A 55,484-nucleotide genomic window follows, 5' to 3' on the forward strand; every position below is an offset into this window, starting at 1 on the left:
TGCGGATGTAGCTCAGTTGGTTAGAGCGCCGGCCTGTCACGCCGGAGGTCGCGGGTTCGAGCCCCGTCATTCGCGCCACCTTCTCCTGGAAGGTCGCGATCCGAGGTAAAAGCGAGCGCTTCGTAGGGTTTTACGACCTTACGCGACGCGGATGTAGCTCAGTTGGTTAGAGCGCCGGCCTGTCACGCCGGAGGTCGCGGGTTCGAGCCCCGTCATTCGCGCCACTTTCCCCCTCCCCCATTTTTTGAACTGCCCAGACAAGCGCCTCGTGCTGCTGCTTGTACGCGCGTTCGCGACGCCGACTGCGACAAATTGTGTCCGCGGACGGTTGTTACCGAGCGGTCGCATCCCGATCTAGCGGGCATGACTCAGCCCGCCGATATCCCGCTTTCCGTCCTGGATCTGTCGCCGGTTCCTCAAGGAACATCGGTCAGTAAAGCCTTGGCCAATACTTTGGACCTCGCGCGTCATGCCGAGTCTCTAGGTTTCCACAGGTTTTGGCTGGCCGAGCACCACAACATGCCCGGCATCGCCAGCGCCGCCACAACCGTGGTGATCGGTCACGTGGCCGCCGGAACCTCGAAGATTCGAGTCGGGTCGGGCGGAATCATGCTGCCGAACCACGCGCCGCTGATGGTCGCCGAGGCTTTCGGTACGCTGGCGGCCCTGCATCCGGGCAGAATCGATCTGGGTCTGGGCCGCGCGCCGGGCACCGACCAGGCCACCATGCGGGCGCTTCGCCGCTACATGGGCGGGGTCGACCGCTTCGCCGAGGACGTCGTCGAGCTGCAGCAGTGGTTCAAGCCGGCCTCGGAAGACCAGTCGGTGCGCGCCGTGCCGGGCGAAGGACAGGACGTGCCGATGTGGCTGCTGGGCTCCAGCACCTACGGCGCGCAGCTGGCCGCGGCGCTGGGCCTGCCCTACGCCTTCGCCGCCCACTTCGCGCCGGACCAGCTGATGGAGGCGATCGAGGTCTATCGCCGCGGCTTCCGGCCGTCCGAACAGCTGGACAAGCCCTACTTCATGATCTGCATCGGGGTGTGCGCGGCCGACACCGACGAGGAGGCGCGACGCCTGTTCACCTCGACCCAGCAGCAGTTCCTGGCCCTGCGCCGCGGCCGCCCCGGCCTGCTGCCGCCGCCGGTCGACGACATCACGGCCATCGCCGCCCCGCACGAACTGGCGGGCCTGGATCATACGTTCCGTTATTCGGCGATCGGCTCGCCGGAAACCGTCGCCGCCAAGGTCAAGGCCGTGATCGCCGCCACCGGCGCCGACGAGGTGATGGCCGCCTCGCAGATCTTCGACCACGCCGCGCGGCTGCGCAGCTACGAGATCCTGGCGGGCCTGCGCGGCGAGTTGCGCCAAGCCGCCTAGACGACGTCAGTGCGAGGCGGCGGCTTCCGCCGCTTCGCCGACGAACGCCCGCGAACCGGTAAGGCGTCCGTAGATTCCGGTCAGGCGCTCGAATACGGGCGTCCAGCCGTGCCGGGCCTCGGCCCGCTGGCGCGCGGCGCGCCCCAGGGCGGCGACATCGCGGGCGAACAGCGCCTCGACCGCCTCGGCAAACACTCCGCCTTCCGAGGCGGACGCCAGCATGCCGACGGCTTCATCGACGCTTTCGGCCACGCCGCCGGCGTCGATGCCGACCACCGGCAGGCCGCAGGCCATGGCCTCCAGCACGATCAGGCCGAAAGGCTCGTTGTCGTTGGCGTGCACGAAGGCGTCGCAGCCGGCCAGGATGGCGGCCAGGGCTTCGGGATCGCGCTGATAGTCCATCGAGATCACCCGATCACTGGGCCGCGCGCCCGCCCCGGCCCCGACCAGCAGCAGGACATAGGGCTCGCCCAGCTTCTCGACGGCGTCGACCAGCACGTCGAGCTTCTTTTCGCGGGCCGGGCGGCCGGCGAAAACGAGAATGCGATGGCGGTCGGTCAGGCCCAGGCGCCGGCGCAGGGCCGCGCGGTCGCCGCGCGCCGGATGGAAGGTGTCGACGTCGACGCCCAGCGGCAGGCCGATGGCGTCGCGCACCCCCGCTTCCACGAGCCGGCCGGCGATGAAGTGGCTGGGCGCCACGACCTGGTCGAACTGGCGATAGATCGCCGCCCAGCGTTTCTGGACCGGCTTTTCGGCCCACTCGCCGATATGCAGAGCCGCCAGGGCGCCAAGATCGGTGTGGCAGAATCCGACGACCGGCACGCCCATGGCGTCGCCCGCCTTCAGCGCCGCCAGACCGGGGGTGTAAGGGTCGCCGGCCTCGATGATGTCGGGCCGCTGGCGAATCAGCCGCTCCATCCAGCTGGTCTTGCCGATCGGCCAGCGGTAGCCGTCGCCGAACGGCAGAGGCGCGGCGTAGATCGACACGCGGCCGTGGCCGTCGTGGGCGTCGCGCGGCCCGGGCACGACCAGGGTGTGGCGCACGCTCGGGCGATTGGCGGCCAGCCAGGCGCGTTTGGCGTTGAGATATCGGCGCACGCCGCCGCTGCGCGGCGCGTAAAGCATTGTGGTGTCGATCAAACGGGCGGGCCGACCTGAGGCGGATCGAATCTGCGGCGCGCCGGCTTCGGGGCTCGGCGGGGAAGTGGGCAGAAGATCGATCACGCCGTACCTCGCTGTTGCAGCGGGGCCGTCTTACGCGGCCGCCAAGCGATTAAGGTGCTCAGCGACGGGAGGTTCCCCCGAAGCTTGGCCGCTGTCCAGCGGCTCGCCGCGCCACCCTACGTCGTGCCCGCGCCAGGCGCAAAAACATCTGATACGAGACCGTTCGCTAGGTTGCGTAGGGGGCGAGGATCATGGCGCGGTTTCTGTTCACGACCTGGGAGGGCGGCGGTCACGTCCAGCCGCTGCTGATGGTCGCCGCCGACCTCGCCGCGCGCGGTCACGAGGTGCTGGCGATCAGCGATCCGGCCAACGCCGCCGACGCCGCGGCGCTGTCCGTGCCGTTCCGCGCCTGGACGACCGCGCCGTTCCAGACCGGCAAGTCCCGCGATGACGACCGGCTGCGTGACTTCGAGGCCGACAATCCGATGGCCGTCATCGAGCGCCTGCTCGACCGGGTGATGACCGGCCCGGCCGCGTCTTACGCCCGCGACGTGCTGGAGGCGCTGGACGATTTCCCCGCCGACGTGGTGGTCAGCCAGGAGCTGCTGCTGGGCGCGATGATCGCCGCCCAGGCACGGGGAACCAAGCTCGCCCTGCTGGCCGCCAATGTCTGGTCGCTGCCGAACCTGCCCGGCGCGCCGCCGTTCGGGGCCGGCATGGCCCCGGCGGCCGACGACCAGGAGCGGGCCATGCAGGCGATGGTCGCCCAGATGGCGCGCGGCCTCTTCCAGTCGGGCCTGCCGGCGCTGAACTCCGCCCGGGCCGAGCACGGCCTGCCTGAACTGGCCGACCTGTTCGCGCAGTACGAGGCCGCCGACGCGATCCTGCTGGCGACCAGCCCGGCCTTCGACTTCGCGCCCGATCCCCTGCCCGCTCCGTTCGCCCATGTCGGCCCCTATCTGGCCGATCCGGCCTGGGTGGAGACCATTGAAGTTCCGCAAGGCGACGCGCCGCTGGTGCTGGTGTCGTTCTCGAGCCTTTACCAGGCGCAGGAAGCGACGCTTCGCAACGTGATCGCCGCCCTTTCCGCCCTGCCCGTCCGCGCCCTGGTCACGACCGGCCCGACCCTGGATCCCGCCGAGTTCGAGGCCCCGGCCAATGTGAAGGTCGTGCGTAGCGCCCCTCACGGCGCCTTGCTGAAGAACGCCGCCGCCTTCGTCACCCACGCCGGCCACGGCTCGACCCTGCGGCCGTTGATGGAAGGCGTGCCCCTGCTGTGCCTGCCCATGGGCCGCGACCAGAACGACAACGCCATGCGCGCCGCCCACCGAGGCGCGGCGATCACCCTGGCGCCGGACGCCTCGCCGGAGAAGATCGGCCAAGCCCTGACGCGGCTGCTGGGCGAGCCGGCCTGGCGCGAGGCGGCCAAGGTTCTGGGCGGTCAGATCGCCGCCGACGCCAAGGGCCGCGGCGCCGCCCAGGCGCTGGAGGCCTTGCTCTGAGGTTCACCAGTCGTCGCGGCCGTTGAGGTGGTTCACCGGCAGCGGTGACAGGTCGAAGCCCTCGAGCAGGCGAGCGTTGATGGCGACGCGGGGATTGTCGTAGTCGGCCTGGCCGCTGCTGAAGTCGGGAAACTGGCTGTAGGTCCCGCAGCCGCAGACGCCGCAGTGATGATGCGTGCCCATGTAGTCGCCCCACTGGTAGGTCGCGACCCGGTCGCGGGCGGTCAGCAGCCTGAAGGCGGCGAGCGGGTAGTAGGCGACCAGATTGCCGCGCTTGGAGCAGAACGAGCAATTGCAGTCGGCGAGTTCGGTCGGCTCGGTCTCGACCTGGAACTGGACGGCGCCGCAGTGGCAGCTTCCCTTGACGGGCATGACGATCTCCCTTTTCGGCGTCGGAACGCCTGGGAGACTGCCGAAGATCGCTGACAGTTCGTGTCAGCAGTTCCTGGTGGGCGGTGAGGGGATCGAACCCCCGACCCTCTCGGTGTAAACGAGACGCTCTACCGCTGAGCTAACCGCCCGCTCGGGAATGGAGCGCGCTTCTAGCCGCCGAATGGCGGTCTGGGAAGCACGCATGAAAAAGGGCGGGACGCCGTTGGAACGCCCCGCCCCTTTGAAGACCGAAAACGGGATTAACCGTTCAGGGTGGTCTTCAGGCCTTCACCGACCTGGAAGCGGGCGGTCTTGGAGGCCGGACGCTCGACGGTTTCACCGGTGCGCGGGTTGCGCGCGGTGCCCGCGGCGCGGGTCACGGCCTTGAAGGTGCCGAAGCCCACCAGACGCACGTCCGAGCCCGACTTCAGCGAAGCGGTGACGGTGTCGATGAAAGCTTCCAGGGCGTCCTTCGCCTGGTTCTTGTTGATGCCCGCCTTTTCGGCGATCGCCGTGACGAGTTCGGCTTTTGTGGTCATTTTTATCTCCCAGCCAATAAGCGGCGGCGCTGCAACAGCTTACGCCGCTTCGCTCGCCGGGAAGTATGCGGGGAACGCTTGCCCCGTCAAACGAAGGCGGCGCGGAAAATTCCCGCGCCGCCCCAGTTATCAACAATAAGTTACTGTTAGTGCGTGAGAACCGCGTCGTCTCCGGCTTCATCGCCCTTCGCGGGGCTCGCCAGAGGCTCCTCCGATTCGCTCCACTCGACCGGAGTCAGGGGCCCGGTGAGGGCGTGCTTGAGCACTTCGTCGACCGTCGAGACCGGAATGATCTCGAGACCGGCCTTCACCGATTGCGGCACGTCGACGAGATCCTTCTCGTTTTCCTGCGGGATCAGCACCGTCTTCACGCCCGAACGCAGGGCCGCCAGCAGCTTCTCCTTGAGGCCGCCGATGGCGGTCACCCGGCCGCGCAGGGTGATCTCGCCGGTCATGGCGATGTCCTTGCGGATCGGGATGCCGGTCAGCACCGAGACCATGGCCAGGGCCATGGCGATACCGGCCGACGGACCGTCCTTGGGCGTGGCGCCGTCCGGCACGTGCACGTGGACGTCGGTCTTCTCGAAGATCGGCGGCTTGATGCCGAACGCGGTCGCCCGCGAGCGGACGTAGCTGTTGGCCGCCGAGATCGACTCCTTCATCACTTCCTTGAGGTTGCCGGTGACCGTCATGCGGCCCTTGCCCGGCATCTTCACGGCTTCGATGGTCAGGATGTCGCCGCCGAACTCCGTCCAGGCCAGACCGGTGACGATGCCGACCTGGTCGACTTCGTCGGTCTCGCCGTAGCGGTACTTCTTGACGCCGGCGTACTTGGCCAGACGCTCGTCGTCGATCGTGATCGAGGTGATCTTCTCGCGCGACAGGTCACGCACCGTCTTGCGGGCCAGGGCGCCCAGTTCCCGCTCCAGCGACCGCACGCCGGCTTCCCGGGTGTAGTAGCGGATCAGGTCGCGGATCGCCTTTTCCGGGACGATGAACTCGCTGTCCTTCAGGCCGTGATCCTTGGCCAGCTTGGGCAGGACGTGACGCTTGGCGATCTCCAGCTTCTCATCCTCGGTGTAGCCGGGGATGCGGATGATCTCCATGCGGTCCAGCAGCGGCTGGGGCATGTTCAGGCTGTTGGCCGTGGTGACGAACATCACCTGGCTCAGGTCGTAATCGACCTCCAGATAGTGGTCGCCGAAGGTCGAGTTCTGCGACGGGTCCAGAACTTCCAGCAGGGCCGAGGCCGGATCGCCGCGATAGTCGCTGCCCATCTTGTCGATTTCGTCGAGCAGGACGAAGGCGTTGGTGGTCTTGGCCTTCTTCATCGACTGGACGACCTTGCCGGGCATCGAGCCGATATAGGTGCGGCGGTGACCGCGGATCTCGGCCTCGTCACGCACGCCGCCGAGGCTCATGCGCACGAATTCGCGACCCGTCGCCTTGGCGATCGACTTGCCCAGCGAGGTCTTGCCGACACCCGGAGGACCGACGAGGCAGAGGATCGGGCCCTTCAGGGAGTTGGTCCGGGCCTGCACGGCCAGGTACTCCAGGATCCGCTCCTTGACCTTGTCCAGACCGTAGTGGTCGGCGTCGAGGATCTCCTCGCTCTCGTTGAGATCGATCTTCTTGGTCTTGGCCTTGCCCCACGGGATCGACAGCAGCCAGTCCAGATAGTTGCGGACCACCGTGCTCTCGGCCGACATCGGGCTCATGTTGCGCAGCTTCTTCAGCTCGCCCTCGGCCTTGGCCCGGGCTTCCTTCGAAAGCTTGGTCTTCTTGATGCGTTTCTCGAGCTCGATCAGTTCGTCGCGCTGATCGTCGGGGTCGCCCAGCTCGCGCTGGATCGCCTTCATCTGCTCGTTCAGATAATACTCGCGCTGGGTCTTCTCCATCTGGCGCTTCACGCGCGAGCGGATCTTCTTCTCGACCTGCAGCACCGAGATCTCGCCTTCCATGAGGGCGAAGACCTTCTCCAGGCGCTTGGTGACGTCGAAGATTTCCAGCAGATGCTGCTTGTCGCCGATCTTCACCGACAGGTGGGCGGCGATGCTGTCGGCCAGCTTGCCCGGCTCGGCGATCTGCGGGATCGACGCCAGGGCCTCGGGCGGCACCTTCTTGTTCAGTTTGACGTAGTTCTCGAACTGCTCGACGACGGCGCGCGAAAGGGCCTCGGCCTCGGGACCGGCGCCCTGGTCTTCGCTGACTTCGCCGACCTGGGCCTCGTAATAGGCCTCCTGCTCGGTGAAGCGCACGACGGCGGCGCGGCCCTTGCCCTCGACCAGCACCTTGACGGTGCCGTCGGGCAGTTTCAGCAGTTGCAGCACGGTGGCCAGCACGCCGACTTCGTAGATGTCGGCCGGAGCCGGATCATCGTCGGCGCTGTTCTTCTGGGTGACGAGCAGGATCTGCTTGTCGCCGCGCATCACTTCCTCGAGGGCGCGGACGGATTTGTCGCGCCCAACGAACAGCGGCACCACCATGTGCGGGAACACAACGATATCCCGCAGGGGCAACACAGGAAGCGTACGGATCTCAGACATGTTTTCACTCCCGGCCGGCGCGCGAAACTCGCGCCTTGCCACGCGGACCGCCGTCACTTCAGACGATGCGCCTGAGTCGTACGGTCCGTCCGCCCGGGACTGGGCGGATGGTCGTTATTTATGTGGACCTTTTGCGACGCGGTTCAAGCGTGCTCGCCCGCCAGCGGCGACGAGTCGCGCATTGGTGGTGAGGCTGGATATTTCGGTCGCGCGGCGGGCTGAGCCATGGGGGATTTCGCCGCTTGGCCGCTGACGCAGCGGCATATCGTTTCCTCGCCGCAGTGCGAGAAAGCGTGATCCTTCTCCCCTCGCGGGAGAAGAAAGGAACCTCCCCCTGTGGGGGAGGCGATCGCGCAGCGATCGGTGGGGGGTGTTGGTGCGAAATCGGCAAGCGCTCCGAAAGCTGAAACCGTCCCCCCACCGGCCTTCGGCCGCCTCCCCCACGGGGGGAGGTTCCTTGGGATGCGGACACGGCTTCTCAGGCTCCCGCGCAGTTGCGCGTTAGGTCGGGGAGGCGCGGAGCGGCCGGGCGGAGCCCGGAGACCGTGATGTGGTTTAGCGTTTCGGCTTCGTCAGACCGCTCCGCCGCACCGTAGGCTCGAAGGACCGGGGGCGCGGGTGCTTTTTCAACCCTGGACCCGGTTGTCCCTCGGACGGGCAGGACCAATAGCCCCGCGGTGATCCGGCGGCGCCTCGGCTGATCCTGTTAGGCCGGTTTGAAACGATCCCGACCCTGTCGACCCGCTTGTCTCGTCACGGAACGGCTTGGCGGCCCAATCACGCCTTCTGAGCGATCCTGCAAACCCGCCCTTCCCATGACGCCCCAAGCGGCCCCGCTCGATGCGATCCACAGCCGCTAACTCGGGCCGGTACCAAGAGCCCTCCCCATGGCTGGGATGGCTTTGATTATGGGGCGGCTCGAGTGGGGGAGGATAAGTTGGGGTTATAAAGTTGTAGGGCGTTGAGTTGGTTGGATTCTTTTCCGATTACGCCGTGTGAGCAGCGTGCGTAAGCCCCGATCCTTCTCCCCTTGCGGGAGAAGGTGGCGGCCGAAGGCCGTCGGATGAGGGGTCTCTCAAATGGGAGACGCTTCCGCCCGGCCTAACCGCCGCACGCGGCTTCGAGATTTGAGAGACCCCTCACCCGACCTCGCTCCGCGAGGCCACCCTCTCCCGCAAGGGGAGAGGGAAAAAGAAAACGGCGGGTCCTGGGGACCCGCCGTTCTCATCTCTCAAGCGATGCAGCCAGGCCTTAGGCCGAGGCCGCTCCGCCCTTCTTTTCGGCGTAGATCAGCAGCGGCTGGGCGCGGCCTTCGACGACCTCGGCATTGACCACCACTTCCTCGACGCCCTCGTAGTTGGGCAGTTCGAACATGGTCTCCAGCAGGATGCCTTCCATGATCGAGCGCAGGCCGCGGGCGCCGGTCTTGCGGGCGATGGCCTTCTTGGCGACGCCGTGCAGGGCGTCCTCGGTGAAGGTCAGGCCGATGTTCTCCATCTCGAACAGGCGCTGGTACTGCTTGACGAAGGCGTTCTTCGGCTCGGTCAGGATCTTCACCAGGGCGGCCTCGTCGAGGTCTTCCAGGGTGGCGATCACCGGCAGACGGCCGATGAATTCCGGGATCAGGCCGAAGCGCTGCAGGTCGTCGGGCTCGACGCCGCGCAGGATCTCGCCGGTGCGACGGTCTTCCGGATCGGCGACCTTGGCGCCGAAGCCGATCGACTTGGCCGAACCGCGGGCCGAGATGATGCGCTCGAGGCCCGCGAAGGCCCCGCCGCAGATGAACAGGATGTTCGTCGTGTCGACCTGCAGGAACTCCTGCTGCGGATGCTTGCGCCCGCCTTGCGGCGGCACGGAGGCGACGGTGCCTTCCATGATCTTCAGCAGGGCCTGCTGCACGCCTTCGCCCGACACGTCGCGGGTGATCGACGGGTTGTCGGACTTGCGGCTGATCTTGTCGATTTCGTCGATGTAGACGATGCCGCGCTGGGCGCGCTCGACATTGTAGTCGGCGGCCTGGAGCAGCTTCAGCACGATGTTCTCGACGTCTTCGCCGACGTAACCGGCTTCGGTCAGCGTCGTGGCGTCGGCCATCGTGAACGGCACGTCGATGATTCGGGCCAGGGTCTGGGCCAGCAGGGTCTTACCCGTGCCGGTCGGACCGACCAGAAGGATGTTCGACTTGGCCAGCTCGACATCGTTGTTCTTCGAAGCGTGGTTCAGGCGCTTGTAGTGATTGTGCACCGCGACCGCGAGCACCTTCTTGGCGTGACCTTGCCCGATCACGTAGTCGTCCAGGACCTCGCAGATCTCGCGCGGCGTCGGAACGCCGTCCTTGGACTTCACGAAGGCGATCTTGTGCTCTTCACGGATGATATCCATGCAAAGCTCGACGCATTCATCGCAGATGAACACGGTGGGTCCGGCGATGAGCTTGCGCACTTCATGTTGGCTCTTTCCGCAGAAAGAACAGTACAGGGTGCTCTTGGCGTCGCCGCTGGCGGCTTTCGTCATGGTCGCTTCTCACGCTAGGGCGTTTACGGCGAAAGCCGCTACCGCCGACCCCCACGCGTATCCCGCCACCGAAGCAACAGGATACCGAACGGGAGTTGTCTAATCCTTGACATTCCCCGATCCGAACGCGCGGCACAAGCCTTGGAGCCCGTTTCCGGCGCCAAGTTCGTGGATGTTTCGCGTCTGATCATGGGATTCCATCCCTAGATGGGACGACTGTAGGCCAAAGCAAGCGCCAGACGGGGTGTGGAACATCGACGCAGGCTCTAAGCTTTTCGAACACAGCCGGAATCGTGCTGCAAGCGGCGCCGTTAAAAGGAGTTCGCCCGAGGGGCGGAGACGAAATGGCCGAGACCCAAGAAACGGCGCCGGGCGCGTCGCACGACGCTCACGCCCCGACCCACACCGAAGCCAGCCCGCCGCTGGTGGCCTTCGACTTCGACGGCACCCTGACGGTGCGCGACAGCTTCACGGCTTTCCTGAAGTGGCGGGTCAGCGGCGGCCGCTGGACGATCGGCATGATCCGCCTGGCGCCGGCCGCCCTCTCCTACCTGTTCCATCGCGACCGGGGCCGCATCAAGGCCGCGGCCATCCGCGAATTCCTCAAGGGCGTGCCGCAGGAGCGGCTGGAGGCCCAGGCCCGCAAGTTCGCCGAGGGGCATGCGCAGAGCCTGTTCCGCCCCGACGCCCTGGCGGTGTGGCGGCGCTGGCGGGCGCAGGGGGCCAGGATGGTCATCGTCACCGCCTCGCCCGACCTGGTGGTGGCCCCGTTCGCGCGCGGCATCGGCGCCGACCTGCTGATCGGCACCAGGCTGGCCTTCGACCTCAACGGCAAGGTGGTCGGCTCCCTCCTGGGGCCCAACTGCCGGGGTCCCGAGAAGGTGGTGCGCCTGCGCGAGACCTTCGGCGAGAACATGAAGCTGGCCGCCGCCTACGGCGACACCTCGGGCGACACCGAGATGCTGGCCATCGCCCAGGAGCGCGGCTACCGCATCTTCAAGGGCAAGCCGGTTTAGGGGGATCCTCCCCCTTGAGGGGGAGGATCTTGGTCGCCTACTCCACGCCCGCGCCGGCCTGGGCGAAGCCCGTCGGGAGCTGGGTGGTGCTGACCGACAGGCTGCCGATCACCGAATAGGCCTGGTCGAAGACCGCGCGCTGGTTGGCGTCGAGCGACTTGTAGAGCCGCCCCATGGCCTTCACGCGGCGCTGCTCGAAGGCCAGCTGCTCGCGCTGCAAGACGAGGCCGGCCCTGGCCTGGGCGAGCGGGGTCTCGTCCTCGGGCGCGACGACGGCCAAAACGAGGCCCGAGGGCTTGGCGTTCGAGGCCAGGATGAAGTCGCGCCAGCGGCCCTGCTGGGCGGGGGTCAGGGAGAGGTTCTGCCGCAGGGTCGCCAGGCCCGCCGTGACGCCGTCCTGCAGCAGGCGGTCGGAGACGATCTGCTGCACCTGCTCGGGGCTGACGGCCAGCCGCATGGTGGCGACGCCGTGCTGGGGCGTCGGATCGGAAAGACCCTGGGCGTGGGCGGCGGCGCCCGCCAGGCTCAGGAAGGCCGCGCAGGCCGAAAGCAGCGAAAGGCGGCGGAGGGTCATGGCCGGGCTCCGGGGAGAAAGGATCGTCATGCGATCCTTGTCGCCGCCCTGCCCGGCCGATCTGGGGCCTGTTTGTTTCGTCTTTCCCCGCGCCCCGGCCCAACTCGGCCATAAACGCCCCGCGTTCGACGGTGAACGCTACAGGAAGCGCTGGAGGAGATTGGCCGGCTTCAGGTTCACCTTGCCGGCCGAGGCCTTGCAGATGTAGCTGCCGCCAGGGGTCTTGCCGAACTTCTTCCAGCCGGCCCGATGATAGATGCGCTTGTTCTGGGCCCAGACGACCTCGTCGCCCTTGCACCCGGCCTGGGCGCGCTGGACGGTCGAGAACTCGGTGATCAGCGCGTCGCCGCCGGGGGCCTGCGGACACCACATCGTGCACTGCGCCGCGGCCGCCCCGGCTACGAGAACGCCGGCCAGCAGAGCCGCCGACGCCACAGCGGCCGACACAGTCCTTGCCCGATTTCGCATGGTGATCCTCCCCCTCCAGGAAGATCATAGGTTGAGGCCGAAACCTACGCAACGCGCACGAAAAAGCCGCCGACCTCGCGGCCGGCGGCTTCGTCTTCAGATCGTCAGCTGGCTTTAGGCGCCGGCTTCCGAGCTTTCGCGGTTCTCGTGGATCTGGTCGATCAGGCCCCAGGCCTTGGCTTCCTCGGCGCTCATGAAGTTGTCGCGGTCCAGGTCGCGCTCGACCTCGTCATAGGTGCGGCCGCAATGCTTGACGTAGATCTCGTTCAGGCGGCGCTTGGTCTTGGAGATGTCCTCGGCGTGACGGACGATGTCCGAGGCCTGGCCGCGGAAGCCGCCCGACGGCTGGTGCACCATGATGCGGGCGTTCGGCAGGGCGACGCGCTGGCCGGCGGCGCCGGCGCAGAGCAGCAGGCTGCCCATCGAGGCGGCCATGCCCATGCACACGGTGGTCACCGGGCTCTTGATGTATTGCATGGTGTCGTAGATCGCGAGGCCCGACGTCACCACGCCGCCCGGCGAGTTGATGTACATGGCGATTTCCTTCTTGGGGTTCTCCGACTCCAGGAAGAGCAACTGGGCGCAGATCAGCGAGGCCATGCCGTCCTCGACCGGGCCCGTGAGGAAGATGATCCGCTCCTTCAGAAGGCGCGAGAAGATGTCGAAGGCGCGTTCGCCGCGGCTGGTCTGCTCGACCACCATGGGAACCAGGTTCATCGCCGTCTCGACCGGATCGTACATCATGTGGGGTTCGCCCTTCTCAGAATGTCCTTGCGGGCGCGAATCACCGCCGCGCTCTCGCTCCTGACGCATATCGCGTGGCGCTTAACAGGTTGCAAGGCGCCGGCCCGAACGAACGCGCAAACGAAAAGGGCGCGGACCTTTCGGTCCGCGCCCCTCAATTCGTCACCCGAAGGGACGACGGCTTCAGCCGCCGTAGCCTTCCGGCAGGTCGTCTTCTTCCAGGAGCTCTTCCTTGGAGACTTCCTTTTCCTCGATCTTGGCCTTGCCGAAGATCAGGTCGACGACCTTGTCTTCGTAGATCGGGGCGCGCAGCGAGGCCTGCAGGTCGGCGCGCTGGCGGTACATGTCGAACACCTGCTGGGCCTGGGCGCCGTACTGGCGGGCTTCGCGGACGATCGCTTCGTTCAGTTCCTGGTCGGTGACGACCACGTCGTTCTTGCGGCCGATCTCGGCGAGCACCAGACCCAGGCGCACGCGGCGCTCGGCGATCTTGCGGTACTCGTCCTTCAGCTGGTCTTCGGTCTTGTCGGCGTCTTCCGGCGGCAGGCCGCCTTGCGACTTGTCGGCCTGGACCTGTTGCCAGATGCCGGCGAACTCGGCGTCGACCATGCGCGGCGGCAGCGGGAAGTCGTGCTTGGTGTCCAGCACGTCCAGCAGGGCGCGCTTCAGCTTGAAGCGGCTCGAGTTGGTGTAGCGGCCTTCCAGGTTCGACTTCAGCAGGTCCTTCAGGGCGGCCAGATCGGCCAGGCCCAGGCGCTTGGCCAGTTCGTCGTCCGGCTCGGCGTCGACCGGAGCGCGCACTTCCTTGACGGTGGTGGCGAACTCGGCGGCCTTACCGGCCAGTTCGGCGGCCTGGTAGTCTTCCGGGAAGTTGACCTTCACGGTGACGACGTCTTCCGGCTTGGCGCCGACCAGTTGCTCTTCGAAGCCCGGGATGAACTGGCCCGAACCGAGCACCAGCTCGGCGTCGTTGGCCGTGCCGCCGGCGAAGGCGACGCCGTCGATGGTGCCGACGAAGTCGATCAGCAGTTGGTCGCCGTCCTTGGCCTTCAGGCTCTTGCCCTTGCGCGGCTCGTAGGTGCGGGCCTGCTTGGCCAGCTCGGCCAGGGCTTCGTCGACTTCGGCGTCTTCGATCTTGTAGACCGGCTTGACCAGCTCGATCGAGGTCGGGTCGATCGGCTCGAACTCCGGCATGATCTCGACGGCCAGGTCGAAGGCGAGGTCTTCACCGCCGGCGATGACCTTGTCCATGTCAGACGTCGGCTTCAGGTCGGGCTGGCCGGCGGGGCGCAGCTTGTTTTCGTCGAGGATCTTCTGGGTGGTCTCGTTCAGCGCTTGCTCGATGACTTCGCCCATCAGGCCCTTGCCGTACAGGCGACGGACGTGAGCGGTCGGCACCTTGCCGGGGCGGAAGCCCTTGACGTTCATCTGCGGCGCGACTTCGGCGATACGAGCCTCGAGACGCGTGGCCAGCTCACTCGCGGGCACCGTAACGCCGTAAACCCGGCTGAGGCCTTCGCCCGACTTTTCAACGATCTGCATCGACATTCTTAGCTTCTCGGCTCTGGGCGCCCGCGCCCGTCGTCCGCCCCAGGGGTCAAAAAATCATAGCCGCCCACGTCACCGGGGGCGGCGAAAGAGCGCCCTTATGTCACGACACTTCGCGTCGATCAAAGGGTATGGCGTCGCCGCGCGCAAAACGCTGCGCGCGGCGACATGGTGCGGATGAGAGGACTCGAACCTCCACGCCTCTCGGCGCTGGAACCTAAATCCAGTGCGTCTACCAGTTCCGCCACATCCGCATGGGCGCAGAGCCTTAGCCGCGACCGCGACCGATTTGAAGTGGCGCCGCAGATTTTTCGCGCCAGGGCGGAACCGGCCAGCGCTCGCGTCGTTCTCATCGTGTCCCGTCGAGCGTAACGCCACGGGGCATTAACCGGCCCGGGCCTTGCCCCCCCGACTGACGCCCGGGCCGGTTTTCCCTCTCCCCCTCGATCAGATCTCGCGAATCCCTCAGCGCACGGACGTGCCGCTTGAATTTTCGTGGATTCGCACGCAACCATTCAAAACCAGCGACGGTTAACTGCGCCATGGCGTAGGAGGCAGCGTATGCGGACGATCGAGGTCACCGAGACCGAGGCCGGATGGGAGGTCACCTGCGACCGGCAGGTGCTCTATACCGACCTCGCCGAGCAACGCTCGTTCCAGGCGGCGCTCGACTACGGCAGCCGGCTGTTCGACGAGGGCGTGCGCGCCGAGATCGTGCTGCACCGCCTGGAAGCCTGAAGCGCCCTGTCCGACCCGCGGTCGCGACCTTGCGTCCCCTTGCGATCGGCAAGCGAGGCCTTTAAAGCCGCACGTGCATCAAGAGTTGGGCTCGCCCAACGCCAACCTGCTTCCCGAGCAAGGTGGCGCCCCGTCGGGGGGATGCGGCCGCGACGGCAACGAAACGGGTGATCCCTAAAGCCGTCCCGAGTCTTGTTTTTTCGACGGACGGACGCAGCGCATGCCCATCAAGATTCCCGACAACCTGCCGGCCCGCGCTTTGCTGGAAGCCGAAGGCCTGTCGCTGATGGCCGACACGGAGGCCGCCCGCCAGGACATCCGGCCGCTGCGCATCGCCCTCCTGAACCTGATGCCCGACAAGCCGACCACCGAGCGCCACTTCGCGCGCCTGCTGGGCGCCAGCCCGCTGCAGATCGAGCTGTCGCTGATCCAGATCTCCGGCCACGCGCCCAAGACCACCTCGGCTGAGCACATGCTGGCCTTCTATCGCCCGTGGGACGAGGTGCGCGGTGAGCGCTTCGACGGCCTGATCGTCACCGGCGCGCCGGTCGAGACCCTGGCCTTCGAGGAAGTCAGCTACTGGGACGAGCTTTCCCGCATCTTCGACTGGTCGCAGACCCACGTGCATGCGGGCCTGGCGGTGTGCTGGGGCGCGCAGGCCGGCGTGCGCCATTTCCACGGCGTGCCCAAGCACGTGCTGTCGGAGAAATGCTCCGGCGTCTTCCCGCACGCCAACCTGGCGCCAGCCTCGCCCTATCTGCGGGGCCTGGCCGACGAGATCGACATCCCGGTGTCGCGCTGGACCGAGGTGCGGCCCGAGGACCTGCCGGCCGACGGCTCGCTGAAGGTGCTGCTGGAGTCCGAGGAATCGGGGCTGTGCCTGCTGGAGGACGCCCGCCGCCGCTGGCTCTATATGTTCAACCATCCGGAATACGAGACCGGCACCCTGGCGGCCGAGTATCACCGCGACAGCCTGATCGACCCGACCACGCCGCCGCCGGCCCACTACTTCCCCGCCAACGACCCGACCCGCGCCCCGCGCAACCGCTGGCGCAGCCACGCCCACCTGCTGTTCGCCAACTGGCTGAACGAGGTCTACCAGACCACGCCGTTCGAGCTGGAGACGATCGGGGCGGCGTAAAGACACCTCTCCCGTGGGGAGAGGGAGGGGCCCGCCGCGAAGCGGTGGGAGGGTGAGGGCGTACGCCGTTGGCGGTCCCCGTCACCCTCAAGTCCCTGCCCTGTCCGGATAGGGTGTAACCCCTCACCCTCCCATGCTGCGCATGGGCCCCTCCCTCTCCCTATGGGAGAGGGTTTGCACGTTCATCCCACAGCCTCTTCAGCACCGCAGGCGCCAAACCCGGCAGGTCCTCGGCGATCAGGCCCGGGCCGTGCGCCGTCGCGCATTCGGCATGGATCCAGGCGCCGGCGCAGGCGGCGTCGAAGCTTTCCATGCCTTGGGCCGCGAGGCCGGCGATGAAGCCGGCCAGCACGTCGCCGGAGCCGGCCGTGGCCAGCCAGGGCGAACCGTTGAGGTTCACCGCCGTGCGGCCGTCGGGGGCGGCGATGACGGTGTCGGGGCCTTTCAGCAGCACGATCGCCCCGGCGCGGCGAGCGGCCTGCCGGGCCGCGGCGATGCGTTCGGGGGCGGTCTTCAGCAGGCCGGGGAACAGCCGCTCGAACTCGCCGGGATGCGGGGTCAGCACGTCGTCGCGATCGAGGCGGGCGAAAAGCTCTTCGGGCGCGTGGGCGAAGCTGGTCAGGGCGTCGGCGTCGACCACCAGGGCCGCACCGGTGCCGGCCAGGGCGGTGAGGTTGCGGGCCGTCGCCTCGCCCACCCCGGCGGCCGGGCCGATGACGGCGGCGGCGGCGTTGGCGGCGCGCTCGGCCAGATCGATGTCGGTCTCGAACGGGGCCAGCATCACCGCCTCCAGATGGGCGGCGTTGACCGCCAGGGCGCTCGGCGGCGACAGCAGGGTGACCACGCCCGCCCCGATCCGCAGGCCGGCGCGCGCCGACAGACGCGCCGCGCCCGTGCTCCAGGCCTCGCCGCTGACCACCACCAGCCGGCCGCGCGCATGCTTGTGGGCGTCGCTCGAGGGCCAGGGGAAGCGCGCGCCCCACAGCGACGGGTCGTTCTCGAAGAGGTCGCCGGCGCCGGTGTCGGAGAGGCCGATATCGACCACCTCGACATCGCCGCAGGCCGCTCGGCCCATCCCTCCCCCGGGCGCGAGCACGTGGGCGGGCTTGCGGCGGTGGAAGGTGACGGTCAGGGCCGCCGCCAGGGCGCGGCCGGCGATCGGCCGGCCGGTGTCGCCATGGATCCCGCTGGGCGTGTCGATGGCGACGATGCGCGGCGACAACCCCTCGGCGGCGCGGGCCAGATCGTCAGCGACGCCCTCCAGCGGCCGTGACAGGCCGGCCCCGAACAGGGCGTCGACATAGAGCTCGGCGGGGCTGAGCGCGGGATTCAGCGGATGGACCTCGCCGCGCCAGCGCTCGGCGGCCCAGCGGCAGGACGGCGTGGCGGGCGGCGCCAGGGCCTCCACCCGCACCGGCCAGCCGCGCCGCTTCAGGTGGCGGGCGACGACATAGCCGTCTCCGCCGTTGTCGCCGGGGCCGCACCAGATCACGACGGGGCGGCGCGACCAGCGCTGACGGATCGCCTCGGCCGCGCCCTTGCCGGCCCGTTCCATCAGGGTGGTCGCCGGCGTTCCCGCCGCCACGGCCGCCGCATCGGCCGCCTTCATCTCGGCGACGCTCATGATCGCATTTGGCATGATCTGGCGAGGCATGCTGGGCTCCATCAAAGAACGCCGGTGGAGGCTTCCCTGCCTTTCTCGACGAGCGCCAAGCCATTGTCGACGACTTCGAAGACGGTGACGCTGGTGTGGTCGGGCCGGAAGCTCATCACCGCCGCCGAGCCTTCCGCCGCCGCGACGGCGGCGTTGAGGGCGACGAAGTGGCTGAAGACGGCGTATCCCTCGTATCGCGCCAGAGCCTGGGCCACCTCGCGGGTCCAGGCCAGATAGTCGCGATCGCCCTCGATATCGGCCCAGTCGCCGGTGAAGGCCTGCTTCAGCCAGGCGGGGCGCGCCTCGGGCGACAGGGTCGCTGGGGTCGGAATCTCGCCGACGGCCGGCTCGATCTCGACCAAAACGCCCAGCAGTTGCGCCAAAGGCGCGGCCGTCTCGCGGCAGCGGCGCAGGGGCGAGGAGACGACACGGGTCGGGCGCTCGGCCGCCGGCCAGGCAAAGAGCGCGGCGGCGACCGCCCTCGCCTGCTCCTGGCCGGCAGCGTCCAGGCCCGGATCGTCGTCATGACCGCCCCAGGTCGCGGCCGGCTTGCCGTGGCGGATGACGTGGACGCGGCCCATCAGGCGGCGTCCGGCGTGAAAAGGTTGCGCACGCCGTCGGGATGGCGCCCGACCATCCCCGTGCGCCCGACGCCCTCGCGGCCTTCGAGGTCGGCCAGGGTCGCCGGATCGTCGGGGGTGTTGGCCACGAACCGCGCGCCGTCCGCAGTACGGCCGACGACGACGCCCATGCGCGGCCCCTGGCGGGCGTGGACGACGGTGTAGGTCTCGATGCTCGCGCGCCCCTCCGGTTTCTCGACGATCGGCGGATGCGGCAGGGCGTCGATCTCTTTCTGGATCACCGCCGGATCCTCGCGCCGCCACTCGCCCTCGACCGGGCGGGTCGAATAGATCCCGACCGACTGCTTGGTCAGGAACCAGCCGTTGGCGGTCGACAGGCCGTAGGCGCCGGGCCGCGCCCGCAGCCGCTCGACCAGCCGGGCCACGGCGTGGAGGCTGTAGTTGTTCCCCGGCCCGCCGAAATAAGGCAGGCCGCCGGTGACGGTCAGGCCGCGCGGGTCGTCCAGCGCCAGGCCCAGTTCCTCGGCGGCGATCTGCACGGCCGAGGGGAAGCAGGAATAGAGGTCGATCAGGGAAAGGTCGTCGAGCCCGATCCCGGCCATCTCCAGCGCCCGCTGGCCGGTCAGGCGGATGGCGGGACTGGAGTGGAAGTCCTGCCGCTGCAGCGGGTACCAGAGGTCGGCGGCGTCGGCGCAGCCGTGCAGGAACACCCAGCGGTCCTCCGGCACGCCCAGCTCGCGGGCCATGCCGACGCTGGCGACCAGCACGGCGGCCGACTGGTCCACCTCCATGATGGCGTTCAGGTACTTGGGGTACGGATAGCCCACCATGCGGTTGCGCTCGGTCACCGTGACCAGTTCCTCAGCGCTTCGCTCGACCGGGAACCAGGCCTCGGGATCGGCGGCGGCGACCTTGCTGAACGGCGAGAACAGCGCGCCCAGCCGCGCCTGGTGGTCGGAAAGGCTGCGCCCGTCGCGGGCCCGCAGGGCGTTTTCGAACAGCGGATAGGTGTTGACCGGATAGCCCAGGCCGTGGGCGGCCTCCTGCTCGGTGACGCCGGGACGCGGGTCGCCGATGCGGGCGGGCCTGGTTTCGATGTCGTCGGCCCAGCCGTCGAAGCCGAGGCCGCCCTTGGCCCGCTTCATCAGCGAGCCGAGGAATTCGGCCCCGGTGACGAGCCCCAGACGCGACTCGCCGCGGGCGATGCGCTCGGCCAGGATGTTGATCGCCTGCTGCGGGCTGTTGCCGCCGGTCTGCGTATAGACAGCCCAGGCCGGATCGGCGCCCAGCGCCCGGGCCAGGCTGGCCGGCGGATCCGACAGGCGGGGAAGCGGCAGCTTCGAAAGCGCGCCCGGAGCGTCGATGCTGAACGCTACGACCGCCAGAGCGTCCAAACGCGCAAGAACCGTCCCCGCGACTCCCGTGTCGGCGTCAGCGCGTTTCGCCGCAATTCTCAGCAATTCCAGTGGCGAAGGCGAATTTTCGGCCGGACCGCGAAACGTGAACTGCCCCGCGCCGATCAAAACCGGCGTCTCGTCCCGCATGTTCGCCCCCGTTCAAACGATTGTTTTCGTGATCCTAGGCGGGGTTGGGGGCGCGGCAAGGCCGTTTTGAGCCACAATTCCGAAATGCATATTTTTCGATCAAATCTCGCTCAAGATTTGCTCATATGCCAAAACCGAAAGCGGAAGCACGACAATCGCGAGACAGCCTGCTTGTGGCGTCCGGGGCGGCGTGATCCTTGCCGCTCAAAGTCAGAGGCCATGCGTCGTCCGGCGCGGAAGAGACCGATGAAAAAGATCGAAGCCGTCATCAAGCCGTTCAAGCTGGATGAGGTCAAAGAGGCGCTCCAGGACATGGGCGTTCAAGGCATGACCGTGCTGGAAGCCAAGGGCTACGGCCGCCAGAAGGGCCACACCGAGCTCTATCGCGGCGCCGAGTACGTCGTGGACTTCCTGCCCAAGATCAAGGTCGAGGTGGTCGTCGAGGACAGCCAGCTCGAACCCGCCCTCGAGGCGATCACCAACGCCGCCCGCACGGGCCGCATCGGCGACGGCAAGATCTTCGTCTCGGAGATCACCGAAGTCGTCCGCATCCGGACCGGCGAAACCGGTCCGTCCGCCGTCTAACGGCGATCCTCAGACTTTACTCGCTCAAAGGGGATATCAATGAGCACCGCCAAGGAAATCCTGGACCTGATCAAGGAAAAGGACGTGAAGTACGTCGACGTCCGCTTCACGGACGTTCGCGGCAAGCTGCAGCACGTGACCTTCGACATCGACCTGGTCGATGACGACTTCCTCAACGACGGCACCATGTTCGACGGCTCGTCGATCGCCGGCTGGAAGGCCATCAACGAGTCGGACATGAAGCTGCGTCCGGACCTGACCTCGGCCATCATCGACCCGTTCTACCAGCAGACCACCCTGGCTCTGTTCTGCGACGTCGTGAACCCCGACGACGGCACCCCCTACAACCGCGACCCGCGCTCGATCGCCAAGGCCGCGCTGAACTTCGTCAAGTCGGCCGGCGTGGGCGACACCGTCTACTTCGGCCCGGAAGCCGAATTCTTCATCTTCGACGACGTGCGCTGGTCGACCGCTCCGGAAAACACCGGCTACTCGTTCGACTCGAGCGAACTGCCGGTCAACTCGGGCAAGGTCTATCCGGAAGGCAACATGGGCCACCGCCCGGGTCCCAAGGGCGGCTACTTCCCGGTCAACCCGGTCGACTCGGCTCAAGACCTGCGCGGCGAAATGCTGGCCGTCATGGGCGAGCTGGGCATGAAGCCGGAAAAGCACCACCACGAAGTGGCGCCCGCCCAGCACGAGCTCGGCCTGAAGTTCGACACCATGGTCACCATGGCCGACCGCATGCAGCTCTATAAGTACGTGATCCACAACGTGGCCCACGCTTACGGCAAGACGGCCACCTTCATGGCCAAGCCGATGTTCGCCGACAACGGCTCGGGCATGCACGTGCACCAGTCGATCTGGCAGGACGGCAAGCCGCTGTTCGCCGGCGACAAGTACGCCGGTCTGTCGCAAGAGTGCCTGTGGTACATCGGCGGCATCATCAAGCACGCCAAGGCCATCAACGCCTTCTCGAACTCGACCACCAACAGCTACAAGCGCCTGGTGCCGGGCTACGAAGCCCCGGTGAAGCTGGCCTACAGCTCGCGCAACCGCTCGGCCTCGATCCGCATCCCGCACGTCGACTCGCCGAAGGCCAAGCGTCTGGAAGCCCGCTTCCCCGACCCGATGGGCAACCCGTACCTGACCTTCGTCGCCCTGCTGATGGCCGGCCTGGACGGCATCATCAACAAGATCGACCCGGGCGCTCCGGCCGACAAGAACCTGTACGACCTGCCGCCCCGCGAGCAGAAGAAGATCCCGGAAGTCTGCGGCTCGCTGCGCGAAGCCCTGGAAAGCCTGGACAAGGACCGCGCCTTCCTGAAGGCCGGCGGCGTCATGGACGACGACTTCATCGACAGCTACATCGAGCTGAAGATGGAAGAAGTGATGCGTCTGCAACTGCACCCGCACCCGGTCGAATTCGAGATGTACTACAAGTGCTAAGCCTTACGGCCTGAAGCACTTTGGGATCGGCCCGGGGCGCAAGCTCCGGGCCTTTTCTTTTGGAGACGACGCATGATCACGACCAGCTGCCACTGCGGCGCCGTGGGCTTCGAGATCGAGACGGCGCCGAGCGAGGTGACCGACTGCAACTGCTCGATCTGCCGCCGCTACGGCGTGCTGTGGGCCTATTACAGTCCCACGCTGGTGCGCCGCGTCGAGGGCGGCCCGACCGACACTTATGAGTGGAACAACCACGCGATCGCCTTCCACCGCTGCCGCGCCTGCGGCTGCGTCACCCACTGGAGCTCCAACGACCCAACGCGCGACAGGATGGGGATCAATGCGCGGCTGATGGATCCGGACGTGCTGGCGGCCGCGCGGGTGCGGCGGCTGGATGGGGCGGTGAGCGAGCGGTACGTGGACTGAGAAGCGGTATCGCTTCCCAGTCCCGTCGTAGCCTGAGCCAAGCCGATCAGGCGTCGGTCTGAGTGATCCCCTCGCGGAACTCGTCGGCGGGAACGAAGGCGGCGCCGTCCTCGTCCAGCACCCATGCGCCCTTGAAGGCGGCATGGTCCGGGTCGAGATCCGCATCGAGCAGGTCGCCCTCATAGAGGCCGACATTGGTGTAGTCGAAATCCAGCGACAGCTGGCTGGCGAGATCGAGCATCTCGTCCGCCATCCGGCGGGCGTAACCCAGGGCTTCGCTCTCGTTGGAGAACTCGTCCGTCAGGGTGTTCACCTCCGCTGAATCGCTGCCTTGGGTCGCGCTGGTGGTGACGATGGTGAAGGCGGGCATTGGTCATCTCTCGAAGGTGTTGAACCACTCACCTAATCCCATTCGCCGGGAAGAGCGGCCCTATTTTGAAAAACCTTTCGCCGACGGCAGCGACGGCGGCGAGACCCAGCCTCGGGCTAAGCGCCGCCGCGGGCGTCCTTCCTCGCGGTGCGATACGTCTTCTGGGCCTTGCCGAGGCGGCGACGCTCGGCGTCCTTGAACGCCCGGGCCGCATTCTTCTCCACCGCGGCCGCTTCCTGGGCGAGCTTGCGGAAGTGGTCCCAGCGCCCGCGATCGAGATCCCCGCTCAGCAAGGCGCCCTGCACCGCGCAACCCGGCTCGTTGGCGTGGCTGCAGTCGCCGAACTTGCAGGTTTCCGCCAGGCGCTCGATGTCGTCGAACACCAGGGCCACCCCCTCGTCGGCCTCGACCAGCCCCACTTCCCGGACGCCGGGCGTGTCGATGATCAGTCCACCGCCGGGCAGCAGCGCCAGTTCGCGGTGGCTGGTGGTGTGCCGGCCACGATCGTCGGCCTCGCGGATGGTCTGGGTGGCCATGCGCTGCTCGCCCAGGAGCGTATTGACCAGGGTGGATTTGCCGACGCCGGACGAGCCGATCAGGACGCAGGTCTCGCCGGGGGCCAGGTGGGCCAGCAAGGCTTCCAGGCCGCGCCCTTCACGCGCCGACACGATGACGACCGGACAGCCGGCGGCCAGGGCCTCGACCTCGGCCGCGAGAGACGTCGCCTCGGCGCAGATGTCCGACTTCGTCAGCACGACCACGGGACGGGCCCCGCTCTGCCAGGCGGCGGCCAGATAGCGCTCGATGCGGCGTGGATTGAGGTCGCCGTTCATCGACGTGACGATGAAGGCCAGATCGACGTTGGCGGCGACGACCTGGGGGGTCTGCACGCTGTCGGCGGCTCGGCGGACCAAGGCGGTGCGGCGCGGCAGCACGGCCTGGATGACGGCGGTGCGCTCGGCCTGGTTCATCGACAACGCCACCCAGTCGCCGACCGCCGGATGGCCAGCCTCCTGGGCTTCATGGCGCAGGCGACCGGAAAGCTTGGCGCGCACCTCGCCCTCGTCCGTGATCACCAGATAGCCGTTGCGCTGCTGCACGACGACGCGGCCGGCCAAGTAGCCCGCGCGGTCGTGAGGCTTGAAAGCCTCGGCCAGCAGATCCGACCATCCGTAGTTCTTGATCAAGTTGAGCTTCCATAAGGCGGCGATCGGCCCTCGCCGATGTTCGAGGACGTCCATAGAGCAGCTTTCCCAAGGACGTCGAGGAAACCCTGATCGTCGCTGGAAACTACAATCCGACCCCGCCCACCGGCGTGGTCTCGAAACGGTGGCCGAAGCCGGCGATGATCGGCCGGGCCTTGGCGATGGCGGCCTGAACGGCCGGCAGCTTCAGCGACCCCGCGTGGCTGTCCTTGTCGGTCCAGACCTCGGTGATCCAGATCGCGTCGGCGTCGGTCGGGTCAAGCGCGAGAATGTAGGACAGGCAGCCGGGCATCTCGCCCGTGCCCTCCTTGAGGATCGCGACCAGGTCGTCGCGCTTGCCGGGGGCGGCCTTCATCTGGCCGATCAGTCCATACATCGTCTTGTCTCCCGCGAGCGCCAGCGACGGCGTCATCGCCGCGACCGCGCCGCCGATCATCACCAGTCGCCGGTCCAGTCCTGTCAGCATGTCGCTCATTCCGGCTTGCACTCGCCCTCGTGGGCGACGCTGGCGCCTTTGGCGGCCGCGCCGCAGGCGTTGCCGTAGGTCTTGCCGTCACAGCCGCAGACGGGGCGATAGTCCATGGTGCAGACCTGGGGCCGCTTGCGGCAGATGCCCGAGGCGTCGGCGACCGTCCGGCAGGCCCCGACTGGCATCACGCAGGACAGGCCCTCTCCACACTGGAAGCCGGCGATGCCGCCGCACATGCCGCCCGCGGCGACCGGAGCGCGCGACATCGGCGGCGGGCTCGTGGTGGACGGACCCGCGGGCTGGGCCGCGCAGGCGGTCAGCAGAACGGCGGTGAGCAAGGCCGGAACCGGGCCCAGCAAGGAACGAAGGCGCATCGTGGTCCTCCCGCGTCGATTCAACGTCAGGAGGCGATCCTCGCACGAAGCGCAAGCGACAGACAAACGTCGCCATCGGGGAAAAATGGGGCGCCGATCGGCTTGATCAGGGGTCTGAATTAGTCTGTCCTCGCCGCCTCTTCCGAGAGTCGGGGAAAGTTCATGACGAGATGGGGTAAGACGGCCGCGGCCGTCAGTCTGCTGGCGCTGGGGCTCGCCGCCTGCGCCACCACGGGCACGACGGCCAAGCCAGAGACCAGCGCCAAGCCGGCCGAGAAGGCGCAGGCCAAGCCGCTGCCCAAGGGCCTGGACGGCGAGGCATCGTCAGGCTTCCCCTCGACCTATGCTCCCCTGCCCTCGCGCCCGACCGCCTTCGTCGGCGCCACGGTGCTGACCGCGACCGGCCAGCAGATCGAGAACGGCGTGGTCGTGGTCCAGGACGGCAAGATCCTGGCCGTCGGCGGCCCCGACACCGCCATCCCGGCCGGCGTCGTCACCATCGACGCCAAGGGCAAGTGGATCACCCCCGGCATCATCGACGCCCACAGCCACCTGGGCGTCTATCCCTCGCCCGGCGTGCAGGCCAAGTCGGACGGCAACGAGGCCACCGATCCCAACACCGCCCAGGTGTGGGCCGAGCATTCGGTGTGGCCGCAGGACCCGGGCTTCAACCGCGCCCGCGCCGGCGGGGTGACCACGTTGCAGATCCTCCCCGGCAGCGCCAACCTCTTCGGCGGCCGCTCGGTGACGCTGAAGAACGTGCCCTCGACCACCATGCAGGGCATGAAGTTCCCCGGCGCGCCCTACGGCCTGAAGATGGCCTGCGGCGAGAACCCCAAGCGCGTCTACGGCAGCAAGGGCCGCTCGCCCTCGACGGCGATGGGCAATGTCTACGGCTACCGCAAGGCCTGGATCGACGCGGCCGACTACGCCCGCAAGTGGGACGACTACCGCGCCAAGAAGGACAAGGGCGAGAAGGCCGACGCCCCCAAGCGCGACCTGCAGCTGGAGACCCTGGCCGGCGTGCTGAAGGGCGAGATCCTGGTGCAGAACCACTGCTACCGCGCCGACGAAGAGGCGGTGATGATCGATATCGCCAAGGAGTTCGGCTACAAGATCACCATGTTCCACCACGCGGTGGAGAGCTACAAGATCGCGCCTCTCCTCGCCAAGGAAGGCATCTGCTCGGCGACCTGGGCGTCGTGGACCGGCTTCAAGATGGAAAGCCTGGACGGCATCGACGCCAACGCCGCCATGGTGTGGAAGGCCGGCGCCTGCGTCGTCATCCACTCCGACGACCCGATCATGACCCAGCGCCTCAACCAGGAGGCCGCCATCACCATGACCGCCGGCAACAAGCTGGGCTACGGCATCAGCCGGGCCGAGGCCATCAAATGGATCACGGCCAATCCGGCCAAGGCCATGGGCATCGCCGACAAGACCGGCAGCCTGGAGGTCGGCAAGGCCGGCGACATCGTGGTGTGGAACCGCGATCCGTTCAGCGTCTACGCCCAGGCCGAGCAGGTCTATGTCGACGGGGCCCTGACCTACGACCGCAAGGACCCGCGCTATCAGCCCAAGTCCGACTTCGAGCTCGGCCAACCCGGCCAGGGAGCGTTCAACTGATGATCCGTTCGGCTCTTCTTTCCGGCGCGGCCCTGATCGCCGTCGCCGCCGGCCCTGCCGCAGCGCAGACCTTCGCCATCGTCAACGCCCGCATCGAGCCGGTGTCGAGCGCAGCCATCCCTTCGGGGACCATCGTCGTCCGTGACGGCAAGATCGCCGCCGTCGGCGCCGGCGTCACCGTCCCGGCCGGCGTGCCGACGATCGACGCCAAGGGCGGGGTCGTGACCCCCGGCCTGGTGGCCCCGTCGTCGAACATCGGCGCCTCCGAGATCGGCGGCGTGCGCGAGACCCGCGACGACGGCACCGGCGACGCCCTGTCGGCCGCCTTCGACATCGCCTACAGCGTCAATCCGGCCTCGCCGATGATCGGCCTGGCCCGCGACGGCGGGATCACCGCCTCGGCCGTCACCCCGATCCTGTCGGGCGTGGGCGGCGGCGCCCACGAGCACGCCGACAACGGCGTGGTCGAGGAGATGACCGCCGGCAAGGACGGCGCCGGCGATCCGCCGCTGTTCGGCGGCCAGGCCGCCTTCGTGCGCCTGAAAGCCGACGAGGCCGACATCGTCTCGAAGTCGAAGACCGCCGTGACCCTGTCGCTGGGCGAAGCCGGGGCGCGAGCCGCCGGCGGCTCGCGCGGCGCGGCCATCGTGCTGGTCAAGTCGGCCCTGGAGGACGCCCGCGCCTTCGCCCGCAACCGCGCCGCCTTCGAGCAGGGCGCGACCCGCGCCTACGGCCTGTCGCGCCTCGATCTCGAGGCCCTGGTCCCGGTGGTGCAGGGCAAGACCCCGCTGCTGATCCGCGCCCACCGCGCCTCCGACATCCGCCTGGCCCTCAAGCTGGCGGCCGAGGAGAAGATCAGGATCGTGCTGGAAGGGGCCGAGGAAGGCTGGATCGTCGCCCCGGAGATCGCCCGCGCCGGCGTGCCGGTGATCGTCGACACCCAGGCCGACCTGCCCGACAGCTTCGAGACCCTGGGCTCGCGCCTCGACAACGCCGCCCGCCTGAACGCGGCCGGCGTCACCGTGGCGATCAACGGCGCGCGCGACTTCAACAACCTGCGCCAGGAGCGGCTGAACGCCGGCCTCGCCGTCGCCAACGGACTGCCCTACCCGGCGGCCCTGGCGGCGATCACCCTGACGCCGGCGAAGATCTGGGGCATGGCCGACAAGATCGGTTCCCTCGATGTCGGCAAGACCGCCGACCTCGTGCTGTGGACCGGCGATCCGCTGGAAACCACCAGCTGGGCCGACAAGGTGTTCATCGGCGGCGTCGAACAGCCCGCCGACAGCCGCCAGACCCAGCTGCGCGACCGCTACGCCGCCGGCGACAACGGCCTGCCGCCGGCCTATCGCTAGGGTCGGTTCGCAGGACTGAGAACGAGAGCCGCGACGCTTCAGGGCGTCGCGGCTTTTTCGTGGGCGACGCCACCTTTCCACGCAACTCGACACGATCTACACCTCAAGCTGCACCTTGACGCGGATCTTCGGGGGAACGATGGACGACGCGCAAAAGAGCAAGCTGCGGCAGACCCTCTTCGAGCGCCTGCTGGTCGGCGAGTCCCGGGCGGCCCTGGACGCCGACCTGCGCCAGCGCCTGGACGAAACCGAAGCGCGCGCCCTTCTCGACGAAGCCGTCTCCCGCATCCGCGTCTGCCGGGCCGAAGGCTCCTACGACAATGTGGCCGCCACCGTGCGCAAGCGCCGGGTGGTGTCGCGCTACGCCGTCTGGCGATGGCTGGCGGGCGTGCTGCTGCTGTTCGCCGGCCTGGGCTTCCTGGTCTCCCTGATCAACCAGGCGCCGGCCTTTCCCTTCGGCCTGATCGTCGCGGGGATCATCCTGGCGCTGGTCGAATGGCGCCTGCGCGGTCGGCTGGAAGCGGCCGAGGCGGCCGTCGATCAGTTGCTGGACGAGGCCGCGGCTTAGCGCCCCCGATTTTTTCGTGGGCGCCGCGCCTTGGACGGTCGCAAGGCGACCGCACGACCGATCCTGAACCTTGGTCTAGCCGCCCCCTCCCCGCGCTCGCGCGATCGAGACCCATGGATAGCTATCCCGCCTGAGCCCTCCGGACCGACAGTCGGGCGTCATCCGACGGCCTCTCCCGTCGGAGCCCATCAGGAGCCAGCCATGTCGGACATCATCATCGCGGACAAGCAACTGTCCGCCTCGGCCTACACCGCGATCATCAACGCCCCGATCGAGGCGATCGACATCGCCGACTGGCTGTTCAACCTGCCGGAGGCCGAATACCAGCGCTGCTGCGCGCCCGATCACATCTCGGCCGGAGCCACCTTCACCGACGACGGCCGGCGCATGTCGATCAATGTCGAGATGATCGGCCAGACCCTGATGGTCCAGCACTACGTGGCCGAGATCGCCACCCCGACACTGTGCCGGATGGTCTCGACCTCCGACGCCTTCACCCCGAACGGCCGCACGCGCGTGCAGGTGATCTGGACCCTGAGCGCCCGGAAGATCGACGAGCGGACCTGCGAATACACCAACAGCGTGGTGGCCCACCCGACCCAGGCGTTCCTCGACTTCATCGCCTTGCACGGCACGCCGTTCGCGGACGCCGCCGACGCCCGCCAGCGGGACGGCGGAGATCACAACAGCCGCGAGACGCCGCTGTTCGCCGCCAGCATCGAACGCCGCGCCCTGGCGAGGATCGCGGCAAAAGCGGCCTAGCGTGTCGCCATCAGCCCCGGTTTGTCGCCGGGGCTGACCACGTCCCCTACGGCCAGACGTTGTTCGACGTCACGCTGTCGCCGCCGGTGGGCACGTCGCAGTCGTTGAAGGTGATCGCCACCGACTGGCCCCAGTTGGTCGAGTCCGCCTGGACCTGGAAGTGCAGGTGCGGGCCGGAGGTGCGGCCGGTGTTGCCGGAGGTGGCGATCGGCTGGCCGCGCTGGACGGTGTCGCCGACCTTCACCAGCACGCCGTTGGGCTGGATATGGAAGTACCAGCTGGTGAAGCCGCCGGGATGGCGGATGCGCACCGCGTTGCCCCAGTTCTGCAGGCTGCCGTTCGCGAACGGGGTGTTGCTGGGCGTGGTCGGGGCGTTGGGGTTGTAGGTGGCGGTCTGGCCTTCCTGCAGCCACTCGACCGTGCCGCCGCGCACCGCCCGGATCTGGGTGCCGGCCGGCATCGAGAAGTCGAAGGCGAAGGCCTGGCTGCCGGTGTGCGAGCCGCCGGCGTTGTTGTTGCCCTGGCCGACATTGCGGGTGTCGCCGGCCTTCCACGGATAGCGATAGGCGCCGACGGCGCTGTCCTCCTGCTCGATGAAGTCCATGCGCAGGCCGTCGGCGAAATGGGCGGCGTCCTGGGTCTTGAAGTCCACCGTGCAGCGGCGGCGGCTCCACCACTGGGTTCCCGAGCCGGGCCGCCAGACGGCGGCGTAGCGGTCGCCGTCGACGGCCAGGGCGGTCAGGCGCAGGCCCTGGTTGAAATAGGTCTGGTCCTGGGCCTCGATCTCGGCCCCGGTCATGCCCGACCGCCACCACTGGGCGCCGGACCCCGGCCGCCAGACGCCGGTGTAGCGGCCGCCGTCGACCTCCAGCAGGGTCAGGCGCAGGCCGTTGTTGAAGTGGGTCAGGTCCTGGGCCTTGAACTGATCGACGGTCATGCCCGTGCGCCACCACTGCGCGCCCGAGCCCGGCCGCCAGACCGCGGTGAAGCGGCCCCCGTCGAGCTCCAGCGCGAACAGGCGCAGGCCCTGGTTGAAATAGGTGGTGTCCTGGGCCTTCAGCTCGTCCAGCGTCATGCCCGCGCGCCACCATTGCGCCCCCGAGCCTGGCCGCCAGATCGCCGCATAGCGCCCGCCCTTCACCGACACCGACTGCAGGCGCAGGCCGTTGTCGAAGTGGGTCTTGTCCTGGGCCTTGAACTGATCGAGCGTCATGCCCGAGCGCCACCACTGGGCGCCGTTTCCGGGCCGCCAGACGGCCGCGTAGCCGGTGTCGGCCGCCGCCAGATCGGGCGCGGCCAGGGCCAGAAGACCGGCGCAGATCGCCGGCGTCAGGAACGCACGCATCGACACTCTCCCGTTTCGGGCGTCGCTTCGCGGGACGCCTCGTGAAATCCAGACGCTTTGGCCAGATACGATGGAAAGCTTGAACCGTGCGCCGATCGCCGGCCGGGGCCGGAACGTCGCGCGCGAGGAGCTTAGCCGCGCGCGCCGCGACCCGAAAGCGCGAACGGCCCCGCCGGACCAGCCGGCCGGCGGAGCCTCGCCGGCGTCAGGTCGACCAGGTGATCTTCACGATGGTCGGGTTGTCGCTGTTGTAGGAGACCGTGTGCTCCGAGCGCCGGCTGCTGGTGATGGCCAGCTTGTAGGTGTCGCCGGTCTTGTCGGTGAAGGCCAGGTTGATGCTGCCCGAGCCGATGCCGGCCGGGCCCTGGGCGTCGACGTCGACGCGATAGCTGTAGATGCCGGAATTGGGCACCAGGCGGATGCCGTAGACCTTGCCCTCGCTGTTGCCGACGATGCAGGAACTGAGGTCGAGGCTGCCGTTGATCGACACGGCGTCGCCGACCGACAGATTGCCGTTGGCCGTGCCGTTGGTGGAGCCGCAGTCGGTGGTGGTGAATTCGTCGACGCCAGCCGTCGCTTCCACGGTGCTCATGACGTTTCTCCCTTTGGAACCGGCCGCCCCATGGGCCGGCGGCGGGACGATCGAATCAACCCTGAGGCAAGACAAGCCAAATCCACGTGATAGTTGTTAAGCTTGTATGCGCGCCGGAAACGTGCAGCTGCGCGCATGGCGACGCTTTCCTTGGGGGCGGCCACGGGTCATACGGGGCGAGACCCCCGAATCGCCGCAAAATCATCCGATGTCTTCCAAAGACCCCAACTCGCTGTTTTCGCTGTTCGACGACGACGCCCTGGCGCCGCCGAGCGCCCCGCCCCTGCCCGCCCGCGAACCGCATCCCGAGCCCAAGCCGCAGCCTCCGCCGCCTCCGCCGCCCGGCAAGGCCGAGCCCGCCGCCGCGCCGCCCTCGTCGGGCGGCTACGACGCCAGCTCGATCGAGGTGCTGGAAGGGCTGGAGCCCGTGCGCATGCGTCCGGGCATGTACATCGGCGGCACCGACGAGCGGGCCCTGCACCACCTGTTCGCCGAAGTGCTCGACAACTCGATGGACGAGGCCGTCGCCGGCTTCGCCAAGCTGATCGAGGTCAAGCTCGACGCCGACGGCTATCTGTCGGTCAAGGACGACGGCCGCGGCATGCCGGTGGATCCCCACCCCAAGCATCCGGGCAAGTCGGCGCTGGAAGTGATCATGACCGTCCTGCACGCGGGCGGTAAGTTCAGCGGCAAGGCCTACGAGACTTCGGGCGGCCTGCACGGCGTCGGCGCCAGCGTCGTCAACGCCCTGTCGGAACTGGTCGAGGTGACGGTCTGGCGCGACGGCTTCGAGCACCGCCAGAGCTTCGCGCGCGGCAAGCCGCTGGGCCCGGTCGAGAAGATCCAGCCCAGCAAGAAGCGCGGCACCATGGTGCGCTTCAAGCCCGACGAGCAGATCTTCGGCGAGGGCTGCGCCTTCAAACCGGCGCGCCTGTACCGGATGACCCGGTCGAAGGCCTATCTGTTCCGCGGCGTGCAGATCAAATGGTCCTGCGCGCCCGAGCGCATCCACGACCAGACCCCGCCCGAGGCGACCTTCCACTTCCCCAACGGCCTGGCCGACTTCCTGGCCGAGCGCACCAAGGGGCTGGAGACGGTCACCCCGACCAGCTTCTCCGGCCGCATCGATCGCCAGGGCGAGGCCGGCGCGGTCGAATGGGCGGTGACCTGGACCCCGCGCGGCTTTGGTGAGCACGACGGCTTCATGCAGTCGTACTGCAACACCGTGCCGACCCCCGAGGGCGGCACGCACGAAAGCGGCTTCCGCGCCGCCCTGACCCGCGGCCTCAAGGCCTATGCCGAACTGAAGGGCGAGAAACGCGGCGCGATCATCACCGCCGACGACGTGGTGGCGCAGGCCGGCGCGCTGATCTCGGTGTTCATCAAGAACCCCGAGTTCCAGGGCCAGACCAAGGAAAAGCTGTCGACGACCGAGGCCCAGCGCTTCGTCGAGAACGCCCTGCGCGACCCGTTCGACCACTGGCTGACCGCCAGCCCCAAGGCCGCCCAGGCGCTGCTGGAGTTCGTGGTCGAGCGCGCCGAGGAGCGTCTGAAGCGCCGCAAGGACAAGGAAGTCTCCCGCGCCTCGGCGACCCGCAAGCTGCGCCTGCCGGGCAAGCTGGCCGACTGCGCCGGCGGCGCGGTGGACGGCGCGGAGCTGTTCATCGTCGAAGGCGACTCGGCCGGCGGCTCGGCCAAGCAGGCCCGCAACCGCAAGAACCAGGCGATCCTGCCCCTGCGCGGCAAGATCCTGAACGTGGCCTCGGCCTCGGGCGAGAAGTTCACGGCCAACAAGGAACTGTCGGACCTGATGCTGGCCCTGGGCGCCCAGGGCGGCAACAAGTACCGTGAAGAGGATCTGCGCTACGAGCGGATCATCATCATGACCGACGCCGACGTCGACGGCGCCCACATCGCCTCGCTGCTGATCACCTTCTTCTACCGCACCATGCCGGACCTGATCCGCGCCGGGCGGCTGTATCTCGCCCTGCCCCCGCTCTATCGCCTGAGCCACGGCGGCAAGACCGAATACGCCCGCGACGACGCCCACAAGGACGAGCTGCTGGCCACCATGTTCAAGGGCAAGAAGCCCGAGATCGGCCGGTTCAAGGGTCTGGGCGAGATGATGGCCGCCCAGTTGAAGGAAACCACCATGGACCCGGCCGTCCGCACCCTGGCGCGCGTGACCCTGCCGCGCCACGAGGAGTCGGTGGAAGACCTGGTCGAGACCCTGATGGGCCGCAAGCCCGAGCTGCGCTTCAAGTTCATCCAGGAGAACGCGGCCTTCGCGGCGGACGATCTGGATCTGTGAAGATAGAAACCTCCCCCTGCGGGGGAGGTGATCGCGAAGCGATCGGTGGGGGGCGTGGCTGCGAGATCGGCCCGCTCAGTTGAAGCTGAAGACGTCCCCCCACCGGCCTTCGGCCGCCTCCCCCACAGGGGGAGGTTCCCCCTCAGTCGCTCCGCGACAGTTCCCCCAAAGGGGGAGCATCTTGGTCCGCTGACTTGCTGGATCCTCCCCCTCTGGGGGAGGTGGCCCGGAGGGCCGGAGGGGGTCTCGGCGTCAGCCGATCAGCGCCCGCGCCGCGGCCCGCGCGGCCTCGGTGACTTCCGCCCCCGACAGCATCCGCGCGATCTCTTCCTCGCGTTCGGCCGGCGACAGGGGCTCGACCTTGGTGCGGGTGGAGGTGTCGTCGCCGGACTTGGAGATGCGCCAGTGGGCGTCGCCGCGCGCAGCGACCTGGGCGGAATGGGTGACGACCAAGACCTGGGCGTTGGCGGCCAGGCGCTTCAGACGCAGGCCGACGGCGTCAGCCACGGCCCCGCCGACGCCCTGGTCGACTTCGTCGAAGATCATCAGGGGCTGCGGACCGCCGCCCTTCGCCGCCAGCGCGGCCTTCAGGGCCAGGGCGAAGCGGGCCAGTTCGCCGCCCGAGGCGATGGCCTCCATCGGGCCGAACGGCGCGCCGGGATTGGTCGAGATCTCGAAGGCGATACGGTCGAGGCCCGTCGGGCCGGCCTTGTCCTCGTCGAGCGTATCCAGGGCGACGCGGAAGCGGGCCTTTTCCAGCTTCAGCGGGCCAAGCTCGGCCTCGACGGCCTTGGCCAGGCGGTCGCCGGCGGCGCGGCGCTCGGCCGACAGGGCTTCGGCGGCGTAGAGATAGGCCTCGCGGGCCTCGGCGGCCTGGGCCTCGGCGGCGACCAGCGCCTCGCCCGAGGTCTCGATGGCCTGCAGGCGGGCGGCGAAGTCGGCGCGGACCGCCGGCAGGTCCTCGACCAGCACGTTCAGCTTGCGGGCCATGCCGCGCAGGGCGAACAGCCGCTCCTCGGTCTTCTCCAGGCGGTCGGGCTCGAACTCGAAGCTCTCGGCGGCCGCGTCGATGGCGGCGCTGGCCTCCTGGGCTTCGACCAGGGCGCGATCGACGGCCTCGCAGGCGGCGGCCAGGCGGGTCATGGCCGGACCGTCGGCCGGCGCGCCGGCGTTGGCGGCGCGGTCGCGGGCGCGTTCCAGGGCGCGGAAGGCCGAGGCCAGCTTGCCAGACAGGTTGTCGCCGCCCAGGGCGTCCTGGGCCGAGGCGATGTCCGCCAGGGCCTTCTCGGCCGAGCCCAGCAGAGCCCGCTCCTCGGCCAGGGCCGTCTCCTCGCCGTCGCGCGGATCGAGCCGGTCGAGCTCCGACAGGCGAAGGGTCAGTTCCTCGGTCTCGGCCGCGGCGCGGTCGGACAGGGCCTTCAGCTCGGCGGCGGCCTCGCGGGCGGCGCGCCAGCCGCTCCAGGCCGAGGACACGGCCCCGACGCTGACCTGGCCATAGGCGTCCAGCAGGGTGCGGTGGGTGCGCGGATCGAGCAGGCCGACGGTCTCGTGCTGGCCGTGCACCTCGAGCAGCAGCGCCCCGAGATCCTTGAGCACGCCGACGCTGGTGGCCTGGTCGTTGACGAAGGCGCGCGAACGGCCGTCGGGCGACAGCTGGCGGCGCAGGACCAGATCCTCGTCACGGGCGTAGTCCAGGCCCTTGTCGTCGAGATAGGCGAAGGCGGGATGGTCGGGGGCCAGGGCGAAGATGGCGGTGGCGCTGGCGTGGCCGGCGGCGCCGCGACGCACCAGGCCGGCGTCGGCGCGGGCCCCGGTCGCCAGGCCCAGGGCGTCGAGAATGATCGACTTGCCGGCCCCGGTCTCGCCGGTCAACGCTGTCAGGCCCGGCCCGATGGCCAGGTCGAGGCTCTCGATGAGCACCACGTCGCGGATGGAGAGACCGATCAGCATGGTCGCGAGGATCGCCGGGAATCGCAGTTTTTCAAAGGGGGATGGGCAGCCCTTTGAGAACAAAAGAAAAACGGGCCGTTTTGCAACGGCCCGCCTGTTTGATGTCTCTTCTGATGTCTCTGCTTACATCCCGAGGACGCCCATCAGGCCGCCCTTTTTCTTCTTCTCGCCCGGAGGCGCGAGGGTCGCGTCCTTGTCGCGGGTCAGGACGCGTTCGAGCAGGTTGCGCTTGTTGCCGGCCTTCAGCGGCTCGACGGCGGGCTTCAGGCCCGCGTCGTTCAGCAGCTTGTAGGCGTCGGCGTACCAGCGGTCGCCCGGGAAGTTGTAGCCCAGCACCGCGCCGTTGCGCTTGGCCTCGTCGTTGAGGCCCAGGGTCAGATAGGCCTCGACCAGGCGGTAGAGGGCTTCGGGGGTGTGCGAGGTGGTCTGGTGGCGGTCTACGACGGTCTTGAAGCGGCCGATGGCGGCCAGGGTCTTGCCGTCGCGCAGGTACCAGCGGCCGATGGCCATTTCCTTGCCGGCCAGCTGGTCGTTGACCATGTCGATCTTCAGGCGGGCGTCCTGGGCGTATTCGCTGTTGGGATAGCGCTGGACGACGTCGCGCAGGGCGGCGAGCGCCTGCTCGGTGGCGGCCTGGTCGCGGTTCACGTCGACGATCTGCTCGAAGTAGCAGACGGCCTTCAGATAGAAGGCGTACGAGGCCGACGGATTGCCCGGGTACAGCGAGATGAAGCGGTCGGCGTCGCCGATCGCTTCGGAATACTGATTGCCCATGTAGTGGGCGTAGCCGGTCATCAGGATCGAGCGGCGCGACCATTCCGAATAGGGGTGCTGACGCTCCACTTCGCGGAAGTAATCGACGGCTTCGTTCCAGCTGCCGCGGTCCAGGCGGCTGGAGCCGGTGGAGTACAGCAGTTCGACCGGACGCTCCTCATAGACGAGGGTCGGCTTCTTAGGCTTGCCGGCGCAGGCGGTCACCGACAAGGCGGCGAGCACGGCCATGATGGAAACGGCCGAACGTCCCGAGATTTTGCGAAGCACGGACTCTCTCACCCTAGAAGCATTAGCGCGCCCCCGCGCCGAACCAAGGCTTCTACACCACGTCGATGCGGGCGCAAATGAAAGCCGAAGCGGCGGGAGCGTTCCCCCGATTGATCAGACCGCTTCGGCGAGCTCCGGCGCATAGGCGCGCCAGCGCCAAGCGCGCGGTTGCCCCATCAACGCACGAACCGCGGCGTTATTGAGGCCGTGTCCGGCCAGGATTCCTTCGAACCTGCCAAGGATCGGAGCGCCGATGACATAAAGGTCGCCGACGGCGTCCAGGGCCTTGTGGCGCACGAACTCGTCCGAGCGGCGCAGGCCTTCGGGATTGAGCACGCGGTCGCCGTCGATGACCACGGCGTTCTCCATCGAGCCGCCACGGGCCAGGCCGATGTCGCGCAGGGCCTCGACCTCGCGCAGGAAGCCGAAGGTGCGGCAGTTCGACAGTTCCTTGCGGAAGCTGTGCTCGTCGATGGCCAGATCGACGCGCTGGCGGCCGATGGCCTTGCTGGCGAAGGCGATCTCGAAGGCCACTTCGAAGGATTCGGCCGGAGAAAGGGTGGCGCGCTTGTCGCCCTCGATCACCTCGATCGGCGACAGGATCTCGATGTAGCGGCGCGCGGCTTCCTGCCGGCGGCGACCGGCGCGGTCGAGAATCTGCACGAAGGGCTCGGACGAGCCGTCCATGATCGGCACTTCGGGACCGTCGAGCTCGACGACGCAGTTGTCGACCGACAGGGCGGCCAGGGCGGCCATCAGGTGTTCGATGGTCGAGACGCGCACGTCGGCGGCGTTGGCGATGACGGTGCCCAGCTGGGTCTGCACCACGGCGTCGCCGCGAACCGGCACGCGGTTGTCGCGGTCCTGGACGTCGGTGCGCACGAAGACGATCCCGCTGTCAGGGGCGGCGGGGCGCACGGCGACGCGCACATGCGCGCCCGTGTGCAGGCCGATCCCTGCGAAGATCACCGGTCCTGCGACCGTGTGCTGATGATAAGGCGAAACCGACACGAGAAACCTTTGATCTATTTTGGGAGCGGCTCTGGCGGCCGCCTATTCGTCCCCATTTACCGTCTACGAGCTTCGCCGCGCCGCAGCAATGCAAGTCCTGTTTCTGATTGTTACCTACCCAAGGCCTTGTGGGATAAGGCGTTTTCGCCATTTCGACGCCCCATTTCCGCCTTGCTCGCGAACGGCGCCGCAGCATGCTCCAGCCTCGGCGGAAACCTTTACCCTCGCCCCTGGCATCGGACGCAAGGCGCCGCTAGGCTCCGCGCGTTTTCTGGCATCAGAGCCGCCTGGACCACGACTTCCATGACCAAGACCTTGCGCATCGCCGCCTCCGCCCTCGCCCTTTCGCTCGCCGCCTTCGCGGTAGCCCCGGCCGCTTCCGCCCAGGGTCGAGGCTTCACAGCCAAGGACATGGTCACGCTCGAGCGCGTCAGCGAGCCCAAGGTGTCGCCGGACGGCCGCCAGGTGATCTACCTGGTGCGGACGATGGACCTGCCGGCCAACAAGGCCTCGTTCTCCCTGTGGGTCGCCGACCTGAAGGCCAGGATCGCCCCGCGCCGCCTGGCGGTGTCGGACGGCGGCGTCTCCAGCGCCCGCTGGTCGGCCGACGGCAAGAGCATCTACTTCCTGTCGGGCCGCGCCGGCTCCGACCAGGTGTTCCGCACCGATGCATCGGGTGACACCGCCGTCCAGGTGACCAAGGCCCCGTTCGACGTCGGCGCCTTCAAGGTGTCGGCCGACGGCAAGACCGTGGTGATCAGCCAGGCCGTCTTCCCCGACTGCCCCACCCTCGCCTGCACCCAGGAGCGCCTGGACGCCCGCAAGGCCCAGAAGACCACGGGCGTCGTCTACGACAAGCTGTTCATCCGCCACTGGGACACCTGGAACGACGGCACGAAGAACCACCTCTACGCCTACGCGCTGGACGCCTCGGGCGTGGCGACGGGCGAGGCGAAGGCGCTGATGGCCGGCTTCGACGGCGACGCGCCGACCAAGCCGTTCGGCGGCGACGAGGACTTCACGATCAGCCCCGACGGCAAGACCGTGGTGTTCTCGGCCAAGGTCGCCGGCCGCGACGAGCCCTGGCAGACCAATTACGACCTGTGGTCGGTTCCGGTCGACGGTTCGGCCAAGCCCACTAACCTCACCGAGGACAACAAGGCCTGGGACGCCCAGCCGACCTTCTCGCCGGACGGCAACACGGAAGCGTGGCTGGCCATGAAGCGCCCGGGCTTCGAGGCCGACCGCTTCGGCATCATGGTGCGCGAGAACGGCAAGGTGCGTGAAGTGGCCCCGGCCTGGGACCGCTCGGCCCAGTCGATCACCTTCAGCGCCGACGGCAAGACCATCTACACGACCGCCGAGGACGTGGGTCAGACCAAGCTGTTCGCCATCGACGTCAAGACCGGCAAGGCCGTGGCCCTGACCGGCGAGGGCCACGTCAGCGCGTTCAGCGTCGCCGGCGGCCAGACCGTCATCGCCCAGGACAACCTGAAGACCCCGGGCCAGCTCTACGCCCTCCTCCCGAAGGGCAAGGGCGAGCCGATCAAGCTGACCGGCCTCAACGCCGACAAGCTGGACGGCGTGGCCATGGGCGAGGCCGAGCAGTTCAGCTTCAAGGGTTGGAACGACGAGACCGTGCACGGCTATCTGGTGAAGCCCGCCAACTTCGATCCGTCGAAGAAGTATCCGGTGGCCTTCCTGATCCACGGCGGCCCGCAGGGCTCGTTTGGCAACCTCTTCCACTACCGCTGGAACGCCCAGACCTACGCCGGCGCCGGCTATGCCGTGGTGATGATCGATTTCCACGGCTCGACCGGCTACGGCCAGGGCTTCACCGACGCGATCAGCCAGCACTGGGGCGACCGCCCGCTGGAAGACCTGCAGAAGGGCTGGGCCTTCGCGACCCAGAAGTACGCCTTCCTCGACCAGGACCGCGCCTGCGCCCTGGGCGGCTCGTACGGCGGCTTCATGATCAACTGGATCGCCAGCCAGTGGAAGCAGCCCTGGAAGTGCCTGGTGAACCACGACGGCATCTTCGACAGCCGCTTCATGGGCTACTCGACCGAGGAGCTGTGGTTCAGCGAGTGGGAGAACGGCGGCGCGCCGTGGGAGGCCAACACCACCTACGCCAAGTTCAACCCGGCCGACCACGTGGCGCAGTGGAGCGTGCCGACCCTGGTCGTCCAGGGCCAGAACGACTTCCGCGTGCCGCTGGAAGAAGGCATCGCCACCTTCACGGCCCTGCAGCGCAAGGGCGTGCCCAGCAAGCTGCTGTACTTCCCCAACGAGAACCACTGGGTGCTGAAGGCCCAGAACTCGGTCCAGTGGCACGACGAGGTGCTGGGCTGGCTGAACGAATGGACGGGGAAGTAAAGCGCGAAAGCAAACTCCTCCCTCGCGCAGCGGGGGAGGTGGCGCGGCGCGAATACGCGCCGTGACGGAGGGGGCGAGTGACAGAGCGCCTTGCGCGCCGCCGCCCCCTCCACCGCTTCGCGGTCCCCATCCCCCGTTTCGCTTAACTGCTCGGGGGAGGAATAATCAGATCCGGCCCGTCGCGACCGACCAGGTCAGGCGGGCCTTTTTTTCGAGTTCGCCCAGGTCGCGCCCCCTCGCCTGCTCGCCCGCCAGCGCGACGACAGCGACGGCCGGGAAGGCCGCGATCGGCAGCGTCTTGAGCTCGACGCGGGCGGCGGCCTTCTGACCGGCCACCAGGGCCTGGAGGTCGGCGGCGGTCCACTTGAACGGCAGGCGGGAGCGGCCGGCCAGCTTCAGCCGCCACAAGCCCGCCAGGCCGTAGGCCCGGGCCGCGGCGCGCACGGACGCCGGATCGGCGGCAGGATCGAGGCGTTTGGCGACAAGGCCCGCCAGGGCGCCGGCGGTGGCGTCGAGATAGGCCAGCACGGCGGCCTCGTCGACGAAGGGCGTTTCTTCCAGGTCGGCCAGGCGCGCCTCCGCCATCCGCGCCAGGGCCAGGGGATCGACGCCGGAGGCCGCCAGAGCCTCGACGGCGGGGTGCTTGCGCGGCGGCTGGCCGGCGGCCAGTTCCTCCATCGCCTCGCGCCACCAGGTCAGGCGGATCTCGCCCATCAGGGCGTTGGTGACGCCGCCGGCCACCCGCGCCAGTTCGTAGTTGAAGGCCAGCAGGGCCACGACGTCGGCCCGCGCCGCCAGGTCGGCGACGAAGCGGCTGGCCAGCCAGCGATCCGGGTCCATGCGGCGGACCAGGTCGTCGAGGCCGGAATCGTAGGGGTTGTCGGGGGCGGCGGACATGGCGCGGCTTATGCCCCCGTAAGCCCCAAAGAAAAAGGCCCGCCGGATGGGCGGGCCTTGATCCGAACCGTCGGGCCGATCAGCCGAACAGCGTCTGGTACATCGTCATCGTCACCAGCATCGGGATGCTGAGCAGGGTGTTGATGCGCGAGAACAGCATGGCCAGCTTGGCCGCCTTGGCCTTGGTCTCGTCGTCGGCCGGCACGAGGCCCAGGGCCCGCTTCTGGTTCGGCCAGATCACGCCCCAGACGTTCACGAACATGATCGTCGCCAGCCACATGCCCATGCCGATGAAGGTGAAGCCCATGTCGACGCCGCGTTGGTAGCCGTGCCAGGCGCCCAGGGTCATGGCTTCCATCAGGTAGCCGCGGCTGAAGGCCACGATCATGCCCATCAGCCAGGTGGCCAGGGCCGCCCAGCGGAACCAGAACAGGGCTTCGGGCGCGATGTACTTGGTCACCGCCGGCTTCAGCTCGGCCGGGATGCTCGGCATCACCCGGATCTGCACGAAGTTGAAGTAGTAGAGCAGCCCGATCCACAGGATGCCGAACAGCACGTGCAGCCAGCGGAACACGGCCTGCCAGTAGGCGCCGTGGAAGCCGCTGGGGCTATGCCCGAAGCCGAACACCATGATCAGGGCCAACACGAAGCTGACGATGATGGTGCTGCGGAAATTGGTGAGGATCCCGGACAATTCAGCCCCCTGAAGCCGTTGCGTGGCGGCCAGGATAGGGGCTGCGCGAGAGTCGGGGAAGCGACCCCCTCAGTCGCTCCGCGACAGCTCCCTACTCCTCCCCCGTAAAACGGGGGAGGTGGCGCGCTGCGGATACGCGGCGTGACGGAGGGGGCGAGTGACAGAGCGCGGCGCTTGAACTCGCCCCCTCCACCGCTTCGCGGTCCCCCTCCCCCGTTTCACGGGGGAGGAGTTTTGGACGCTAAACCGCGATCAGAGCCGCGGCGAGCCGGCGGCCTTCGCTGGCCAGGACGTTGTAGGTGCGGGCGGCGGCCTCGGTGCTCATGAACTCGAGACCCAGGCCCGCGGCCTTCAGGGCGTCGCGCACGGGGCGCGGCGGCAGGGCGTTGGCCAGGCCCACGCCCAGCAGCACGAACTCCACAGCCCCGCCCGCGGCGTAGACCGGGGCGAAGGCTTCGGGCGTCAGATCGGCCAGCGACGTCGCGCCCCAGTCCACCGGCTGATCGTCGATGATCAGCAGCGAACCGGGACGCCAGACGCCGGAGACCCGGAAGCCGCCGCCGCCCCAGGCGTCGATCGACGGGGGCTGGCGCGGAGTGAGCGCCTGGCTCACGGGCGACTGGCCGCGCCGAGCTTGATCGGCTTGGCTTCCTCGTCGCCGCGCTTCAGGCCCCAGACCAGGATGATCGGCAGGGCGATGTAGATCGACGAATAGGTGCCGATGATGATGCCGAACACCATGGTGAAGACCAGCGGGAACAGTACCGGGCCGCCGAAGATCATCGTGCCGCCCAGCGCCAGCAGCGCCGTCGAGCCGGTGATGATCGTCCGCGACAGACGCTCGTTCTCCGACAGGTCGATGATCTCGCGCAGCGGCGTCGACTTGTACTTGCGCAGGTTTTCCTTGAGGCGGTCGAAGGTGATGACCTTTTCGTTCATCGAGTAGCCGATGACCGTCAGCAGGGCCGCGACCGAGGTCATCGAGAACTCGATCTGCATCACCGACAGCACGCCCAGGGTCAGGATGATGTCGTGGAACACGGCCACGACGGCGCCGACGCCGAACTGCCACTGGAAGCGGAACCAGATGTAGCCGAGCATCAGCAGCAGGGCGATGCCCAGCGCCTTGAAGCCGCCCATCAGCAGCTCGCCCGAGACCTTGGCGCCGATGACGGTCGGCGCCGGCATGGTCATGCCGGGGAACTTGGCGATGATCTCGCCCTTGATGCGGTTGGCCTCGACCTGGGCGTTGCCGCCCTCGGTGGGCAGGAAGCGGACCATCGCCGAGTTCGGCGCGCCGAAGCCCTGGACCTGCACGTCGTGCGCGCCGGTGGCCTTGGCGACGGCGCGCAGCTTGTCCAGGTCGATGGGGGCGGTCGCGGGCGTACGGGCCTCAAGGGCGACGCCGCCCTTGAAGTCGATGCCCAGGTTCAGGCCCTGGGTGAAGAACGACACGCCCGAGCCGAGGATCAGGACGAGCGAGATAACCGCGGCGACGGGCGCCCAGCGCACGAAGCGATAGTGGGTCGAGCGCGGGATCAGGCGGATGAGGGGCCAAGCAGCCATGAGCTTTGATCCTTACGCGATCGGCAGCTTCTTCGGCTTGGCGGCCTTGAACCACCAACCGATGAGCACTTGAGTGATGATGATGGCGGTGAACAGCGAGGTGAACACGCCGATGGCCAGGGTCCAGGCGAAGCCCTTCACCGGACCCGATCCGAAGCTGAACATGATGCCGGCCGAGATCAGGCTGGTGATGTTGGCGTCGAGGATCGACACCAGCGCCAGCCGGTAGCCGGTGTCGGCCGCCGACATCGGCGATCGTCCCGCGGCCGCCTCGTCGCGCATGCGCTCGTAGATCAGCACGTTGGCGTCGACGGCGACGGCCAGCGTCAGGATCAGGCCGGCGATGCCCGGGAAGGTCAGGGTCGCCTGGGTGAACGACATGATGCCGACGATCAGCAGCACGTTGGCCACCAGGGCCATGGCCGCGAACACGCCGAACAGGCCGTAGGCCAGGATGATGAAGACGAACATCGCCGCAGCCCCGATGGCCAGCGAGATGGCGCCGGCCTTGACCGCGTCCGCGCCCAGTTCGGCGCCGACGGTGCGTTGCTCTTCGATGTTCAGCTGGGCCGGCAGCGCGCCGGAGCGCAGCAGCAGCGACAGTTCCGCGGCGCTTTCGACCGTGAAGTTGCCGGTGATCTGGCCCGAGCCGCCCAGGATCGCGCCCTGGATGGTCGGCGCGGAGATCACCTTGTTGTCGAGGACGATGGCGAAGCGCTTGCCGATGTTGCGGGCGGTGGCGTCGCCGAACTTGCGCGCGCCGGGGCCCTTGAAGCGGAACGAGACCACCGGACGGCCGCTCTGGCCGTCGAAGGCCTGGTCGGCGCTTTCGAGGTCGTCGCCCGAGACCAGGGCGCGCTTCTTCAGGGCGTAGGCCGGCGCGTAGCCATCGGCGCTGGGCACCATGACCACGCCGGGCGGCATGCGGCCCGACTGCATTTCTTCCGGCGTGACCGTCTCGTCGACCATCTGGAAGGTCAGCTTGGCGGTCTTGCCGATAACGGCCTTCAGGCGCTCCGGATCGCTTTCGCCGGCGGCCTGGATGACGATGCGATCGGTCCCCTGACGGGTGATCGTCGGTTCCTTGGTGCCCAGGCTGTCGATCCGGCGACGGATGGTCTCGATCGACTGCTCGACGGCCTTGGCGGCGTCGGCGCGGGCGGCCTCGGGCGCGAAGGTCAGTTCGATGCGCTGGTCGGACTTGGTCGAGACGACCACGTCCTTGGTCAGGGCGCCCGGCAGCGGGCTGCCGAGCTTGTTCAGCTCGGTCACGGCCGCGGCGACCTTCGAGCCGTCGTCGATGCGGACCGAGATGACGCCGTTCGACTCACCCAGGCCATTGAAGCTGATGCCGGCCGTGCGCAGGGTGGTGCGCGTGTCTTCGACCAGGTTGCCCAGGCGCTCCTTGCGCAGGGCGGCGGTGTCGACCTCGTACAGGAGGTACGACCCGCCCTGGAGGTCGAGGCCGAGGTTCAGCTTCTGCTTGGGAACCCATCCCGGCAGGGCGTCTAGCGTCTTCTGCGGCAGCAGGTTCGGCAGGGTGAAGACGATGCCGAAGATCACCGACAAGGTGACGATGGCGATCTTCCAGCGGGATAGGCTCAGCATGGACTACGGGGCTCTCGACGACGCCGGGGCGCCAGGGCGGGCTAGTTGGACCTGATCTTACTCAGTTCTTCGGATCGTTGGCCGGAGCGGGATCGCCCTTGGCCGTGACTTCGGTGATCATGCCCTTGCGCACCTTGACGGTGACGCCCTGGGCGATCTCGACGCCGACTTCCTTTTCCTCGACACGGACAACCTTGCCGAGCACGCCGCTCGACAGCACGACGTTGTCGCCGCGCTTCAGGTTGTTGATCGTAGCCTGATGTTCCTTCTGACGCTTTTGCTGCGGGCGCAGGATCATGAAGTAGAAAAACACGATCAGGATCACAGGCAGGCCAAAGGCCTGGATCAACGCGTTCGGATCGCTCGGCATAACGTCTCCAAGAATTTCAAGCGGCAGGGGACGTCTGAAATAGGGCCCCCGCCAAGTCGGCGGAAGCTATGCGTTCACCCTCCCTTTTGCAATGAGGGCCCTTTTGCAATACCGGCCCTTTTGCAATGCCGGCCCTTTTGCAATGCCAACCCTTTTGCAATGAGAGCGCGAGGGGGTAAGGAGCGTGGCCATGACCGAAGCCGCCCTGCCCCTGCTCGCCCGCATCGCCGACGCCCTGGAGCGCCTGGCCCCGCCAGCCGCCGTCGCCCCGGACTTCTCGGGCGCGCGCCTGTTCCGCCATGAGCCGGTGTCGGGCGCCTTCCTGCCCGCGCCCGACTACGCGATGGATATCGAGCTTTTGGTGGGGATCGAGCGCCAGAAGGACCGCTTCATCCAGAACCTGCGCCGCTTCGCCACCGGCCTGCCGTGCAACCACGTGCTGCTGTGGGGCGTGCGCGGCACGGGCAAGAGCTCGCTGACCAAGTCGGCCTTCATGGCCCTGACGGCCGAATATCCGGATCTGAAGCTGGTCGAGGTCGATCGCGACGAGGTCGCCGCCCTGCCCCCGCTGTTCGACGCCCTGCGCGTGCGGAGCGAGCGCTTCGTGGTGCTGTGCGACGACCTGTCGTTCGAGGACGGCGCGGCGGCGGCCAAGGCCCTGAAGTCGGCGCTGGAAGGCGGCGTGGCCGGTCCGCCGGAGAACGTGCTGTTCGTCTCGACCTCCAACCGTCGCCACCTGATGCCGCGCGACCACGCCGAGAGCCAGGGCGCGATCGCCTCGGCCGAGAACGCCGAGGAGGAGATGAGCGTCTCCGACCGCTTCGGCCTGTGGATCGGCTTCCCGCCCATGGACCAGCCGACCTACCTGGCGGCGATCAACACCTATGCCGAGCGCTTCGGCCTGAAGGTCGAGAACCTGGAGCGCCGGGCCCTGCAATGGTCGCAGCTGCGCGGCGCGCGTTCGGGCCGGGTGGCCTGGCAGTTCGTGCGCGACCTGGCCGGCGAACTGGGCGTACATTTGCCCGCATAAGAAAACATCGGGGGAGGCGCGGCCATGGCCAAGCCGTGGTTCAGGGTCAAGCGGTTCGGCTACGGCGCGGGGTTGCCCTGCGCCTGGCAGGGCTGGGTCGTTCTGGCCGTCCACCTGGCCTTGCTGATCGCCGCCTCCGCGCTCCTGGCGGGCCGCCCTCTTCCGCTGTCGATCGTGGTGATCACGTCCACCTTGGGCGTGGTCTGGATCGCCTGGAAGACCAGCGACGCGCCCTGGCGCTGGAGGGATGGCGGAGAGGACTGAGCCCTCTCCGCCTCCACCGTCAGTTCTTCTTAGCGTCCTTGACGGCGCCTTCCAGGTCGCCCGAGCGCACGCCGCCGACCACCTTGTCCTTCTTGCCCTCTTTCTTGAGTTCCTTGTCGCCGGTGATCGTGCCGACGGCGGACTCGACCTTGCCCGTGGTCTTCTGGGTCTTGCCGGCGTCCTTGTCACAGGCGGAAAGGCCCAGCAGGGCGACGGTGGCGACAGCGGCGAGGGAAAGCGGACGGGTCAGGTTCATGCGGTGAAGCTCCATGTGTGGAGGCTCAACGCCGCTTGTCGCGCTTTGGTTCGCCCTGCCTAGAGCCTCAGGCCGGCTCGACGACCGGCGGGGTCTTCTTCTCGGTCAGGGCCACCAGGGCCACGCCCAGCATGGTCGCGCCGCCGCCGATGACCAGTTGCGGCGACAGGTCATCGCCCATGAACAGCACCCCGATCGTGCACGAGACCAACGGCGTCAGCAGGAAATAGGGCGTCACCCGCCCCGCCTCGCGTCGCTGCACCAGCCAGAACAGCAGGGCGCTGGCCCCGATGGTCGAGACCACGCCGGCGAACACCACGCAGGCCCAGGCGATCGGCGGCGCGGCCGTAACGCGGGGGATCACATCGGGCTCGAAGGCGAAGGACAGGGCGATCAGAGCCGGCGCGGCGACCAGCGCCGTCATGCCCTGCACCTTCAGCGGCTTCACGCCCGGGGTCTTGCGCACCAGCACCGTGGCCACCGCCCAGATCGCGGCGGCGATGACGCCCAGCACGATGGCCGGCAGGTCGGCCGCGCCGTGGGGATCCAGACTCATCCACGCCACGCCGGCGAAGGCGACGGCCAGCCCGGCGACGGCCGGCATGCGCATGGTCTCGCCCAGCATGCGCCAGGCGAACAGGGCCGTGAACGGGATCCACAGCTGGGTGGCCACCACCAGCGGGCTCAGCGACTTGGCCATGCCGAACGCCAGATAGATGATCCCGAAGTGGATCGGCCCCGACAGCAGCACGATCGCCAGCAACCGCTTCCAGTCCGGAAACGGCGGCCGCACGAACGGGAACAGGAAGGCCAGGGCCAGCGCGAAGCGCAGGCCGCCCACCATCATCGGCGGCAGGGCGGCGGTCGCCACCTTGGCCGCGGCGTTGTTCAGCCCCCAGGTCATGATGATCGCCAGGATCGCGAGACGCTCGAGCGTCGTCAGGGGGCCGGTGGAGGCGGACATGGGGCCGCTTGGATCAGACCCCGCCGGTTCCTTCAACCCCGCCGGCTCCAATGACCTCGCGAATGGCCGACAGCAGGATTTCCAGGTCCGTGTCCGGGGTGGTGAAGGCCGGCGTCAGATAGACCACCTTGCCCATCGGCCGGATCCACGCGCCCTTCTCCGCGAAGGCCTGGCACAGCGCCCCGACCGCCACCGGCGATGCGAACTCGACCACACCGATCGCGCCCAGCACCCGCACGTCGACGACGCCCGGCGCGCTGCGACACGGCTCCAGCCCGGCCTTCAGCGCGGCCGAGATCCGCGCCACGTCGGCCTTCCAGGTTCCGGCCTCAAAGAGGTCGAGCGAGGCGTTGGCGGCGGCGCAGGCCAGCGCATTGCCCATGTAGGTCGGCCCGTGCATCAGGGCCGCGCCGGCGTCGTCGGACCAGAAGGCCTCGAACACCCTGCGCGAAGCCACGGCCGCCGACAGCGGCAGGGTTCCCCCCGTGAGGGCCTTCGAAAGCGTGACGATGTCGGGCTCGATCCCGGCCGCCTGCATGGCGAAAAGCTCGCCCGTGCGGCCAAAGCCGGTGAAGATCTCGTCGAAGATCAGCAGCACGCCGTGCTTGTCGGCCAAACGGCGCAGGCGGCGCAGCACTTCGGGGTCGTGGAACAGCATGCCGCCGGCGCCCTGCACCAGGGGCTCGGTCAGCATGGCGGCGATCTCCCCGCCCCGCTCGGCGAGCAGGGCGTCGAGGGCGGCTTCGGACGCGTCGTTCAGGGGCAGGTCGGCGATCACCTGGCTCGGCATGACGCCCGAGAACAGGCTGTGCATCCCCTCCTCCGGGTCGCAGACCGTCATCGTCGCCAGGGTGTCGCCGTGATAGCCGCCGCGGAACGACAGGAAGCGCGTGCGCCCGCGCTCGCCGCGATTGATGTGGAACTGCAGCGCCATCTTCATGGCGATCTCGACCGAGACCGAGCCGGACTCGGCGAAAAACACGTGGTCCAGATCGCCCGGCAGGATCGCCGCCAGCCGCGCGGCAAGGCGATAGGCCGGTTCATGGCCCAGACCGCCGAACATCACGTGCGGCATGGCCTCAAGCTGCTCGCGCACGGCGGCGGCGATGTGGGGGTGGTTGTAGCCGTGGCAGGCCGTCCACCAACTGGCGATGCCGTCCACGAGTTCGCGCCCGTCGGCCAGCACGATCCGCGAGCCATGAGTGCGCACCACCGGAAGCGGCGCCGGGGCCGTCTTCATCTGGCAGTAGGGCCGCCAGACGTGCTTGGCGCCTTCGGTGAGCCAGTCGGGGGTGCTCATGACGATCCTTCGTTGCGCCGGCGGGGTGGCTTGCCTAGAGCGTCCCGGCCCACCCACGCAAACGGGAATCTGGGCGAGGAATTGGAATGCACAGTCTGGACGCCTTCGCGAGCGGCAAGCTCGCGGCCCTGGAGGCCATGAGCCTGCGCCGCCGGCTGAAGCCCACCCGTCGCCTGCCCGGCGCGGTTGTCGAGCGTGACGGCAAGCGCCTGCTGTCCTTCTCCTGCAACGACTATCTGGGCCTGTCGCAGCATCCGGCCGTGATCGCCGCCGCCCAGGCCGCCGTGGCCGACTACGGCGCGGGCTCCGGCGCCTCGCGTCTGGTCACGGGCGACAGCCCGCTGATTTCCGAGCTTGAAACCCGCCTCGCCCGCCTCAAAGGGACCGAAGCCTGCGTGGTCTTCGGCTCGGGCTACCTGGCCAACACCGGCGTGATCCCGACCTTCGCCGGCAAGCAGGACGTCGTCTTCGTCGACGAACTGGCCCACGCCTGCATCTGGGCCGGGGCGCAGCTGTCCGGCGCCAAGGTGGTGAGTTTCCCGCACAACGACAGCGACGCCCTGGCCGAACTGCTGGCCGAGCACCGCTCGACCTTCCGCCACGCCATCGTCGCCACCGACGGGGTGTTCTCGATGGACGGCGACGTCGCGCCGCTGGACTGGCTGTCGGCGGTCTGCGAGGCCAACGACGCCTGGCTGCTGGTCGACGACGCCCATGGCGTCGGCGTGCTGGGCGAAGGCAAGGGAACGGCCGCCCTGTTCCCCGACGCCGTGATCCCGCTGCAGATGGGCACCCTGTCCAAGGCTTTGGGCTCCTACGGCGGCTATCTGTGCGCCTCGCAGAGCGTGGTCGACTTCCTGAAGACCCGGGCCCGCACCGTCGTCTACACCACCGGTCTGCCGCCGGCCTCGGCCGCCGCCGCCATCGCAGCGCTGGACCTGATCGAGGCCGATCCCGCCTTCGCCGCCGAGCCGCTGCGCAAGGCGCGGCTGTTCACGCAGGCCGCCGGCCTGCCCCGCGCCGAGAGCCCGATCGTGCCGGTGGTGATCGGCGAGGCGGACGCGGCCCTGGCCGCCTCCGCCGCCCTGGAGGCCGAGGGCTTTCTCGTGGTCGCCATCCGTCCGCCCACGGTGCCCGCCGGCACAGCCCGCCTGCGCCTGGCCTTCAGCGCCGACCATCCCGACGACGAGGTCCTGCGCCTGGCCGCCCTCGTCCGCCCCTATGTGGACGCGAAAGCATGACCGCCCTGTTCGTCGCCGGCACGGGCACCGACATCGGCAAGACCCATGTCGCCTGCGCCCTGATCCGCGCCCTGAAGGCCCACGGCGTCGCCGTGGACGCCTTCAAGCCGGTGGTCAGCGGCTTCGATCCCGAGGATCCCTCCGCCAGCGACCCGGCCCGCCTCGCCGGGGCTCTGGGCGACCCGGCCGCCCTGCCCCGCATCTCGCCGCGCCGCTATCGCGCCCCGCTGGCCCCGAACCTCGCCGCCCGGCTTGAGGGCGACACGCTCGCCCTAGAAGACCTCGCCGCCGACTGCCGCACGGCCCTGGCCGGCGACCACGAACTGATGCTGGTTGAAGGCGCCGGCGGCGTCATGTCGCCCCTGACCGACGAGGCGACCAATCTCGACCTGATCGCCGCCCTCGACCTGCCGGTGCTGCTGATCGCAGGCTCGTATCTGGGCACGATCAGCCACGTGCTGACCGCCCTCGTCGCCTTGCGGGCCCGGGGCGCGACCATCGCCGCCATCGTCATGAGCGAGAGCCTCGACGCGCCCGACCTCGCCCAGACCGCCGACGCCCTGCGCGCCTTCGAGCGCGAGACGCCGATCTTCCTTGCGCCTCGCGACGAACATTGGGACGCAAGCGACTTGGCGGAGCACTTGGGCAAGGGGCTTTAAGACCATGCGCGTGGCGATGATCGGCCTGGGCGACATCGCCCGCAAAGCCTACCTCCCGGTGCTGGGCATACGTCCCGACGTGCATCTGGCCTTCGTCACCCGCAGCACCGCCACCCTGGACGACCTCGGCGCGGCCTGGCGTGTGGACCGGCTGCACACCGATCTTGACGAGGCCCTGGCCCAGGGGCTCGACGCCGCCTTCGTCCATGCCGCCACCGAGGCCCATCCGGAGATCGTCCGCCGCCTGATCGAGGCCGGCGTGCCGACCCTGGTCGACAAGCCGATCGCCGACACCCTGGCGGAAACCGAAGCTCTGGTGGACCTGGCCGAAACGCGCGGCGTGTCGCTGGCCGTCGGCTTCAACCGCCGCTTCGCGCCCTCATACGTGGCCGCCGCCGGCCTGAAGGCGCCGCTGGTGCTGATGCAGAAGAACCGCCGGGCCTATCCCGACGGCCTGCGCCGGGCGGTGTTCGACGACTTCATCCACGCCATCGACACCATCCGCTTTCTGGCCCCGACGGCGAACGAGGCGCGGATTTCGGGCCACGCCGTCGACGGCAAGATGCGGCACGCCAGCCTTCATCTCGTCGGGCCGGGCGTCGACGCCTTCGCGATCATGAACCGCGACAGCGGCGCCGACGAGGAGGTGCTGGAGGTCTCGGGCCATGGCGGCAAGCTGCGGGTCGCCGAACTGTCCGACGTCATCGACTACGCCGGCGGCGAGCGTCTGAGTCGACGCGGCAACTGGACCTCGGTCGGCCGCCAGCGCGGCTTCGAGGGCCTGGTCGAGGCTTTCCTGTCGGCCGTGCGCGAAGGCCGCCGACTGTCAGCCCTCGACGCCCTGGAGACTCACCGCCTCTGCGAACAGGTCGTCACGGCCCTGACGCCGACCGACTAGGCCGGCGTCGAAGCCCTCGCCTCAGGCTTGGGCTTGCGGGGGATAGGAGACGACCACGCGCTGGCCGTCGGGGTCGACGGTGTGGAACTTGAAGCTCTTGCCGGGGAAGACGTTGACGGCGAGGTCGGCGAGGATTTCGTCCTGGCCGCCGAAGGGGGCGACGAGCTCGATCAGCCAGGGGCGATCGCCGGCCTGCCATTCGTCGGCCCGCAGCTTCTTGGCGCCGGCCACCAGGCGCTCTTCGGTCTCCTCGGAGACGAAGGCCCAGAAGGCCACGGCGGCGGGGCTGTTAGGGCCGTTCCAGATGCGGAACTGCTCGAGCAGCACGGCCGGCATGGCGAACCATTCCAGGTCGCCGATGAACAGCTGCTTGTGCACCGGCGACTGGGTCAGCAGCCAAGTGATCTCGCCCAGAACCTGGGACACCGTCTTCTGGGGAGCGGTCGCGGAAGCAGCGCCGTCGGCCATGATCGAAACTCCGTTAGGTCGGCCGGCCCTCCATGATGGAGGGCCGGCCTTGTACTCTAGGTGGTAGCAGGAAAGGCCTGGAGCCTTCCAGACTCCAGCTTTCGCATCGGGACAAGGCCAGGCGGGTCAGGCGCGGGCGCGTGACCCTGGCGCGCCCTAGGCCGTCAGCAGCGGCTGGGCGGCCGCGGCCTTGAGGCCGGCCGAAGCCGCCAGCGGCGTCTCGCGCGAGGCCCCGTCACGGCTCCAGACCGCCGCCCCGCCGCCGGCCTGGCCGCCGAAGCCGGCCATGGCCTGGCGCAGCAGCGCCTGGTTCTGGACCAGCGCCGGGTCGAGCGCGCCGGAGGCGGCCAAGCCCAGACCCTGACCGGGACCGGCGTCCATCGCCGCCAGTCGCGCGGCCAGCGAGCCGCCGCCCAGCAGGTCCGAACCAGCCTCCTGACGCCACCAGGCGCCCGAGGACTGGCTGGCTCCGCCATAGGCCGAGCCGGCGTCCAGCGGCTCGCCGCCGGCCAGCGACAGACCCAGCCCCGTCGAGCCGAAGCTCACCCCCAGGCCAGAAGCGCCGACGGCCGAAGCCCCCTGCCCCGAGGCCTCGCCCAGGCCCGAGGCGCTCACCGACCGGGCCGCCTGGGCGTAGCCCTGGTCGACCACGTCCTGGCGCGCCTTGGCAGCGGCGTTAAGGTCGTTAGCCTGGGCCTGCTGCGTCGAGATCAGCCGGACCTTGCCGCTCGGCTGCTGGCCGGTCAGCCAGCTGGCCTTTTCCGAGGCGCTCATCTTCGTCCAGCGCTGGGCGATGGTCGCGTCGACGCGGTCGTGATCGCTGAAGTCCAGCTGGGCGGCGGCCTTGACCTCGTTGTAGCTGGCTCCGATCGCGTCCAGCAGGCCCTTGCGGGCCCTGATCCGCGCGGCCTTGGCCGCCGTCTTCGGATCATTGGCCAGTTGGCCAAGCTCGCCGTCTTCGTCGGCCGCGCCCCACTCGGCCTGGTAGTCGCCAGCGTAGAGCCCCTCCGAGCCCAGCACCCGCCGCGCCAGGGCCACGTCGTAGCCCTCGCCCGTGCGGCCGTCGGCCCAGATGAAGCTGATCGTGTTCTGCACGAAGCTTTCAGTGGTCTGGTCGCGGGTCTGGCCGGTGGCCAGGCCGCCCAGGTTGATGGCCGCGATCCCGGCCTGTTCAAGCGTGCGCAGTTCCTTGGCCGTCGAGCGGCCGTTCTGGTTGGCGTCGACGAACAGCAGGATCCTGGAGAAGTCCTTGTCGTTCTTGTCGAGCAAGCCGTCGCCGTTGCTGTCCCAGGTGCGCAGGCCTTCCAGGTCGCTGGTCGCGCCCGGCTTGTCCTGCACGAACGACAGTTCCGACAGCTGGTTGATCGCCCCGTCGCCGTTACGATCGACCGCCAGGAAGCCGTCGCTCGGGCCCACCCAGCCGATCCGCGAAATCCCGCCGCCGGCCGTCTTGACCACCACGCTGGAGCTGTCGACCGCCGACAGGTCCAGCCCGTCGCCGTCCAGGTCCAGCGCGATCGGATAGGCGTAGTCGTAGTTGTAGGTGATCGACTGGGTCCAGGCGATGTCGAGCTTGCGCAGGTCGATCGAGGTCCCGCCGGCCAGCACGTATTCCACCGTGTTGAAGCTCTCGTAGAGGACGGTGTTGGAGTAGCCGTCCATGGTCACGTACTTGACCCCGCCGCCGACGATCTGCACCCGGTCGGCGACCTGGCTGGCCGTCAGCGCCGTGTTGGAGAGGTCGCGCGCGGCGATGTAGAGGTCGTTGCCGACCACTTGGTAGATCACGTCCCCGGCCGCCACCGAAGCCCCGAAGGCCAGGGTGTCCTCGCCGCCGGTGTCCCAGATGATGTCCAATCCCTCGCCGCGGTCGTAGCCGAACTGGTCGTCGCCGTTGGAGGTGTGGATCTGGTCGTTGCCCAGGCCGCCGATCACGACGTTGCCGTTGCTCTCCACCTGGCCGCTCTGGGCGCCCCAGACGATGTCGTCGCCGTTCATCGCCATGATCAGGTCGGAATTGGTCTTGCTGCCGACCAGGGTGGTGGAGTTGTCGTCGCTGGCCACGCCGAAGTTGACCGAGCCGATATCGAGCTGCGAAGCGCCGCCCATGTCGATCGACTTGATCTTGTTGTTGCCCGCCGTCGGATAGAAATTGGCGCCGATCCGCACCTGGGCGTCGCCCCGGATGCCCAGATCCAGCCAGCCGCTCGCGCCGCCCGCCGTACCGCCCCAGATGTCCGAGAACTTCACGTCCGCCCCGAACGAGATCACGTTCCAGCCGGCGCTGTCCTCGACGACGGTGTCCGAGCCGTCCCCGCGGTTGAGGACATAGGTGTCGGCCCCGCCTCCGCCGTAGAGATAGTCGTTGCCGGCCCCGCCGATGAAGGTCTCGTCGGCCGCGCCGCCGCCGATGGTGTCGGCATAGTCCGTGCCCAACACGCCCTCGACGCCCGTGAGCGTGTGGTTCGACACCGTGCCGTCGACGCCGCGCACCTGGGCGTAGCCGCTGCCCAGGTTGATGTTCAAAGCCGCGACCGTGGTGGTGGTGGTCTCATAGTGACCGCCCGTCGACACCCAGTACTGCGAGTAGTCCCACTGGTCATATTCCCAGTAACCGTCCTCGACCCAGACCTGATAGGTCGAGGTCCCGTTGGCGAAGCCCTCCGAATAGTCGATGAAGTCCTTGCCCTCGCCGCCGACATAAGTGTCTTCGCCGTTGGTGGCCACGAACCAGTCGTCGCCGCCCAGGCCCTCCAGGCGATTGTGGAAGAAGTTGCCCTTCAGCTGGTCGGCGGCTTGCGAGCCGCGCAGGTTCTCGATCTCCTGCAGGATGTCGTCCTCGGCGTCGCCGCCGAACGCATCGCCCGTGGACAGGTCGACATAGACCCCCGCCGACGAGCCCTCGTAGCTGGCGGTGTCGAAATAGCCGCCCCCGACCAGCAGGTCCGCGCCCGCGCCGCCTTCGAGGATGTCGTCGCCTTCGCGCCCATAGAGTTCGTCGTCGCCGTCCAGGCCCTTGAGCACATTGTTGCCGGCCGAGCCGAACAGCCGGTCATCGTAATCGGAGCCGGTGGTGTTCTCGATATTGATCAGGCCGTTACTGCTGTACCACTGCGAGCCGTCGGCGCTGCGCACTTCGAGCAGGCGGCTGGCCGGATTGGCGATGGCGGTGTCCGGGTTGCCGTTCCAGTCGGCGGGACGCACGTCGAGGTCGAGCGTGACCCCGAAGGTGAACCGCTCGGCGCTGACCGTGTCCTTGCCGTTCGGATCGCTGCTGAAGTTGAAGTTGCCGCCGACGATCCAGTTCCAGGTGTAGTCGGCGGTCAGGATGAAGGTGTCGTCGCCGTCCTCGCCCTGCAGGGTGTCGGCGCCGTCGCCGCCGACCAGGACGTCATTGCCGATCCCGCCATAGAGGCCGTCGTCGCCCGTGTC

Annotated in this window: 51 protein-coding genes, 4 tRNA genes, 2 pseudogenes and 1 riboswitch (1 of these 58 only partly in view); of the genes and pseudogenes, 21 read left to right on the forward strand and 36 right to left on the reverse strand. The window is 68.4% G+C overall.

The window, feature by feature from the left end; genetic code table 11:
• Position 1: 1 nt before the first annotated feature.
• From AC1RRS_RS13270 to AC1RRS_RS13280, 3 genes are all read left to right on the forward strand, one after another.
• Positions 2–78, forward strand: a tRNA-Asp gene (locus AC1RRS_RS13270).
• Positions 79–147: 69 nt separating this feature from the next.
• Positions 148–224: transfer RNA gene (locus AC1RRS_RS13275), tRNA-Asp, on the forward strand.
• Between the two features lie 139 nt (positions 225–363).
• Entirely contained in the window at positions 364–1,377 is a 1,014-nt protein-coding gene (locus AC1RRS_RS13280; RefSeq protein ID WP_492855557.1) for an LLM class flavin-dependent oxidoreductase, read from the forward strand.
• A gap of 6 nt (positions 1,378–1,383) precedes the next feature.
• Here AC1RRS_RS13280 and AC1RRS_RS13285 read toward each other — a convergent pair whose 3' ends face one another.
• Positions 1,384–2,589, reverse strand: a complete 1,206-nt coding sequence (locus AC1RRS_RS13285; RefSeq protein ID WP_492855621.1) for a glycosyltransferase family 4 protein — start codon at positions 2,587–2,589, stop codon at positions 1,384–1,386.
• Between the two features lie 203 nt (positions 2,590–2,792).
• Between AC1RRS_RS13285 and AC1RRS_RS13290 the strand changes: the two genes are divergently transcribed.
• Complete coding sequence (locus AC1RRS_RS13290) at positions 2,793–4,043, forward strand: glycosyltransferase (RefSeq protein ID WP_492855558.1); 1,251 nt, start codon at positions 2,793–2,795, stop codon at positions 4,041–4,043.
• A 3-nt stretch (positions 4,044–4,046) separates the two neighbouring features.
• On the opposite strand, the gene AC1RRS_RS13295 is transcribed toward AC1RRS_RS13290, so the two are convergent.
• The 5 genes from AC1RRS_RS13295 to clpX form a co-directional block, all read right to left on the reverse strand.
• Positions 4,047–4,415: a GFA family protein gene (locus AC1RRS_RS13295; protein ID WP_492855560.1), complete on the reverse strand. Its 369-nt coding sequence runs from the start codon at positions 4,413–4,415 to the stop codon at positions 4,047–4,049.
• Positions 4,416–4,489: 74 nt separating this feature from the next.
• Positions 4,490–4,564: transfer RNA gene (locus AC1RRS_RS13300), tRNA-Val, on the reverse strand.
• 111 nt (positions 4,565–4,675) lie between these two features.
• Positions 4,676–4,954: an HU family DNA-binding protein gene (locus tag AC1RRS_RS13305; protein ID WP_110117750.1), complete on the reverse strand. Its 279-nt coding sequence runs from the start codon at positions 4,952–4,954 to the stop codon at positions 4,676–4,678.
• A gap of 146 nt (positions 4,955–5,100) precedes the next feature.
• Positions 5,101–7,500: an endopeptidase La gene (gene lon / locus AC1RRS_RS13310; protein WP_492855562.1), complete on the reverse strand. Its 2,400-nt coding sequence runs from the start codon at positions 7,498–7,500 to the stop codon at positions 5,101–5,103.
• 1,251 nt (positions 7,501–8,751) lie between these two features.
• Positions 8,752–10,014, reverse strand: a complete 1,263-nt coding sequence (gene clpX, locus AC1RRS_RS13315; RefSeq protein ID WP_058350342.1) for an ATP-dependent Clp protease ATP-binding subunit ClpX — start codon at positions 10,012–10,014, stop codon at positions 8,752–8,754.
• Positions 10,015–10,358: 344 nt separating this feature from the next.
• On the opposite strand from clpX, the gene AC1RRS_RS13320 reads away from it, so the two are divergent.
• Positions 10,359–11,030 (forward strand): HAD-IB family hydrolase, encoded by a 672-nt coding sequence (locus tag AC1RRS_RS13320; RefSeq protein ID WP_492855563.1) that lies wholly within the window; start codon positions 10,359–10,361, stop codon positions 11,028–11,030.
• Between the two features lie 37 nt (positions 11,031–11,067).
• Here AC1RRS_RS13320 and AC1RRS_RS13325 read toward each other — a convergent pair whose 3' ends face one another.
• From AC1RRS_RS13325 to AC1RRS_RS13345, 5 genes are all read right to left on the reverse strand, one after another.
• Positions 11,068–11,604 (reverse strand): Spy/CpxP family protein refolding chaperone, encoded by a 537-nt coding sequence (locus AC1RRS_RS13325; RefSeq protein WP_492855565.1) that lies wholly within the window; start codon positions 11,602–11,604, stop codon positions 11,068–11,070.
• A 138-nt stretch (positions 11,605–11,742) separates the two neighbouring features.
• Positions 11,743–12,051: a hypothetical protein gene (locus AC1RRS_RS13330; protein ID WP_492855567.1), complete on the reverse strand. Its 309-nt coding sequence runs from the start codon at positions 12,049–12,051 to the stop codon at positions 11,743–11,745.
• 135 nt (positions 12,052–12,186) lie between these two features.
• Entirely contained in the window at positions 12,187–12,816 is a 630-nt protein-coding gene (locus AC1RRS_RS13335) for an ATP-dependent Clp protease proteolytic subunit (protein WP_110121833.1), read from the reverse strand.
• Positions 12,817–12,999: 183 nt separating this feature from the next.
• Complete coding sequence (gene tig, locus AC1RRS_RS13340) at positions 13,000–14,358, reverse strand: trigger factor (protein ID WP_492855622.1); 1,359 nt, start codon at positions 14,356–14,358, stop codon at positions 13,000–13,002.
• A 175-nt stretch (positions 14,359–14,533) separates the two neighbouring features.
• Positions 14,534–14,618 (reverse strand) — tRNA-Leu (locus AC1RRS_RS13345).
• A gap of 307 nt (positions 14,619–14,925) precedes the next feature.
• On the opposite strand from AC1RRS_RS13345, the gene AC1RRS_RS13350 reads away from it, so the two are divergent.
• Together AC1RRS_RS13350 and AC1RRS_RS13355 are read left to right on the forward strand one after the other, a co-directional pair.
• The gene (locus tag AC1RRS_RS13350) at positions 14,926–15,102 is read left to right on the forward strand and encodes a hypothetical protein (RefSeq protein WP_487288789.1); all 177 of its coding nucleotides are present in this window, start codon (positions 14,926–14,928) and stop codon (positions 15,100–15,102) included.
• 70 nt (positions 15,103–15,172) lie between these two features.
• A riboswitch (SAM-I-IV-variant riboswitch) is annotated at positions 15,173–15,275 on the forward strand.
• 47 nt (positions 15,276–15,322) lie between these two features.
• The gene (locus AC1RRS_RS13355; RefSeq protein WP_492855568.1) at positions 15,323–16,243 is read left to right on the forward strand and encodes a homoserine O-succinyltransferase; all 921 of its coding nucleotides are present in this window, start codon (positions 15,323–15,325) and stop codon (positions 16,241–16,243) included.
• 160 nt (positions 16,244–16,403) lie between these two features.
• Here the strand turns inward: AC1RRS_RS13355 and AC1RRS_RS13360 are convergent, their stop codons facing one another.
• Genes AC1RRS_RS13360 through AC1RRS_RS13370 form a run of 3 tightly spaced genes read right to left on the reverse strand, consistent with a single transcriptional unit; the run spans position 16,404 to position 20,022 of the window.
• Positions 16,404–17,882: an NAD(P)H-hydrate dehydratase gene (locus AC1RRS_RS13360; protein WP_492855623.1), complete on the reverse strand. Its 1,479-nt coding sequence runs from the start codon at positions 17,880–17,882 to the stop codon at positions 16,404–16,406.
• A gap of 26 nt (positions 17,883–17,908) precedes the next feature.
• Positions 17,909–18,478 (reverse strand): histidine phosphatase family protein, encoded by a 570-nt coding sequence (locus AC1RRS_RS13365; RefSeq protein WP_492855569.1) that lies wholly within the window; start codon positions 18,476–18,478, stop codon positions 17,909–17,911.
• Positions 18,478–20,022: an acetyl-CoA acetyltransferase gene (locus tag AC1RRS_RS13370; RefSeq protein ID WP_492855571.1), complete on the reverse strand. Its 1,545-nt coding sequence runs from the start codon at positions 20,020–20,022 to the stop codon at positions 18,478–18,480. Before AC1RRS_RS13370 ends, AC1RRS_RS13365 begins: the two co-directional genes overlap by 1 nt.
• Before the next feature lie 246 nt (positions 20,023–20,268).
• On the opposite strand from AC1RRS_RS13370, the gene AC1RRS_RS13375 reads away from it, so the two are divergent.
• From AC1RRS_RS13375 to AC1RRS_RS13385, 3 genes are all read left to right on the forward strand, one after another.
• Entirely contained in the window at positions 20,269–20,607 is a 339-nt protein-coding gene (locus AC1RRS_RS13375) for a P-II family nitrogen regulator (RefSeq protein WP_035089775.1), read from the forward strand.
• A gap of 39 nt (positions 20,608–20,646) precedes the next feature.
• Positions 20,647–22,056, forward strand: coding sequence for a type I glutamate--ammonia ligase (gene glnA, locus AC1RRS_RS13380; RefSeq protein ID WP_487288797.1), 1,410 nt, complete (start codon positions 20,647–20,649; stop codon positions 22,054–22,056).
• 72 nt (positions 22,057–22,128) lie between these two features.
• The gene (locus tag AC1RRS_RS13385; protein WP_492855572.1) at positions 22,129–22,482 is read left to right on the forward strand and encodes a GFA family protein; all 354 of its coding nucleotides are present in this window, start codon (positions 22,129–22,131) and stop codon (positions 22,480–22,482) included.
• Positions 22,483–22,528: 46 nt separating this feature from the next.
• Here the strand turns inward: AC1RRS_RS13385 and AC1RRS_RS13390 are convergent, their stop codons facing one another.
• The 4 genes from AC1RRS_RS13390 to AC1RRS_RS13405 all read right to left on the reverse strand — a co-directional run bounded on the left by AC1RRS_RS13390 (position 22,529) and on the right by AC1RRS_RS13405 (position 24,900).
• On the reverse strand, positions 22,529–22,852 hold the full coding sequence (locus AC1RRS_RS13390) for a hypothetical protein (protein WP_492855573.1): 324 nt from the start codon (positions 22,850–22,852) through the stop codon (positions 22,529–22,531).
• Between the two features lie 116 nt (positions 22,853–22,968).
• Complete coding sequence (rsgA, locus tag AC1RRS_RS13395; RefSeq protein ID WP_492855574.1) at positions 22,969–24,039, reverse strand: ribosome small subunit-dependent GTPase A; 1,071 nt, start codon at positions 24,037–24,039, stop codon at positions 22,969–22,971.
• Between the two features lie 103 nt (positions 24,040–24,142).
• Entirely contained in the window at positions 24,143–24,523 is a 381-nt protein-coding gene (locus AC1RRS_RS13400) for a putative quinol monooxygenase (RefSeq protein WP_492855576.1), read from the reverse strand.
• Between the two features lie 5 nt (positions 24,524–24,528).
• Complete coding sequence (locus tag AC1RRS_RS13405) at positions 24,529–24,900, reverse strand: Kazal-type serine protease inhibitor family protein (RefSeq protein ID WP_492855577.1); 372 nt, start codon at positions 24,898–24,900, stop codon at positions 24,529–24,531.
• Positions 24,901–25,062: 162 nt separating this feature from the next.
• On the opposite strand from AC1RRS_RS13405, the gene AC1RRS_RS13410 reads away from it, so the two are divergent.
• From AC1RRS_RS13410 to AC1RRS_RS13425, 4 genes are all read left to right on the forward strand, one after another.
• Complete coding sequence (locus AC1RRS_RS13410) at positions 25,063–26,526, forward strand: amidohydrolase (RefSeq protein WP_492855578.1); 1,464 nt, start codon at positions 25,063–25,065, stop codon at positions 26,524–26,526.
• On the forward strand, positions 26,526–27,881 hold the full coding sequence (locus AC1RRS_RS13415; protein ID WP_492855579.1) for an amidohydrolase family protein: 1,356 nt from the start codon (positions 26,526–26,528) through the stop codon (positions 27,879–27,881). The genes AC1RRS_RS13410 and AC1RRS_RS13415 overlap by 1 nt, the downstream gene beginning before the upstream one ends.
• Before the next feature lie 139 nt (positions 27,882–28,020).
• Positions 28,021–28,449, forward strand: a complete 429-nt coding sequence (locus tag AC1RRS_RS13420; RefSeq protein WP_492855580.1) for a hypothetical protein — start codon at positions 28,021–28,023, stop codon at positions 28,447–28,449.
• Positions 28,450–28,650: 201 nt separating this feature from the next.
• Complete coding sequence (locus AC1RRS_RS13425; RefSeq protein WP_492855581.1) at positions 28,651–29,211, forward strand: hypothetical protein; 561 nt, start codon at positions 28,651–28,653, stop codon at positions 29,209–29,211.
• Positions 29,212–29,257: 46 nt separating this feature from the next.
• On the opposite strand, the gene AC1RRS_RS13430 is transcribed toward AC1RRS_RS13425, so the two are convergent.
• Both AC1RRS_RS13430 and AC1RRS_RS13435 read right to left on the reverse strand, forming a co-directional pair.
• On the reverse strand, positions 29,258–30,556 hold the full coding sequence (locus AC1RRS_RS13430) for a M23 family metallopeptidase (protein WP_492855582.1): 1,299 nt from the start codon (positions 30,554–30,556) through the stop codon (positions 29,258–29,260).
• 205 nt (positions 30,557–30,761) lie between these two features.
• On the reverse strand, positions 30,762–31,148 hold the full coding sequence (locus AC1RRS_RS13435) for a hypothetical protein (protein WP_110121817.1): 387 nt from the start codon (positions 31,146–31,148) through the stop codon (positions 30,762–30,764).
• 208 nt (positions 31,149–31,356) lie between these two features.
• Between AC1RRS_RS13435 and parE the strand changes: the two genes are divergently transcribed.
• Positions 31,357–33,459 (forward strand): DNA topoisomerase IV subunit B, encoded by a 2,103-nt coding sequence (parE, locus tag AC1RRS_RS13440; RefSeq protein WP_492855583.1) that lies wholly within the window; start codon positions 31,357–31,359, stop codon positions 33,457–33,459.
• A gap of 252 nt (positions 33,460–33,711) precedes the next feature.
• Here the strand turns inward: parE and recN are convergent, their stop codons facing one another.
• The 3 genes from recN to lpxC all read right to left on the reverse strand — a co-directional run bounded on the left by recN (position 33,712) and on the right by lpxC (position 37,461).
• Entirely contained in the window at positions 33,712–35,409 is a 1,698-nt protein-coding gene (gene recN / locus AC1RRS_RS13445) for a DNA repair protein RecN (protein WP_492855584.1), read from the reverse strand.
• Positions 35,410–35,532: 123 nt separating this feature from the next.
• Positions 35,533–36,462 carry an outer membrane protein assembly factor BamD gene (locus AC1RRS_RS13450; protein ID WP_110121813.1) on the reverse strand — a complete coding sequence of 310 codons (930 nt, stop codon included), beginning with the start codon at positions 36,460–36,462 and terminating at the stop codon, positions 35,533–35,535.
• A gap of 102 nt (positions 36,463–36,564) precedes the next feature.
• Positions 36,565–37,461, reverse strand: coding sequence for a UDP-3-O-acyl-N-acetylglucosamine deacetylase (gene lpxC / locus AC1RRS_RS13455; protein WP_492855585.1), 897 nt, complete (start codon positions 37,459–37,461; stop codon positions 36,565–36,567).
• A 303-nt stretch (positions 37,462–37,764) separates the two neighbouring features.
• Between lpxC and AC1RRS_RS13460 the strand changes: the two genes are divergently transcribed.
• The gene (locus AC1RRS_RS13460; protein WP_492855586.1) at positions 37,765–39,837 is read left to right on the forward strand and encodes a S9 family peptidase; all 2,073 of its coding nucleotides are present in this window, start codon (positions 37,765–37,767) and stop codon (positions 39,835–39,837) included.
• A gap of 14 nt (positions 39,838–39,851) precedes the next feature.
• Here AC1RRS_RS13460 and AC1RRS_RS13465 read toward each other — a convergent pair.
• The 8 genes and pseudogenes from AC1RRS_RS13465 to yajC all read right to left on the reverse strand — a co-directional run.
• A pseudogene (locus AC1RRS_RS13465) lies at positions 39,852–39,977 on the reverse strand (hypothetical protein); the annotation flags it as partial.
• A 25-nt stretch (positions 39,978–40,002) separates the two neighbouring features.
• Positions 40,003–40,734, reverse strand: a complete 732-nt coding sequence (locus tag AC1RRS_RS13470) for a squalene/phytoene synthase family protein (protein ID WP_492855587.1) — start codon at positions 40,732–40,734, stop codon at positions 40,003–40,005.
• Positions 40,735–40,813: 79 nt separating this feature from the next.
• Positions 40,814–41,428 (reverse strand): urate hydroxylase PuuD, encoded by a 615-nt coding sequence (locus tag AC1RRS_RS13475; protein ID WP_492855588.1) that lies wholly within the window; start codon positions 41,426–41,428, stop codon positions 40,814–40,816.
• 91 nt (positions 41,429–41,519) lie between these two features.
• Positions 41,520–41,663 (reverse strand): annotated as a pseudogene (locus AC1RRS_RS13480) (hypothetical protein); the annotation flags it as partial.
• A 6-nt stretch (positions 41,664–41,669) separates the two neighbouring features.
• Entirely contained in the window at positions 41,670–42,041 is a 372-nt protein-coding gene (locus tag AC1RRS_RS13485; RefSeq protein WP_492855589.1) for an Mth938-like domain-containing protein, read from the reverse strand.
• Positions 42,038–42,994: a protein translocase subunit SecF gene (secF, locus tag AC1RRS_RS13490; RefSeq protein ID WP_492855590.1), complete on the reverse strand. Its 957-nt coding sequence runs from the start codon at positions 42,992–42,994 to the stop codon at positions 42,038–42,040. The genes AC1RRS_RS13485 and secF overlap by 4 nt, the downstream gene beginning before the upstream one ends.
• A gap of 12 nt (positions 42,995–43,006) precedes the next feature.
• Positions 43,007–44,602 carry a protein translocase subunit SecD gene (gene secD / locus AC1RRS_RS13495; protein WP_492855591.1) on the reverse strand — a complete coding sequence of 532 codons (1,596 nt, stop codon included), beginning with the start codon at positions 44,600–44,602 and terminating at the stop codon, positions 43,007–43,009.
• Positions 44,603–44,663: 61 nt separating this feature from the next.
• Positions 44,664–44,972, reverse strand: coding sequence for a preprotein translocase subunit YajC (gene yajC, locus AC1RRS_RS13500; RefSeq protein ID WP_487288820.1), 309 nt, complete (start codon positions 44,970–44,972; stop codon positions 44,664–44,666).
• A 190-nt stretch (positions 44,973–45,162) separates the two neighbouring features.
• Between yajC and AC1RRS_RS13505 the strand changes: the two genes are divergently transcribed.
• Both AC1RRS_RS13505 and AC1RRS_RS13510 read left to right on the forward strand, forming a co-directional pair.
• Entirely contained in the window at positions 45,163–46,002 is an 840-nt protein-coding gene (locus AC1RRS_RS13505; RefSeq protein ID WP_492855592.1) for an ATP-binding protein, read from the forward strand.
• 24 nt (positions 46,003–46,026) lie between these two features.
• Positions 46,027–46,266 (forward strand): hypothetical protein, encoded by a 240-nt coding sequence (locus tag AC1RRS_RS13510; RefSeq protein ID WP_487288824.1) that lies wholly within the window; start codon positions 46,027–46,029, stop codon positions 46,264–46,266.
• Between the two features lie 19 nt (positions 46,267–46,285).
• Here the strand turns inward: AC1RRS_RS13510 and AC1RRS_RS13515 are convergent, their stop codons facing one another.
• The 3 genes from AC1RRS_RS13515 to AC1RRS_RS13525 form a co-directional block, all read right to left on the reverse strand.
• Complete coding sequence (locus tag AC1RRS_RS13515) at positions 46,286–46,522, reverse strand: hypothetical protein (protein WP_492855593.1); 237 nt, start codon at positions 46,520–46,522, stop codon at positions 46,286–46,288.
• 67 nt (positions 46,523–46,589) lie between these two features.
• The gene (locus AC1RRS_RS13520) at positions 46,590–47,486 is read right to left on the reverse strand and encodes a DMT family transporter (protein WP_487288826.1); all 897 of its coding nucleotides are present in this window, start codon (positions 47,484–47,486) and stop codon (positions 46,590–46,592) included.
• 13 nt (positions 47,487–47,499) lie between these two features.
• On the reverse strand, positions 47,500–48,786 hold the full coding sequence (locus AC1RRS_RS13525) for an adenosylmethionine--8-amino-7-oxononanoate transaminase (RefSeq protein WP_492855594.1): 1,287 nt from the start codon (positions 48,784–48,786) through the stop codon (positions 47,500–47,502).
• 86 nt (positions 48,787–48,872) lie between these two features.
• Between AC1RRS_RS13525 and bioF the strand changes: the two genes are divergently transcribed.
• Genes bioF through AC1RRS_RS13540 form a run of 3 tightly spaced genes read left to right on the forward strand, consistent with a single transcriptional unit; the run spans position 48,873 to position 51,584 of the window.
• Entirely contained in the window at positions 48,873–50,027 is a 1,155-nt protein-coding gene (bioF, locus tag AC1RRS_RS13530; protein ID WP_492855595.1) for an 8-amino-7-oxononanoate synthase, read from the forward strand.
• Positions 50,024–50,686: a dethiobiotin synthase gene (bioD, locus tag AC1RRS_RS13535; RefSeq protein WP_492855596.1), complete on the forward strand. Its 663-nt coding sequence runs from the start codon at positions 50,024–50,026 to the stop codon at positions 50,684–50,686. Before bioF ends, bioD begins: the two co-directional genes overlap by 4 nt.
• 4 nt (positions 50,687–50,690) lie before the next feature.
• On the forward strand, positions 50,691–51,584 hold the full coding sequence (locus AC1RRS_RS13540; RefSeq protein ID WP_492855597.1) for a Gfo/Idh/MocA family protein: 894 nt from the start codon (positions 50,691–50,693) through the stop codon (positions 51,582–51,584).
• A 21-nt stretch (positions 51,585–51,605) separates the two neighbouring features.
• Here the strand turns inward: AC1RRS_RS13540 and AC1RRS_RS13545 are convergent, their stop codons facing one another.
• Both AC1RRS_RS13545 and AC1RRS_RS13550 read right to left on the reverse strand, forming a co-directional pair.
• Positions 51,606–52,052: a toxin-activating lysine-acyltransferase gene (locus AC1RRS_RS13545; protein ID WP_492855598.1), complete on the reverse strand. Its 447-nt coding sequence runs from the start codon at positions 52,050–52,052 to the stop codon at positions 51,606–51,608.
• 156 nt (positions 52,053–52,208) lie between these two features.
• Positions 52,209–55,484, reverse strand: the 3' end of a protein-coding gene (locus AC1RRS_RS13550; protein WP_492855600.1) for an SPM autocatalytic domain-containing protein. Its footprint extends 4,122 nt past the window's final position; 3,276 of the gene's 7,398 nt are visible here — the last part of the coding sequence; its start codon lies off the right edge, out of view; the stop codon is at positions 52,209–52,211.

The organism is Caulobacter sp. GW821-FHT12A07 (genome assembly GCF_058807655.1).

Coding starts and splice junctions, on each gene's coding strand:
- AC1RRS_RS13320 (WP_492855563.1), top strand. CDS start 10,359: ATGGCCGAGACCCAAGAAACGGCGCCGGGCGCGTCGCACGACGCTCAC.
- parE (WP_492855583.1), top strand. CDS start 31,357: ATGTCTTCCAAAGACCCCAACTCGCTGTTTTCGCTGTTCGACGACGAC.
- AC1RRS_RS13350 (WP_487288789.1), top strand. CDS start 14,926: ATGCGGACGATCGAGGTCACCGAGACCGAGGCCGGATGGGAGGTCACC.
- AC1RRS_RS13540 (WP_492855597.1), top strand. CDS start 50,691: ATGCGCGTGGCGATGATCGGCCTGGGCGACATCGCCCGCAAAGCCTAC.
- AC1RRS_RS13325 (WP_492855565.1), bottom strand. CDS start 11,604: ATGACCCTCCGCCGCCTTTCGCTGCTTTCGGCCTGCGCGGCCTTCCTG.
- AC1RRS_RS13385 (WP_492855572.1), top strand. CDS start 22,129: ATGATCACGACCAGCTGCCACTGCGGCGCCGTGGGCTTCGAGATCGAG.
- AC1RRS_RS13435 (WP_110121817.1), bottom strand. CDS start 31,148: ATGAGCACCGTGGAAGCGACGGCTGGCGTCGACGAATTCACCACCACC.
- AC1RRS_RS13520 (WP_487288826.1), bottom strand. CDS start 47,486: ATGTCCGCCTCCACCGGCCCCCTGACGACGCTCGAGCGTCTCGCGATC.
- AC1RRS_RS13515 (WP_492855593.1), bottom strand. CDS start 46,522: ATGAACCTGACCCGTCCGCTTTCCCTCGCCGCTGTCGCCACCGTCGCC.
- AC1RRS_RS13510 (WP_487288824.1), top strand. CDS start 46,027: ATGGCCAAGCCGTGGTTCAGGGTCAAGCGGTTCGGCTACGGCGCGGGG.
- AC1RRS_RS13290 (WP_492855558.1), top strand. CDS start 2,793: ATGGCGCGGTTTCTGTTCACGACCTGGGAGGGCGGCGGTCACGTCCAG.
- tig (WP_492855622.1), bottom strand. CDS start 14,358: ATGCAGATCGTTGAAAAGTCGGGCGAAGGCCTCAGCCGGGTTTACGGC.
- glnA (WP_487288797.1), top strand. CDS start 20,647: ATGAGCACCGCCAAGGAAATCCTGGACCTGATCAAGGAAAAGGACGTG.
- secD (WP_492855591.1), bottom strand. CDS start 44,602: ATGCTGAGCCTATCCCGCTGGAAGATCGCCATCGTCACCTTGTCGGTG.
- AC1RRS_RS13355 (WP_492855568.1), top strand. CDS start 15,323: ATGCCCATCAAGATTCCCGACAACCTGCCGGCCCGCGCTTTGCTGGAA.
- AC1RRS_RS13545 (WP_492855598.1), bottom strand. CDS start 52,052: ATGGCCGACGGCGCTGCTTCCGCGACCGCTCCCCAGAAGACGGTGTCC.
- AC1RRS_RS13295 (WP_492855560.1), bottom strand. CDS start 4,415: ATGCCCGTCAAGGGAAGCTGCCACTGCGGCGCCGTCCAGTTCCAGGTC.
- AC1RRS_RS13280 (WP_492855557.1), top strand. CDS start 364: ATGACTCAGCCCGCCGATATCCCGCTTTCCGTCCTGGATCTGTCGCCG.
- AC1RRS_RS13335 (WP_110121833.1), bottom strand. CDS start 12,816: ATGATGTACGATCCGGTCGAGACGGCGATGAACCTGGTTCCCATGGTG.
- AC1RRS_RS13405 (WP_492855577.1), bottom strand. CDS start 24,900: ATGCGCCTTCGTTCCTTGCTGGGCCCGGTTCCGGCCTTGCTCACCGCC.
- secF (WP_492855590.1), bottom strand. CDS start 42,994: ATGGCTGCTTGGCCCCTCATCCGCCTGATCCCGCGCTCGACCCACTAT.
- AC1RRS_RS13305 (WP_110117750.1), bottom strand. CDS start 4,954: ATGACCACAAAAGCCGAACTCGTCACGGCGATCGCCGAAAAGGCGGGC.
- AC1RRS_RS13365 (WP_492855569.1), bottom strand. CDS start 18,478: ATGGGCCGCGTCCACGTCATCCGCCACGGCAAGCCGGCCGCGACCTGG.
- AC1RRS_RS13375 (WP_035089775.1), top strand. CDS start 20,269: ATGAAAAAGATCGAAGCCGTCATCAAGCCGTTCAAGCTGGATGAGGTC.
- clpX (WP_058350342.1), bottom strand. CDS start 10,014: ATGACGAAAGCCGCCAGCGGCGACGCCAAGAGCACCCTGTACTGTTCT.
- lon (WP_492855562.1), bottom strand. CDS start 7,500: ATGTCTGAGATCCGTACGCTTCCTGTGTTGCCCCTGCGGGATATCGTT.
- AC1RRS_RS13430 (WP_492855582.1), bottom strand. CDS start 30,556: ATGCGTGCGTTCCTGACGCCGGCGATCTGCGCCGGTCTTCTGGCCCTG.
- AC1RRS_RS13420 (WP_492855580.1), top strand. CDS start 28,021: ATGGACGACGCGCAAAAGAGCAAGCTGCGGCAGACCCTCTTCGAGCGC.
- recN (WP_492855584.1), bottom strand. CDS start 35,409: ATGCTGATCGGTCTCTCCATCCGCGACGTGGTGCTCATCGAGAGCCTC.
- AC1RRS_RS13470 (WP_492855587.1), bottom strand. CDS start 40,734: ATGTCCGCCGCCCCCGACAACCCCTACGATTCCGGCCTCGACGACCTG.
- AC1RRS_RS13505 (WP_492855592.1), top strand. CDS start 45,163: ATGACCGAAGCCGCCCTGCCCCTGCTCGCCCGCATCGCCGACGCCCTG.
- AC1RRS_RS13390 (WP_492855573.1), bottom strand. CDS start 22,852: ATGCCCGCCTTCACCATCGTCACCACCAGCGCGACCCAAGGCAGCGAT.
- AC1RRS_RS13370 (WP_492855571.1), bottom strand. CDS start 20,022: ATGCGGGACGAGACGCCGGTTTTGATCGGCGCGGGGCAGTTCACGTTT.
- AC1RRS_RS13360 (WP_492855623.1), bottom strand. CDS start 17,882: ATGCCAAATGCGATCATGAGCGTCGCCGAGATGAAGGCGGCCGATGCG.
- bioD (WP_492855596.1), top strand. CDS start 50,024: ATGACCGCCCTGTTCGTCGCCGGCACGGGCACCGACATCGGCAAGACC.
- AC1RRS_RS13425 (WP_492855581.1), top strand. CDS start 28,651: ATGTCGGACATCATCATCGCGGACAAGCAACTGTCCGCCTCGGCCTAC.
- AC1RRS_RS13460 (WP_492855586.1), top strand. CDS start 37,765: ATGACCAAGACCTTGCGCATCGCCGCCTCCGCCCTCGCCCTTTCGCTC.
- AC1RRS_RS13525 (WP_492855594.1), bottom strand. CDS start 48,786: ATGAGCACCCCCGACTGGCTCACCGAAGGCGCCAAGCACGTCTGGCGG.
- AC1RRS_RS13400 (WP_492855576.1), bottom strand. CDS start 24,523: ATGCTGACAGGACTGGACCGGCGACTGGTGATGATCGGCGGCGCGGTC.
- AC1RRS_RS13415 (WP_492855579.1), top strand. CDS start 26,526: ATGATCCGTTCGGCTCTTCTTTCCGGCGCGGCCCTGATCGCCGTCGCC.
- bioF (WP_492855595.1), top strand. CDS start 48,873: ATGCACAGTCTGGACGCCTTCGCGAGCGGCAAGCTCGCGGCCCTGGAG.
- yajC (WP_487288820.1), bottom strand. CDS start 44,972: ATGCCGAGCGATCCGAACGCGTTGATCCAGGCCTTTGGCCTGCCTGTG.
- AC1RRS_RS13410 (WP_492855578.1), top strand. CDS start 25,063: ATGACGAGATGGGGTAAGACGGCCGCGGCCGTCAGTCTGCTGGCGCTG.